The 57,255-nt window shown below is 57.7% G+C and carries 51 protein-coding genes and 1 pseudogene (2 of these 52 running past the window's edge); 28 read left to right on the top strand and 24 right to left on the bottom strand.

The window, feature by feature from the left end; all coding sequences use genetic code 11:
- The 3 genes and pseudogenes from ACW5W8_RS02765 to ACW5W8_RS02755 all read left to right on the top strand — a co-directional run.
- Positions 1-580, top strand: the 3' portion of a protein-coding gene (locus ACW5W8_RS02765) for a CheR family methyltransferase (RefSeq protein WP_498626296.1). It extends 284 nt beyond the left edge of the window; only the last 580 of its 864 coding nucleotides appear in the window; its start codon lies off the left edge, out of view; its stop codon occupies positions 578-580.
- Positions 577-1,646, top strand: a pseudogene (locus tag ACW5W8_RS02760) (protein-glutamate methylesterase/protein-glutamine glutaminase). Before ACW5W8_RS02765 ends, ACW5W8_RS02760 begins: the two are co-directional and overlap by 4 nt.
- An 11-nt stretch (positions 1,647-1,657) precedes the next feature.
- Positions 1,658-2,884, top strand: coding sequence for an EAL domain-containing response regulator (locus tag ACW5W8_RS02755; RefSeq protein ID WP_498626295.1), 1,227 nt, complete (start codon positions 1,658-1,660; stop codon positions 2,882-2,884).
- A 422-nt stretch (positions 2,885-3,306) separates the two neighbouring features.
- Here ACW5W8_RS02755 and ACW5W8_RS02750 read toward each other — a convergent pair whose 3' ends face one another.
- From ACW5W8_RS02750 to ACW5W8_RS02710, 9 genes are all read right to left on the bottom strand, one after another.
- Positions 3,307-3,843 (bottom strand): cell division protein ZapC, encoded by a 537-nt coding sequence (locus ACW5W8_RS02750; RefSeq protein WP_498626314.1) that lies wholly within the window; start codon positions 3,841-3,843, stop codon positions 3,307-3,309.
- Positions 3,844-3,931: 88 nt separating this feature from the next.
- Positions 3,932-4,942: a quinone-dependent dihydroorotate dehydrogenase gene (pyrD, locus tag ACW5W8_RS02745; RefSeq protein WP_498626294.1), complete on the bottom strand. Its 1,011-nt coding sequence runs from the start codon at positions 4,940-4,942 to the stop codon at positions 3,932-3,934.
- A 77-nt stretch (positions 4,943-5,019) separates the two neighbouring features.
- Positions 5,020-9,858, bottom strand: coding sequence for an NAD-glutamate dehydrogenase (locus ACW5W8_RS02740; RefSeq protein WP_498626292.1), 4,839 nt, complete (start codon positions 9,856-9,858; stop codon positions 5,020-5,022).
- Between the two features lie 278 nt (positions 9,859-10,136).
- Positions 10,137-10,358 (bottom strand): DUF2835 domain-containing protein, encoded by a 222-nt coding sequence (locus tag ACW5W8_RS02735; RefSeq protein WP_498626291.1) that lies wholly within the window; start codon positions 10,356-10,358, stop codon positions 10,137-10,139.
- A gap of 93 nt (positions 10,359-10,451) precedes the next feature.
- Complete coding sequence (gene pepN / locus ACW5W8_RS02730; protein WP_498626289.1) at positions 10,452-13,076, bottom strand: aminopeptidase N; 2,625 nt, start codon at positions 13,074-13,076, stop codon at positions 10,452-10,454.
- 144 nt (positions 13,077-13,220) lie between these two features.
- Complete coding sequence (gene prc, locus ACW5W8_RS02725; protein WP_498626288.1) at positions 13,221-15,236, bottom strand: carboxy terminal-processing peptidase; 2,016 nt, start codon at positions 15,234-15,236, stop codon at positions 13,221-13,223.
- 8 nt (positions 15,237-15,244) lie between these two features.
- Positions 15,245-15,883, bottom strand: coding sequence for an RNA chaperone ProQ (gene proQ, locus ACW5W8_RS02720; protein WP_005351923.1), 639 nt, complete (start codon positions 15,881-15,883; stop codon positions 15,245-15,247).
- 102 nt (positions 15,884-15,985) lie between these two features.
- On the bottom strand, positions 15,986-16,444 hold the full coding sequence (locus ACW5W8_RS02715; protein ID WP_498626287.1) for a GAF domain-containing protein: 459 nt from the start codon (positions 16,442-16,444) through the stop codon (positions 15,986-15,988).
- Between the two features lie 93 nt (positions 16,445-16,537).
- A complete protein-coding gene (locus tag ACW5W8_RS02710) occupies positions 16,538-16,999 on the bottom strand; it encodes a hypothetical protein (protein ID WP_431362262.1) in 462 nt (153 codons plus the stop codon).
- A gap of 281 nt (positions 17,000-17,280) precedes the next feature.
- Between ACW5W8_RS02710 and ccoN the strand changes: the two genes are divergently transcribed.
- From ccoN to ttcA, 11 genes are all read left to right on the top strand, one after another.
- Complete coding sequence (ccoN, locus tag ACW5W8_RS02705; RefSeq protein ID WP_498626286.1) at positions 17,281-18,705, top strand: cytochrome-c oxidase, cbb3-type subunit I; 1,425 nt, start codon at positions 17,281-17,283, stop codon at positions 18,703-18,705.
- Between the two features lie 16 nt (positions 18,706-18,721).
- The gene (gene ccoO / locus ACW5W8_RS02700) at positions 18,722-19,336 is read left to right on the top strand and encodes a cytochrome-c oxidase, cbb3-type subunit II (RefSeq protein WP_042062345.1); all 615 of its coding nucleotides are present in this window, start codon (positions 18,722-18,724) and stop codon (positions 19,334-19,336) included.
- Between the two features lie 11 nt (positions 19,337-19,347).
- A complete protein-coding gene (locus tag ACW5W8_RS02695; RefSeq protein ID WP_005336620.1) occupies positions 19,348-19,527 on the top strand; it encodes a CcoQ/FixQ family Cbb3-type cytochrome c oxidase assembly chaperone in 180 nt (59 codons plus the stop codon).
- A complete protein-coding gene (ccoP, locus tag ACW5W8_RS02690) occupies positions 19,527-20,510 on the top strand; it encodes a cytochrome-c oxidase, cbb3-type subunit III (RefSeq protein WP_498626285.1) in 984 nt (327 codons plus the stop codon). Before ACW5W8_RS02695 ends, ccoP begins: the two co-directional genes overlap by 1 nt.
- 140 nt (positions 20,511-20,650) lie before the next feature.
- Entirely contained in the window at positions 20,651-21,151 is a 501-nt protein-coding gene (locus ACW5W8_RS02685) for a FixH family protein (RefSeq protein ID WP_498626283.1), read from the top strand.
- A gap of 86 nt (positions 21,152-21,237) precedes the next feature.
- The gene (locus tag ACW5W8_RS02680) at positions 21,238-23,622 is read left to right on the top strand and encodes a heavy metal translocating P-type ATPase (RefSeq protein WP_498626282.1); all 2,385 of its coding nucleotides are present in this window, start codon (positions 21,238-21,240) and stop codon (positions 23,620-23,622) included.
- Positions 23,623-23,760: 138 nt separating this feature from the next.
- Positions 23,761-23,949: a cbb3-type cytochrome oxidase assembly protein CcoS gene (gene ccoS, locus ACW5W8_RS02675; RefSeq protein WP_151286011.1), complete on the top strand. Its 189-nt coding sequence runs from the start codon at positions 23,761-23,763 to the stop codon at positions 23,947-23,949.
- A complete protein-coding gene (locus ACW5W8_RS02670; RefSeq protein WP_139741216.1) occupies positions 23,933-24,619 on the top strand; it encodes a sulfite exporter TauE/SafE family protein in 687 nt (228 codons plus the stop codon). Before ccoS ends, ACW5W8_RS02670 begins: the two co-directional genes overlap by 17 nt.
- Before the next feature lie 68 nt (positions 24,620-24,687).
- Complete coding sequence (gene fnr / locus ACW5W8_RS02665; RefSeq protein WP_498626280.1) at positions 24,688-25,443, top strand: fumarate/nitrate reduction transcriptional regulator Fnr; 756 nt, start codon at positions 24,688-24,690, stop codon at positions 25,441-25,443.
- Positions 25,444-25,582: 139 nt separating this feature from the next.
- A complete protein-coding gene (uspE, locus tag ACW5W8_RS02660) occupies positions 25,583-26,530 on the top strand; it encodes a universal stress protein UspE (RefSeq protein WP_498626278.1) in 948 nt (315 codons plus the stop codon).
- A gap of 74 nt (positions 26,531-26,604) precedes the next feature.
- Positions 26,605-27,513 (top strand): tRNA 2-thiocytidine(32) synthetase TtcA, encoded by a 909-nt coding sequence (ttcA, locus tag ACW5W8_RS02655; protein ID WP_005336634.1) that lies wholly within the window; start codon positions 26,605-26,607, stop codon positions 27,511-27,513.
- 102 nt (positions 27,514-27,615) lie between these two features.
- Here the strand turns inward: ttcA and ACW5W8_RS02650 are convergent, their stop codons facing one another.
- Both ACW5W8_RS02650 and ACW5W8_RS02645 read right to left on the bottom strand, forming a co-directional pair.
- On the bottom strand, positions 27,616-28,302 hold the full coding sequence (locus ACW5W8_RS02650) for a DUF2987 domain-containing protein (RefSeq protein WP_498626277.1): 687 nt from the start codon (positions 28,300-28,302) through the stop codon (positions 27,616-27,618).
- A gap of 16 nt (positions 28,303-28,318) precedes the next feature.
- The gene (locus ACW5W8_RS02645) at positions 28,319-29,056 is read right to left on the bottom strand and encodes a hypothetical protein (RefSeq protein ID WP_498626312.1); all 738 of its coding nucleotides are present in this window, start codon (positions 29,054-29,056) and stop codon (positions 28,319-28,321) included.
- A 201-nt stretch (positions 29,057-29,257) separates the two neighbouring features.
- On the opposite strand from ACW5W8_RS02645, the gene potA reads away from it, so the two are divergent.
- The 13 genes from potA to ACW5W8_RS02580 all read left to right on the top strand — a co-directional run bounded on the left by potA (position 29,258) and on the right by ACW5W8_RS02580 (position 40,661).
- The gene (gene potA / locus ACW5W8_RS02640) at positions 29,258-30,361 is read left to right on the top strand and encodes a spermidine/putrescine ABC transporter ATP-binding protein PotA (protein ID WP_498626275.1); all 1,104 of its coding nucleotides are present in this window, start codon (positions 29,258-29,260) and stop codon (positions 30,359-30,361) included.
- Complete coding sequence (gene potB / locus ACW5W8_RS02635) at positions 30,348-31,235, top strand: spermidine/putrescine ABC transporter permease PotB (RefSeq protein WP_498626274.1); 888 nt, start codon at positions 30,348-30,350, stop codon at positions 31,233-31,235. Before potA ends, potB begins: the two co-directional genes overlap by 14 nt.
- Positions 31,232-32,002 (top strand): spermidine/putrescine ABC transporter permease PotC, encoded by a 771-nt coding sequence (gene potC / locus ACW5W8_RS02630; RefSeq protein WP_005336644.1) that lies wholly within the window; start codon positions 31,232-31,234, stop codon positions 32,000-32,002. The genes potB and potC overlap by 4 nt, the downstream gene beginning before the upstream one ends.
- 81 nt (positions 32,003-32,083) lie before the next feature.
- Positions 32,084-32,470, top strand: a complete 387-nt coding sequence (locus ACW5W8_RS02625) for a hypothetical protein (protein WP_498626272.1) — start codon at positions 32,084-32,086, stop codon at positions 32,468-32,470.
- A gap of 61 nt (positions 32,471-32,531) precedes the next feature.
- Positions 32,532-32,936, top strand: a complete 405-nt coding sequence (locus tag ACW5W8_RS02620; RefSeq protein ID WP_498626270.1) for an MbcA/ParS/Xre antitoxin family protein — start codon at positions 32,532-32,534, stop codon at positions 32,934-32,936.
- Positions 32,936-33,625, top strand: coding sequence for an RES family NAD+ phosphorylase (locus ACW5W8_RS02615; protein WP_498626268.1), 690 nt, complete (start codon positions 32,936-32,938; stop codon positions 33,623-33,625). Before ACW5W8_RS02620 ends, ACW5W8_RS02615 begins: the two co-directional genes overlap by 1 nt.
- Before the next feature lie 275 nt (positions 33,626-33,900).
- The gene (locus tag ACW5W8_RS02610; RefSeq protein WP_498626267.1) at positions 33,901-34,518 is read left to right on the top strand and encodes a glutathione S-transferase family protein; all 618 of its coding nucleotides are present in this window, start codon (positions 33,901-33,903) and stop codon (positions 34,516-34,518) included.
- Between the two features lie 233 nt (positions 34,519-34,751).
- On the top strand, positions 34,752-35,171 hold the full coding sequence (rbsD, locus tag ACW5W8_RS02605; protein WP_058052594.1) for a D-ribose pyranase: 420 nt from the start codon (positions 34,752-34,754) through the stop codon (positions 35,169-35,171).
- Positions 35,172-35,206: 35 nt separating this feature from the next.
- Positions 35,207-36,736 carry a ribose ABC transporter ATP-binding protein RbsA gene (gene rbsA / locus ACW5W8_RS02600; RefSeq protein ID WP_498626266.1) on the top strand — a complete coding sequence of 510 codons (1,530 nt, stop codon included), beginning with the start codon at positions 35,207-35,209 and terminating at the stop codon, positions 36,734-36,736.
- Entirely contained in the window at positions 36,733-37,701 is a 969-nt protein-coding gene (gene rbsC / locus ACW5W8_RS02595; protein ID WP_005336670.1) for a ribose ABC transporter permease, read from the top strand. Before rbsA ends, rbsC begins: the two co-directional genes overlap by 4 nt.
- Before the next feature lie 30 nt (positions 37,702-37,731).
- Positions 37,732-38,607 (top strand): ribose ABC transporter substrate-binding protein RbsB, encoded by an 876-nt coding sequence (gene rbsB, locus ACW5W8_RS02590; RefSeq protein WP_498626310.1) that lies wholly within the window; start codon positions 37,732-37,734, stop codon positions 38,605-38,607.
- Positions 38,608-38,715: 108 nt separating this feature from the next.
- On the top strand, positions 38,716-39,648 hold the full coding sequence (rbsK, locus tag ACW5W8_RS02585; protein WP_021230083.1) for a ribokinase: 933 nt from the start codon (positions 38,716-38,718) through the stop codon (positions 39,646-39,648).
- On the top strand, positions 39,648-40,661 hold the full coding sequence (locus tag ACW5W8_RS02580) for a substrate-binding domain-containing protein (protein WP_498626265.1): 1,014 nt from the start codon (positions 39,648-39,650) through the stop codon (positions 40,659-40,661). Before rbsK ends, ACW5W8_RS02580 begins: the two co-directional genes overlap by 1 nt.
- Before the next feature lie 89 nt (positions 40,662-40,750).
- Here the strand turns inward: ACW5W8_RS02580 and cobB are convergent, their stop codons facing one another.
- The 13 genes from cobB to ACW5W8_RS02515 all read right to left on the bottom strand — a co-directional run bounded on the left by cobB (position 40,751) and on the right by ACW5W8_RS02515 (position 56,913).
- Positions 40,751-41,524 (bottom strand): Sir2 family NAD+-dependent deacetylase, encoded by a 774-nt coding sequence (gene cobB, locus ACW5W8_RS02575; RefSeq protein ID WP_498626264.1) that lies wholly within the window; start codon positions 41,522-41,524, stop codon positions 40,751-40,753.
- Positions 41,525-41,584: 60 nt separating this feature from the next.
- Positions 41,585-42,226 carry a GNAT family N-acetyltransferase gene (locus ACW5W8_RS02570; RefSeq protein WP_498626263.1) on the bottom strand — a complete coding sequence of 214 codons (642 nt, stop codon included), beginning with the start codon at positions 42,224-42,226 and terminating at the stop codon, positions 41,585-41,587.
- Between the two features lie 3 nt (positions 42,227-42,229).
- Complete coding sequence (locus tag ACW5W8_RS02565) at positions 42,230-43,474, bottom strand: response regulator (RefSeq protein ID WP_498626261.1); 1,245 nt, start codon at positions 43,472-43,474, stop codon at positions 42,230-42,232.
- The gene (locus ACW5W8_RS02560; RefSeq protein WP_498626260.1) at positions 43,461-47,450 is read right to left on the bottom strand and encodes a response regulator; all 3,990 of its coding nucleotides are present in this window, start codon (positions 47,448-47,450) and stop codon (positions 43,461-43,463) included. The genes ACW5W8_RS02565 and ACW5W8_RS02560 overlap by 14 nt, the downstream gene beginning before the upstream one ends.
- 15 nt (positions 47,451-47,465) lie before the next feature.
- Positions 47,466-47,762: an integration host factor subunit alpha gene (gene ihfA, locus ACW5W8_RS02555; protein ID WP_005300715.1), complete on the bottom strand. Its 297-nt coding sequence runs from the start codon at positions 47,760-47,762 to the stop codon at positions 47,466-47,468.
- 3 nt (positions 47,763-47,765) lie between these two features.
- Positions 47,766-50,153 (bottom strand): phenylalanine--tRNA ligase subunit beta, encoded by a 2,388-nt coding sequence (gene pheT, locus ACW5W8_RS02550; RefSeq protein WP_498626259.1) that lies wholly within the window; start codon positions 50,151-50,153, stop codon positions 47,766-47,768.
- A 12-nt stretch (positions 50,154-50,165) separates the two neighbouring features.
- Positions 50,166-51,149 carry a phenylalanine--tRNA ligase subunit alpha gene (gene pheS / locus ACW5W8_RS02545; RefSeq protein WP_498626258.1) on the bottom strand — a complete coding sequence of 328 codons (984 nt, stop codon included), beginning with the start codon at positions 51,147-51,149 and terminating at the stop codon, positions 50,166-50,168.
- Between the two features lie 671 nt (positions 51,150-51,820).
- Complete coding sequence (locus ACW5W8_RS02540; protein WP_498626256.1) at positions 51,821-52,429, bottom strand: thiol:disulfide interchange protein DsbA/DsbL; 609 nt, start codon at positions 52,427-52,429, stop codon at positions 51,821-51,823.
- A 528-nt stretch (positions 52,430-52,957) separates the two neighbouring features.
- Positions 52,958-53,314, bottom strand: a complete 357-nt coding sequence (rplT, locus tag ACW5W8_RS02535) for a 50S ribosomal protein L20 (protein ID WP_005336687.1) — start codon at positions 53,312-53,314, stop codon at positions 52,958-52,960.
- Positions 53,315-53,328: 14 nt separating this feature from the next.
- On the bottom strand, positions 53,329-53,526 hold the full coding sequence (gene rpmI / locus ACW5W8_RS02530) for a 50S ribosomal protein L35 (protein ID WP_005315535.1): 198 nt from the start codon (positions 53,524-53,526) through the stop codon (positions 53,329-53,331).
- An 86-nt stretch (positions 53,527-53,612) separates the two neighbouring features.
- Positions 53,613-54,143, bottom strand: a complete 531-nt coding sequence (gene infC / locus ACW5W8_RS02525) for a translation initiation factor IF-3 (protein ID WP_205422431.1) — start codon at positions 54,141-54,143, stop codon at positions 53,613-53,615.
- 21 nt (positions 54,144-54,164) lie between these two features.
- Entirely contained in the window at positions 54,165-56,093 is a 1,929-nt protein-coding gene (thrS, locus tag ACW5W8_RS02520; RefSeq protein WP_498626255.1) for a threonine--tRNA ligase, read from the bottom strand.
- A 232-nt stretch (positions 56,094-56,325) separates the two neighbouring features.
- Complete coding sequence (locus tag ACW5W8_RS02515; protein WP_498626254.1) at positions 56,326-56,913, bottom strand: tetratricopeptide repeat protein; 588 nt, start codon at positions 56,911-56,913, stop codon at positions 56,326-56,328.
- 173 nt (positions 56,914-57,086) lie between these two features.
- Here ACW5W8_RS02515 and ACW5W8_RS02510 point away from each other — a divergent pair, with 173 nt between their 5' ends.
- On the top strand, positions 57,087-57,255 hold the start of the coding sequence (locus ACW5W8_RS02510; protein ID WP_498626253.1) for a PA0069 family radical SAM protein. The gene runs 887 nt beyond the window's last position; only the first 169 of its 1,056 coding nucleotides appear in the window; the start codon lies at positions 57,087-57,089; its stop codon lies beyond the right edge, outside the window.

Genomic DNA, 57,255 nt, shown 5'->3' with positions numbered 1-57,255 from the left:
CAGCTGGCTAAAACACCATGCCGAACAACTGCACGCTAGCCGCCATCAACCACTGCGAGTCTGGTCTGCCGCCTGCTCGACCGGTGAGGAGGCCTACTCCGCCGCCATGGTGCTGGCCGAACAGCTCGGCATCAACGAGCGCTGGCGGATCTACGGCACCGACATCAACACCCGGGTGATCCCCTTTGCCCAGCGAGCCATCTATGCCGTGGAGCGGGCCCAGCATGTCCCGCCCCACCTCTGGATGCGCTATTTCCAGCGCGGTCACGACGAATATGCTGGCAAGGTGCGAGTGAGGCCCGAGCTGGCGAGAAAAGTGTCGTTCTCCAACCTCAACCTGCTCAACTGCGGCAACTTTATCGAGCGGGAGTTCGACGTCATCTTCCTGCGCAATGTGCTGATCTACTTCAACGAAGAGACCAAAGGTCAGGTGCTCTCCCAATTGTGTGAGCTACTCAAACCCGGTGGTTATCTGCTGGTCGGCCATTCGGAGATCATTCGCCAACAGGATCTGCCACTGGTGCAGGAGGCCCCTTCACGCTATCGCTACCAACCTCTGCTTTTCAAGGATGAAACATGACCATACGGGTATTGATCGTGGACGACTCGGCGCTGGTGCGGGAAGTGCTGACCCAGATTCTGGGCAAGGCTGCCGATATCGAAATAATTGGCACGGCATTCGATCCCATCTTCGCCATACAGCAGATGAAAAAGAGCTGGCCGGATGTGATCATTCTCGATATCGAGATGCCCCGCATGGATGGCCTCACCTTCCTGCGCAAGATCATGAGCGAGCGCCCGACGCCGGTCATCATCTGCTCTTCACTGACCGAAGAGGGCGCCACCATTACCCTGGATGCCATGGCTGCCGGAGCCATCTCCATCATCACCAAGCCCGCAGTCGGCATCAAAAACTTCCTGCAGCAATCGGCCAACGAGTTGATCCAGGAGATCCGTACCGCCGTCAACGCCAAGCTGCGCAACCTGCTGCCAGACCACCAGCAGCCCGGCTTTACTCCCCCTCCCAAGCGCACCGCCGATGCCATGCTCTCGCCCCCGCCGGTGCGGGTCGAATTTCGCACGACAGACCGGATCATCGCCCTTGGGACCTCCACAGGCGGCACCCAGGCCCTTGAGTATCTGCTGACCAGACTGCCGGTCACCTGCCCGGGGCTCGCCATCGTGCAGCATATGCCAGGGCGCTTTACTGCCTCGTTTGCGGAGCGCTTGAACGGCCTTTCAAAGATCGAAGTCAAAGAGGCTGCCACCGGCGATCGCCTGCTGCCCGGGGTGGCGCTGATCGCCCCCGGTGGCAAACATCTGCTGATCCAGCGCAGCGGTACCCAATATCTGGCTGAGGTGAAAGAGGGCCCCCCGTCTCTCGTCACTGTCCCTCGGTCGATGTGCTGTTTCGCTCGGTGGCGGTCAGTGCCGGTCATAACGCCCTTGGCGTCATCATGACCGGTATGGGGGATGATGGCGCCCGCGGTATGCGCGAATTGCATGACACCGGCGCTCGCACCATCGCACAGGATGAGGCAAGTTGCGTGGTCTTTGGCATGCCCAAAGAGGCAATCGCCCACGGCGGGATCGATGAAGTGATGTCCCTTGCCCAGATAACCCAGACGCTTGGCCGTCCCAATTGAGAGGAACCACCATGTCCCTAGAACAATGGCAGGGCCGCAGCGCCCTGGTGGTCGATGACTCCCGAACCCAGCAGTATGAGGTGACCTGCCTGCTGCAAGATCTGGGCTTTGGCCAGATCCATCTCGCCAGCGATGGCCAGGATGCGCTCAACCAGTTGCAGCATCTTGACCATGTTGACCTGCTGCTCACAGACCTCAACATGCCTGGCATGGATGGGGTCGAACTCATCAGCCAATTGGAGAAACACACCGGCTATCAGATGTTTGTCGCCGTGATGAGCGCCGTGGATCGGGATGTGCTGGATGTAATCCACTCTATCGCCGATGCTGGCACGCTGGAGGTGATCGGCGTACTGGCCAAACCGATCAGGCAGCAGGATCTGCACAATATGCTGCAACATTGCGACCCCATGAAGCACCGCAAATACAACAACTGGATGCAACTCAGCTTTACCGCCGAGGATGTACAGCAGGCGCTGGAAGAGCGACTGTTGGTTCCCTTTCTGCAACCCAAGGTCGCCATGATGGATGCCAAGCTCTATGGCTTCGAGGCACTGGTTCGCTGGCATCACCCGGAACACGGGGTGCTGCCACCCATCTGCTTTGTCCATCATCTGGAACAGGGGCAACTGGCATTGGACTTTTTCTATGCGTTTTTACATGCCACCTGCCGTGGCCTGAATAGCCTGACTAACCTGCCCTCGCCGCTAAGTTGCTCCATTAATATGCCGGTCACCCTGCTGACGACCGATAAATTGGTCGAAAAAATGGTCGAGATTGTCCAAGAGCACCAGTTGCCCTGCAGCACAATTATTATCGAAGTGACCGAAACAACGTTTATGTCGAATCTGGCTATATCGCTGGGCACGCTGGCACGGCTGCGATTACGGGGATTTGGCGTCGCCATGGATGATTATGGAACCGGCTATTCCTCCATGAAGCAGTTATCTCGCTGTCCCTTTACCGAGATCAAGATTGATAAAGAGTTTGTTCACGACGCCCATACCAGCCCCAAGAAGTTGGCTATATTGACCTCAGCACTGGTCATGAGCCAAAAGCTGGGGCTCAAGACAGTTGCCGAAGGAGTTGAGAGCGAAGAGGATTGGCAACAACTCGCGCTGCTGGGGTGTGATCTGGCACAAGGATATTACATCAGCCGCCCCCTGCCGCTGGATCAAATTGATAACTGGTTTGCCGAATGGCAGACCAGATCTTCCCTACCGGACAGACCATATTGAATTTTTCCCCTTCTCAAGGGGAAATAGAACAAAAGCAGTCACTTTATCCCAGCAGGGAACGCTAATCATTAACATGAGGCTATCCAAATAAAAGGGGTTTGTAGTCGATTCAACCAGCCTCATCGGTTCAAGTTCCATTAGTTCAAGTTCTGTTTGTTCAAAAAAATCGGTTTCAGCACTATCCAGTCTGAAAATTGTGAGTGACAGAGGTTGTGGCGGGAATCATATCCCGCCACTTTTTTGCGCGTTTATGAAGAGGAAGGCATGCTTATGTTTTGGTATAGCGGTGGAAAATCACAAACAAAGGGGGAATCACAAGAACGTGCGGGGCCAATGTCAAACCAGATGGCACATAACACAGCCTCAAAAAAAACTGTGAGCACCACTCATGATCACTACAAGCTGGTTAAAAAAACGCAGGCTCAACTGACCTGACGATATTGCTCGGTCACGGTAATACGCGGCTTCATCCGATTATTCATCACCTTGATCACCCCGAAACGCGGCAGGGTTTTGCTGGTGGTCAATACCAGATCGGCAGTGAGGTTCAAACAGACGCTGGCCTGATCCCCTGCCTCAATGACCATAAACTCCCCGTTGCCGTGCGGTGTATTCATCCAGACCAGATCACCGTTTTGCGGGATCACCAGCGGATGCTGTTCACCAAAAAACCAGCTTTGCGGCATCAGAGGTTTATAAAAACGACTGACCGCGATGGCATTGAGCACCAATTGCACCTGATGGGGAGTACTCCACTCAAGTTCGGCGGCTTTATCCATCAACTGATAATAGAGAGCTGCATCATCGACACAAAAAGGCTGGGTAGCAAAGGAACAGGGCACAAGGTGTCGCCCTTGATACTCGCTGGCAAATAACATGTTATCAGACAGGTCCAACATCAGACGGTCACTCTGGGCATCATAGTGCCATTGCCAGCTATCGGTCGGTTGGATAACCATGTTGGAGCCCTTACTTGAATTTCGTCTGTTGACTTTATTCCATGTCGATAAAATCAGCAACGTCAAATAAAGGGCTCCCCCCTATTTCTTATATATTGGTCACGATCTCTTTGACCAGACCCGGTCCTTTATAAATAAAACCGCTATAAATTTGCACCAGACTGGCACCGGCGGCCAATTTTTCCCGAGCCGCCATGGCACTATCAATACCACCCACCCCGATAATGGGCAGGGCACCATTTAGCGCCTTGGCCAGATGACGGATCACCTCGGTGCTCTTGTGTTGCAGCGGACGACCACTCAGACCACCCGCCTCACCGGCGTGGGGCATGTCATAAATCATCTCGCGCTCGAGGGTGGTATTGGTGGCGATAACCCCATCGATGCCATTACTCACCAGCGAAGCGGCCACCTGATCTATTTCTTCAAGGCTTAAATCCGGGGCAATTTTAACCGCCAGCGGCACATACTTTTTATATTGGGCGGCCAGCTCTTGCTGACGCACCTTGAGGGCGGCCAGCAATTCATCCAGCGCCTCGCCATATTGCAGTGAACGCAAACCCGGGGTGTTGGGGGAAGAGATATTGACGGCAATATAACCGGCGTGATCATAAACCTTGTCCATGCAGATCAGGTAATCATCCTTGCCCTGCTCGATGGGGGTATCTTTGTTTTTGCCGATATTAATGCCGATGACCCCCTGATATTTGGCCTCTTTTACCTTGGCCACCAGATGATCAACCCCCTTGTTGTTGAATCCCATCCGGTTGATGATCCCCTCTGCCGGAATAACCCGGAACAGGCGGGGCTTGTCATTGCCGCACTGGGGTTTGGGGGTGACGGTACCGACTTCGATAAAGCCAAATCCCATGGCGCCCAGCGCGTCAATACACTCACCATCTTTATCTAGGCCAGCCGCCAATCCCACCGGATTAGCAAAAGAAAGCCCCATAACAGTGACGGGGCGTTTCGGCAAATTCTGGCGGAAGAAACAATCGAGTGGCGTACCGAGAAGGCGGGGCAAATATTTCATGGAGAGATCGTGAGCCTGTTCCGGATTGAGCTTGAACAGGAAATGCCTGGCGATGGGGTACAACATCTTTGCTCCTTAAAGAAAGCCCCGGCAACTGGCCGGGGCTTTGGGTGTAATGTCGGTATCATGCCTTAATCTGGCAATTAGAGTGCCCGACAATTCAACTGGAGCAGGTTCAACTCTCGCAAGGCCACCGAGAACTTGGCGAACTCGTGGGTACTGGTGGTCTTGAAGTCGGCCAACATATGGGTCCAACGGGACAAGAGTTGCTCATGCTCCGAAATCCAGTCGGCCAGTATGGTAGCGCATTCTCCCTCTCCTTTGCACCCTTCCAGTACCACAGAAGTGAGACTGCGTTGCTGCCAGTCAAGATCTTCGCGGAACGAGGCTCGCGCCATCGCCTGCCAGTGGTTGCCGACCGGCTGATGGTTGATCTGGTCGAGGAACCAGTGCAGATCCAGCTTGGCACCGAGGCGATAGTAGACATTGGCGGCGCGCAGGATATCGGTCTTGTGCTCCGCGGCAATCTGCGCCAGATCCAGGCTGGAGAAGAGGCTGCTCATATGGGCGACCTGACGGGCAATTGCCTCCGGCACCTGTTTTTCCATCCACTTGGCAACAGCCTGACGGTGTTCTGCCACTTCGCTCTCATCCATCACCTCGTAGAGGTGCTTCCCTAAAGTCTCGAACGCCGGACGGAAGAAGGCGATATTCTCGCTGATGCTCCAACTGCGGTTGCGGGCGCGCAGGAACCAGCGGGTGGCGCGGCGCACAATGCGGCGGCTGTAGAACATCAGCTCGAGCTGGGTCTCTGCCCCCACCTGGTTGTCGCCCCCTTCGATGTCGCGCCACAGCCGGTTCATGCCAAACACCTCGCGGGCCATGGCGAAGCAGCAAGCCACTTCGGCGACCGAGGCACCGGTCTCGTCCTTCATCCGGCTGGCGAAGTTGAGCCCCATGTCGTTGACCAGCATGTTGGCCACCCGGGTCGCGATGATCTCTCCGCGCAGCGGATGCTGGGCCAGTGCCGCACCGAACTGCTGCTGCAGCTTGGCCGGGAAGCTGGTGACCAGCATGTTGGCCAAGAACGGCTCGTCGGTCACTTCCGGGCAGTTGAGCTGCTCTTTCAGCACCATCTTGCCGTAGGCCACCAGCACCGCCAACTCGGGGCGGGTCAGTCCTTGCCCCGCCGCCATCCGCTCGGAGAGCTCCTCGTCAGAGGGGAGGAACTCCAGCGCACGGTCGAGCTTGCCTTCCCGCTCCAGTCCCTGAATGAAACGCTGCTGCTCTTTCAGTTGTTCAGAGCCGCGGAAGCTGGTGACCGAGATGGACTGGGACTGGCGATAGGCGTTGGTGATCACGATCTGCGCCACATCGTCGGTCATCTCATAGAGCATCTGGTTACGTTGCTTGAGAGTCAGATCCCCTGCCGCAACCAATTGGTTCAGCAGGATCTTGATGTTCACCTCGTTGTCGGAGCAATCCACCCCACCCACGTTGTCGGTAAAATCGGTGTTGATGCGACCGCCCTGACTGGCGTACTCCACCCGACCAAGCTGGGTAAAGCCGAGGTTACCCCCCTCACCCACGATGCGAGCCCGCAGATCGCGGCCATTGACCCGCAGAGCGTCGTTGCTGCGATCGCCCACTTCCCCATCGCTCTCGCGAGCGCTCTTCACATAGGTGCCGATGCCGCCGTTCCACAGCAGGTCGACATTGAGGCAAAGCAGCGCCTTGATCAGCTCGTTTGGCGCCATGCTGGCCTTGTCGGTACCGAGCAGGGTCTGCATCTCGGGGCTGAGCTTGATGGACTTGGCCGAGCGCAGGAAGATGCCGCCCCCTGCCGAGATCAGGCTCTTGTCGTAGTCATCCCAAGTCGAGGTCGGCAGCTCGAACAGACGCTTGCGCTCGACAAAGCTCCTGGCCGAATCCGGATTGGGGTCAACGAAGATGTGCATATGGTTGAACGCGCCCACCAGCCGGGTGTGCTCGGAGAGCAGCATGCCATTGCCGAACACGTCGCCGGCCATGTCCCCAATCCCCACGCAAGTGAAGTCGGTGGTCTGGCAGTTGACGCCGATCTCGCGGAAGTGGCGCTTGACCGACTCCCAGGCACCACGGGCGGTAATGCCCATCTTCTTGTGGTCGTAACCGACCGAGCCGCCGGAGGCGAACGCATCACCGAGCCAGTGACCGTATTCGAGACTGATCTCGTTGGCAATATCCGAGAAGGTGGCTGTCCCCTTGTCTGCGGCGACCACCAGGTAGTAGTCATCCTCGTCGTGACGCACCACGGATTTGGGCGGGATCACCTCGCCGCCGATGATGTTGTCAGTCACATCGAGCAGACCGCGGATAAACAGGCGATAACAGGCCTTGCCCTCTTCCTGAATGACGGAGCGGGTTGCCCCCACCGGCATCTGTTTGCAGTAGAAACCGCCCTTGGCCCCCACCGGCACGATGACGGTGTTCTTCACCTGCTGGGCTTTCACCAGCCCCAGCACTTCGGTGCGGAAGTCCTCCTTTCGATCGGACCAGCGCAGGCCGCCACGGGCTACCTTGCCCCAGCGCAGATGCACCCCTTCCACTCGCGGCGAATAGACGAAGATCTCGAATTTCGGCAACGGCAGCGGCATGTCGGTGATGCTGGACGGCGCCAGTTTGAAGGAGATGTAGGGCTTGATGTTGCCCGCCTTGTCCAGCTGGTAGTAGTTGGTGCGCAAGGTAGCGTCGATCATCTCCACATAGCGGCGGATGATGCGATCGTCATCCAGGTTGGCCACCTGATCCAGCTTGGCGGCAAGCTCCTCGTGCTGTCTGGCCCCGGTTTCCGCATTGCGGGGCATGGCCGGATTGAGACGCAGCTCGAACAGCCCAAACAGCAGGCCGGCGATATCGGGATAGCGGGTCAGAGTCTCTTCGATATAGGACTGGCTGAAGGAGACGCCAGTCTGGCGCATGTATTTGGCATAGGCGCGCAGCACCGAGACCTGACGACCGGTGAGACCCGCCCCCAATACCAGCCGGTTGAAGCCGTCATCTTCCAGCTGCTTGTTCCAGATGGCCGCGAAGGCTTCCTGGAAGCGCTGCTGGCTCTGCTCCAGATCGAACGGCTGATCGCTGTGCAACAACATGGAAAAGTCGAGGATCCAGAACAGCTCGCCCGCCGGAGTACGCACCTGATAGGGGGTCTCGCCAATGACACGCAGCCCCATGTTCTCCAGCATCGGCAAGACGTCGGAGAGGTGGATAGGTTCGGTGCGGTGGAACAGCTTGAGGCGAACCCGGCGATCGTTCTCCTCTTCCTGAGCGCGGTAGAACAACATGCCGAGTGGCTCGGCTTCGCTCAGGTTGTCCAGCGCCATGATGTCGGCCACGGCAGAGCCAGGCAGCACATCTTCCTTGTAGGCGCGGGGGAATGCGGTGCAGAAACGGCGCCGCAGCTCGTTGCCACGGGCCTCGCCATAGTGGGAAAGCAGCACGGAGTCGAGTCTGTCGTCCCAGCTGCGGGCCGCTTCAATCAGGTTGTTCTGTACTTCGTTCACATCCACATCCACGTTGTTGTTGTTGACCCGCACTATGTAGTGGGTCCGCGCCAGCACGCCTTCGGTGAAGTAGACGTTGAACTCCACCTCTTCGTTGCTGCCAAAATACTTCTGCAATATTTGCTGGGTCTTGATCCGCAGCGCCGTGTTGTAGCGCTCCTTGGTGACATAGACCATGCAGGAGAAGAAACGGCCGTACACGTCGCGGCGCACGAACAGCCGCAGCATGTCCCGCTCCTGCATCTCCAGCACCCCAAGGCCGGTAGCCAGCAGTTCCTCTTCACGGGCCTGGATCAGCTCGTCACGGGGATAGGTTTCCAATACGTTGAGCAGCGCCTTGTAGGCGTGGGAGCCCTTCTCGTGACCGGAGGCGGCCATGATGCGCTCGAGACGATGGCTGATGAGCGGGATCTGGGTCGCGCTGGTGTTGTAGATGGAAGAGGCGTAGAGGCCGATGAAGCGATCTTCCCCGATCACCTTGCCATGCTCGTCGAAGCGCTTGATGCCGATGTAATCCACATAAGCCGGACGGTGCACCCGGGACTTGCTGTTGGATTTGGTGAGGATCAGCAAGTCAGAACTCAGGGCGGCGTGACGGGCGCTGGCCGGCATATTGCCAAGACGCGGCCCCTCATCCTTGATGGAGTTCTTCATCAGACCAAGGCTGGAACTCGCCTGCGGCAGGATCTCGTGATCCCCCTCCACCGCCTTGACATCGTAGCGACGATAGCCCATCAGGGTGAAGTTATGGGCCGCCACCCATTTGAGAAACGCAACGCAGGAGGCCACCTCCTCCTGACTCACCGGATGGTTGCGCTTGGGCAGTTCATCGATGATTTCATTGAGCTTGGCCAGCATCGGCTGCCAGTCGCCGACCGCCAGCGCAACTTCGCCAGCCACGGATTTGAGTTCGGCTGCCAGCGCTTCCATCTGCGCTTCGCTGGTAAGGTGATCGATTTCGATGAGGAAGGCGGTTTCGACCGATGTCTGTCCGTCGGTATTGTCGAGATCCAGAATGGCGCTGATCTTGCCCTCTGCGCCGCGGATCAGGTGCAGCGGCTGGTGCAGCATCATGTGGGCGGTGATATTGAGACGCTTGAGCGCCATCCGGATGGAGTCCACCAGGAAGGGGGAATCCTGCAGGATCACCTCGACGATAGTGTGAGGGGACTGCCAGCCATGGCGGGTCAGCTCGGGATTGTAGACCCGGATATAGGGTTCTGTGCCGCTACGCTGATTGAGGGCATTCCAGAGGCTAAGCGCCGCGCCGTAGAGATCGCTGTCGTTGCGATCATGCATGTCGGAGCTCGCCATGTTGCCGTAAAACTTGGCCACGAAGCGCTCGACCAGAGAGGCACTGTTTTTGGGCAACTTTTGATGGATCAGACTGAGAACGTTTTCGAGCAGAACTGAGGTAGGGGCGTCTTTCAATGCCATTTTTATATTCCTTATCGGACGACATTAACCACCGACGCAGAGGCAACCACCCTGGTTACCCGCTGGTGCAGAGTTGTTGCGAAGTGTAATGGCTTGGATAAGGGAAGGCGAGGAAAGGTGATAATGAGATGTTAAAAACAAGGTGCAGATCACGGCTTAAACTGTGATAAATTTTGTAAATAACCAAAAATACAGAAATTCCCACTACCTTTGCGCCAGTTTACCGGATAGATAGTGACATAAAGCAGATAAACAGTCGGTAATCTGTTCGATTTTTGTTAATTTATGCGTTCGAGACTGATAAAGCGGTAATCGTCCTGGGTTTTCAGCCGAAAATAGCCATGCACACCATTGATGGCGACAAAGGGGCGTATTTTTTCTATGCCAAGCTCGATGGTCAGCCCCTGTTCACTGCGCACCACCAGCCGTCTGGCGTGCCCCTGATACATCAACATCACCTCGTCACTGCTCAGCGACAGCCGAAAGGTAAATTGCTTCACGTTTACTCCCGATAGATGCCCTGTTTACCCCGCTGGCAAGCAGAGAGGGTCAAAAAACGGGGCAAAGGATGACACTCCCCTGCCCCGTCAATGTTACTGCTGCAGCGCCTTGCTCACTTTTTCGAACAGATCCCGCGCCAGCCCCTCGAGGTTGGCCAGACGGGTCAGCTCGGCACGGATCAGCGCCTTGCGCGCCTCATCGAGTCGCTTGAACTGGATAAGCGGGGTGATAAGGCGGGAAGCGACCTGCGGGTTGACCTCGTTGAGCTCGATCAGCAGATCGGTCAGGAAGCGATAGCCGCGACCATCGATGGCGTGGAACTGCACCTGATTGCTCATGGCGAAGCTGCCGATCAACGCCCGCAGCCGGTTCGGGTTGCGAATGCTGAAGGTGGGGTGAGCCATCGCCTGCTGCACCTCGCTCAGCACATCCTCCGCCGGCTTGCTACCCACCAGGCGCAGCCAGTTATCCAGCACCAGTCCATCCTTGGCCCACTTGCCCTCGAAATCGGCCAGCAGCGCGGCGCGACATGGCAGCAGATAACCGTTGGCCACCTGCAACGCCGCCAGAGTGTCAGTCATGTTATCGGCAGTTGCATACTGCTCGCGCACCAGCGCATCAGCATGCTCCGCATCCAGTGCCGCCAGATAGCCGAGCACTACCCCTTTGAGGGCCCGTTTGGCCATGTCGGCATGCACCACCTGATAACCATTCAGACGCAGGCTCTGATAGGTAGTCGCCAAGCGCGCGCCAAAGGCCTCGGCAAGACGGGTGTGGATCGCGTCGCGCACCTGATGAATGGCATCGATATCGGCCACCTCGAACAGTTCGGCCAGGGTCGCGTCACCGGGCAGCGCCAAGATCTCCGCCTTGAGGGCCAAATCGAGATCGCTGTCGTCCAGAATAGCGACGAATGCGGCCAGCAGGGTTTGGGAGAGCTCAACCCCCTGCCCGTGCTGGACCCGGGTTACCCCGTCGATGACCGCCTTATTGATCAGCATCTGGGCCGCATCCCAGCGGGCAAACTCGTTGCGGGCAAAGCGCATCAGAAAGGCGAGTGCTTCATCGCTGTAGTCATAGTGCAGCTTGACCGGCGCGGAGAAGTCCCGCAGCAGAGAAGGAACCGGCTTGACCGGCACCTGATCAAACACGAAGGTCTGCTCTGCTTCCAGCACATCGAGCACGTTGCCGATGGCCTTGCCCTGATACTGCAGCGGGATGACGGCACCCAGCTCGTCATAGAGCTCGATATCGAGGGGGATATGCAGCGGCAGCTTCTGCGGTTGATCCTGAGTCGGCGGGGTGTGCTGGCTGACATGGAGGCGATAGATACCGCTGGCGGCATCGTACTCGTCGGTAACGGTCAGCTCGGGGGTGCCGGACTGGCTGTACCAGCGACGGAAACGACCGAGATCCACACCGGAAGCATCCTCCATCGCTTGCACGAAATCATCACAAGTAGCGGCCGAGCCGTCGTGACGATCGAAGTAGAGACGCATACCAGCCTGGAAGGCTTCTTCCCCCAGCAGGGTGTGCATCATGCGGATCACTTCCGACCCCTTCTCATAGACGGTGAGGGTGTAGAAGTTGTTCATCTCGATCACCACATCCGGGCGGATCGGGTGTGCCATGGGGCCGGCATCTTCCGCAAACTGCGGGCCGCGGACGGTACGCACGTTGTTGATGCGGTTGACGCCACGGGAGCCCAGATCGGAGGAGAACTCCTGATCCCGGAATACCGTCAGCCCCTCTTTCAGGCTGAGCTGGAACCAGTCACGGCAGGTGACACGGTTGCCGGTCCAGTTGTGGAAATATTCGTGACCGATCACCCGTTCGATGCCGTGGTAGTCGTTATCGGTGGCGGTGGCCGGATTGGCCAGCACGAACTTGGAGTTGAAGATGTTGAGCCCCTTGTTCTCCATGGCGCCCATGTTGAAGAAGTCCACCGCAACGATCATGTAGATGTCGAGGTCGTACTCGAGGCCGAAACGCTGCTCGTCCCAACGCATGGAGTTGATGAGGCTCTCCATGGCAAAACCGGCGCGATCGAGGTTGCCCTTGTCGACGAAGATCTCGAGGGCCACCTTGCGACCGCTCTTGGTGGTGTAGTGGCTGCGCTCCACATCGAAATCACCGGCCACCAGCGCAAACAGGTAGCTCGGTTTGGGGAAAGGATCCTGCCACTGCACGAAATGACGGCCGCCATCCAGATCACCGCTGTCGACCTTGTTGCCATTGGAGAGCAGGAAGGGGAACTGGGCTTTGTCGGCGGTAATGCGGGTGCTGTAGCGCGCCAGAATGTCGGGGCGGTCCAGATAATAGGTGATGCGGCGAAAGCCCTCCGCTTCACACTGGGTGCAGTAGGCATCGCCAGACTTGTAAAGCCCTTCCAGCGCGGTGTTGGCGGCCGGATCCAGCAGGGTGACAATGGTCAGCACACATTCGGCAGGCAGGTTGAACAGGGTCAGACTGCTCTCGCCTTGCTCGTAGTGGTCACAGGGTATGCTATCAATGGCAACGCTCTTGAGGGTCAGCTGCTCACCATCGAGGACGAGCGGCGCATTGTGCTCGCCGTTGCGGCGAATGCGGGTGATGGCGGTGACCTGGGTCAGCGGCTCCTGCAGTTGGAAATCGAGGTCGATGGTGTCGATCCAGTAGGGCGGCGCCTGATAATCCTGGCGATATTTGGCCGTCATGGCCTGGGAGTGATCGGTCATTATTGTCTGCTTCCACGCTTGTTAAAGGCGAGAAAGAGGCTGTCACAACCAACTGGCGGGGTCAAACAATTTGCATTACGTCAGATACGCCAGACAAAAAGAAAGGGCGACCGCAGTCGCCCTTGTACATTGGAGGTCGCCTTGTCAGCTGCGTTTGCTGACCTTGGCCAGATCCGCCGTGATATTGGCCGCTTCGATGAGATACTCATCGGGCGCTTCAAAGTCAGCGGGCAGTTCATCCAGACTCTTTACTGCCGGCTTGCCAAGACGTGTCAGACGCTCGTTGGTACGTTTGAGCGCTTTCTCATCCTGTTTCGCCTGCTCTGCAACACGCTCCGCCTCGTTGAGGGAGACCGACTTCTTGTCTTTCTCCTCCTTGTAGTCGGCGATGTCCTGCATCACATAGGCAAACTCGGGATCCTTGGCAATCCGGGCATCGTGCGCCGACTGCAACTTCGGCAGCAGGCTGGCGAAGTTGCCGAGTTTCTCGTAGTTAGCGGAGGCAATCTTGTCCCACGGCAACGCATTGAACTCACGGCTCTCGCCCGTCTCTTCCGGGGCAACCGGTGTCGGGAAGCTGATATCCGGCGCAACGCCCTTGTTCTGAGTGCTGCCACCGTCAATCCGGTAGAACTTGGCGATGGTGTACTGCACGTGACCGAGCGGCTGCTCGTAGAAGTCATAGACCTTGGCGAGGCTGCGATGCTGCTGCACCGTCCCCTTGCCGAACGAGTTTTCACCCAGGATCAGGGCGCGGCCATAATCCTGCATGGCGGCTGCGAAGATCTCGGAGGCCGAAGCACTGTAGCGATCGATCATCACCGACATGGGGCCACCGTAGTAGACGTTGCCATCGTCGTCGCCATTGACCGTGATACGGCCCATGTGATCACGAATTTGCACCACGGGACCGCTAGCAAAGAAGAGACCGCTCAGGGCGGAAGCTTCCGTCAGGGCACCACCGCCGTTACCGCGCAGATCGATGATCAGACCATCGATCTTCTTCTTGTTCAGGCTGGAGAGCTCCTTGATCACGTCGTCGTGCAGATTGACGTAGAAACTCGGGATCTCGATGACGCCAATCTTCTTGCCTTCGGCGTTAATCACCTTGGACTTGGCAGCCCGGTCTTCAAGGCGCACCTTGTCGCGGGTCAGCTCGATCTGCTCGGTCTTGGCGGTTGCACCCTTGCCGCGCTGGATCTCCAGCTTGACCTTGCTCCCTTTGGGCCCCTTGATGAGCTCGACCACGTCATCAAGACGCCAGCCAATCACATCGACAATCTTGCCATCTTCCTGCCCTACCCCAGTGATCTTGTCATCGGGTTTGAGGTGGTTGGATTTGGCAGCCGGGCCACCGGGAACCAGCGAGCGAATGACGGTAAAGTCATCTTCCGCCTGCAACACGGCACCGATCCCTTCAAGCGAAAGGTTCATCTCGGTATTGAAACGATCGGCACTGCGCGGTGAGAGGTAACTGGTGTGCGGTTCGATGGCGCGAGCGAAGGAGTTCATGAAGAGCTGGAAGACATCCTCGCTCTCGGTCTGGGACATCCGCTTGATGGCGTTGTTGTAACGCTTGCCAAGCAGCTCCTTGATCTCGGGCCACTCCTTGCCACTGAGCTTGAGGCTCAGAGCATCGAACTTGACCCGCTGACGCCACAGCTCGTTGAGCTCTGCTTCATCTTTGGGCCAAGCCGCCCCTTCCCGATCAAACACATAGTTGTCGGTCTGGGTAAAATCGAAAGGAGTGTCAAGCAGTTTGAGGGCGTATTCGAACCGCTCATAACGCCGCTGCTGACTCAGGTTGAACATCTCGTAGGCGGGTGCCAGACGGCCTCTTTCGAGGTCGGTGTCAAACCCGTTACGGTACTTTTCAAAGCGGCTGATATCAGAGGCCAAAAACAGGTTGCGGCTGTAGTCCAGATTCTCCAGATATTTATCGAAAATCACGGAGGAAAAGGCATCGTCCAGCTTGAACTGTTTGTAGTGCGAGCGGGTAAACAGATTGGTAATTCGCTTGCTGGCCGTAGCATGTTGGCTCTCTTGAGCCAACACAGGCAAATCACTCTCCTTGAGCACCGGCTCGATGGCCTGTGCAAGCCCGGCAAGCGCCAGGCTACAGGCAACGAGGGAAAAACGAATTACGCCATGCTTCAACATTTGTCTCCTTAGAGAACCAAGTGCTCTGATTTGACCCGCACCATCATGCCGGTCTGCAGTTGGACCTGTACATCGTCCTTGGTTACTTCCTTGATGGTTGCCGGAACCGGGAATTTACCCATAACGACGCGCACATCCTGGCCCACTTTCAGCGTAGCGGCATCCACTTTAACCAGCGGAGCGTCAGCGACCGGTGCCTTGGCGGCAGCTTTCGGCTTGGCAGCTACATCAGCTTTCTCGGTTTTGCGCACAGCAGGACGACGGGGCTTCTTGGCCTTCTCATCCTTCTCTTTGGTATTGGTACGACGGCTGGCGAATACGCGCTCTTTGCTCTCTTTCAGAGCTTGCTTGGCGTGCTCGATGTGCTCTTCGGTCAGCAGCTCGCCCGGGTTGCCATCCAGATCAACGCGAGCCTGGCCAGCTTTGAGACCGTGCAGGTAGCGCCAGCTGGAGGTGTATTGACGCAGTGCGGAACGCAGCATGGTCTTGGAGACTCTGGCATCGTCAGCAAGACGCTCGGCCAAATCCTGGAAGATGCCAATCTTGAGCGGCTTGGCCTCTCCTTCAGCAACGAAGCAGGCCGGGAATTTCTCGACCAGGTAGGCAACGATCTCTTTACTGTTCTTCAGCTTCTCAGTGTTTTCCATGTATAACCTTGGCTTTCATATAAACGCACGGGCACATCCCGAGCACAACAAAGGCCCCATTATAAAGAGCTTGGGGCCTTTTGCGAACCATCTAGCAATGACTTAGAGCATGCTTTCCAAAATTTGCACCGTTTCTTCGAGGCCAAACCGGTCTTGCTGGTCGAAACGGTTAAAAATCGGACTGTCGATATCGAGCACCCCGATGATCTCGCCACCACGGCGCACCGGGATCACGATTTCCGAGTTGCTGGCGCCATCGCAGGCGATGTGACCGTCGAACTGGTGAACATCGTCAATGAGCTGGGTCTTGCCCTCTGCCACTGCCGTACCACACACCCCGCGGCCGACCGGGATCCGCACGCAGGCCGGTTTGCCCTGAAACGGCCCCAATACCAGGGTCTCGCCCTGCAACAGATAAAAACCGACCCAGTTGATCTCCGTCAGCTCCTGATTCAGCAACGCAGACAGGTTGGCCAGATTGGCAATCAGATCGGTTTCTCCCTCCAGCAGCGCCTTGACCTGCTGGTTGAGGGTGCAATAAAACGGTTGTTTTTCAATCATGATTAAATGAGCTTCACTCCCTGATGGTTTGGGGAAGGTAACGCCTGTCCGGGAAATTTCAAATATTTTTTCCACTCCCCACCCCTTGCGCCGTTATTCCCGGGCAACGGAAAGCGCCAATTGCTGGCGTTGACCATTACTCCACTCGATATTTAACAGCCAGACCATGACGGGTGACGTACAGCTCCCCACCTGGGTCACCCCCTGCCACTGTCCGTCTATTTGTTCAAAGCTCACCGGAATGGTGCCCATAAACATATCTTTGCCTTCGAGTATCGCTTTCACCGGTTTGATGGACGGATCGCCGCCGGTAATAGCGATGGCAAAATCATGTTCGGCGCGCAGCGGTAATTCCTTGATGGCCACGGTGAGCGGCTTGTCACCAATCAGCGCACTGCAAGGGGTGTGGGAAAGATCACAAATCTGATCTTTTGTCTGGCCTGCGGGCACGCTGCTATCGGCCGAAAACCAGGTGCGATAGGCAATCAACGCCAGCAACAACGCCAGCACCAGAGCGAGGTGCAAAACTTTACGTGCGGTAAGTCTCTCTTTCATCAAAAACAGCCCGATTAAGATGCAATTAAAATAGTTTTTTGTGATCTCGAACAAGGTAAAAAACCGCCATAACGAGACCGGACGGAGCCAAATATATCACTGTTTATACTGTTATTTTACCTGTCAGTTCAGTATCATTCCCATGAAGTTTTCATTTAGCCATCTTTTGCTTTTCCTTTCGTTAACAGATGTTAACAACTGGTCGGCGGTGGCTGATGAAGCCAGTCCGGTTCTCCGGATACAAAACCAAACAACAGCAGCATCGGAAGCGGAATATAACGATGAGCCATACAACTAACCATCCTGAGTACAACTACACCGTTGTTCGCCAGTTTACCGTCATGACGATTGTCTGGGGAATTGTCGGCATGTCGGTTGGCGTACTGATCGCAGCCCAGTTGATCTGGCCTGCCCTCAACTTCGAGACTCCGTGGCTGACTTACAGTCGTCTGCGGCCCCTCCATACCAACGCAGTGATCTTCGCCTTCGGCGTCAGCGCACTGATGGCCACCTCGTTCTACGTGGTGCAGCGCACCTGTCAAACCAGACTGTTTGGTGGCCCGCTGGCAACCTTCGTCTTCTGGGGCTGGCAAGCAATCATTCTCTCTGCCGCCATCTCTCTGCCGCTGGGTTACACCTCTGCCAAAGAGTATGCCGAGCTGGAGTGGCCGATTGATATCGCCATCACTGTAGTATGGGTCGCCTATGCCATCGTCTTCTTCGGCACCCTGGTGAAGCGCACCACCTCCCACATCTATGTGGCGAACTGGTTCTTCGGCGCCTTCATCATCACCGTTGCGGTGCTGCACATCGTCAACAACATGGAAGTGCCGCTCTCCGGCATGAAGTCCTACTCCATGTACTCCGGCGCCATGGACGCCATGGTGCAGTGGTGGTATGGCCACAACGCGGTAGGCTTCCTGCTGACCGCCGGCTTCCTGGGGATGATGTACTACTTCGTGCCCAAGCAGGCAGGTCGTCCGGTTTACTCCTATCGCCTCTCCATCGTGCACTTCTGGGCGCTGATCTCCCTCTATATCTGGGCCGGTCCGCACCACCTGCACTACACCGCACTGCCTGACTGGGCTCAGTCCCTCGGCATGGTGATGTCCCTGATCCTGTTCGTACCTTCCTGGGGCGGCATGATCAACGGCATCATGACCCTCTCCGGTGCCTGGCACAAACTGCGTTATGACCCGATCCTGCGCTTTCTGATCGTTTCTTTGTCTTTCTACGGCATGTCGACTTTCGAAGGCCCGATGATGGCGATCAAAACCGTCAACGCCCTCTCCCACTACACCGACTGGACCGTTGGTCACGTTCACTCCGGTGCGCTGGGCTGGGTTGCCATGGTCTCCATCGGTGCTGTCTATCACCTGATCCCGAACTTGTTCGACCAGGGCCGGATGTACAGCGTCAAGCTGATCAACGTTCACTTCTGGCTGGCGACCGTGGGCACCGTGCTCTACATCGTTGCCATGTGGATTTCCGGCGTGATGCAGGGCCTGATGTGGCGTGCAGTCAACGAAGACGGCACCCTGACCTACAGCTTCGTTGAAGCGCTGCAGGCATCCTATCCCTTCTATTTCGTGCGCTTCCTGGGAGGCTGCTTCTTCGTCACCGGCATGTTGCTGATGGCTTACAACGCCTATCGCACCATCACTGCGCCCAAAGGTTCTCTGGAACCTGTCGCCCAGCCAGCCTGATTGAAGAGGTCAACCCATGAGCAACAATAACCGTCACGAAATATTTGAAAAAAGCGTTCCCATGCTGGTGGTCGGCATCATCTTCGCCATCAGTCTGGGGGGCCTGGTTGAAATCACCCCGCTGTTCTTCCAAAAGCAAACCACCGAGCCGGTGGAGGGCCTCAAGCCCTACACCGCTCTGCAGATGGAAGGGCGCGACATCTTCATCCGCGAAGGCTGCACCAACTGCCACAGCCAGATGATCCGTCCGTTCCGTGCCGAAACCGAACGTTACGGTCACTATTCGGTCGCAGGCGAGAGCGTATGGGAGCACCCCTTCCTGTGGGGCTCCAAGCGTACTGGTCCGGATCTGGCCCGTGTTGGCGGTCGTTACTCCGATGCCTGGCACCACGCTCACCTGATCAATCCGCGCGATGTGGTACCGGAATCCAACATGCCCGGTTACCCCTGGCTTGACACCAACGTGCTGACCGGCGAGATGACAGCCAAGAAGCTGGCGCTGTTCCGCGATCACTTCGGTGTGCCCTATACCGACGCCGATATTCAGGGTGCCGGGGAAGCGGTCAAAGGCAAGACCGAGCTTGAAGCACTCATCGCTTACCTCCAGTCACTGGGCCATGCGCTGAAATAAGGAGTCTCAAGATGGATTACGGCACATTTCGCGGTCTGTATACCCTGCTGTTGATGGCCATCATGATTGGCATCATCGTCTGGGCCTACAGCAAACGCCGCAAGACCTCTTTCGACGAGGCTGCCAATCTGGTTTTTGCCGATGATGAGCAACCCGGTGCTGATAAAAAGAACGCAGGAGCGAAACAATAATGAGCACTCTGTTTAGCATTTTTGTGACTGTCATCAGTCTGGGAACCATCCTCGGCTGCTTCTTGCTGCTGATGTGGTGCCGCAAGGACAAGATGGGTGTGGAAGAAGGCAAATCGATGGGTCACTCCTTCGATGGCATCGAGGAGATCAACAACCCGCTGCCGAAGTGGTGGACTTACATGTTCCTCTTCTTCATCGTCACCGGTCTGGTCTACCTGGTCGCCTTCCCGGGTCTGGGTAATTGGAAAGGTGTGCTGGGCTGGCAAAGTTCCAACCAGGACGTGCGCTCACTGGCCGAGTCCAAGGCAGCGACCGCATCGGCCAAGGCCGAAGGTCGCGCGGTGGAGTATGACCGCGAGGTCGCCAAGGCTGACGAGATCTACGGCGCCAAGTTCCGTGAACTCACCTATGAAGCGGATGGCAAAACCTATCGTGCCATCACCGAGATCGCCAAGGATCCGGAAGCCCTGAAAGTGGGTCAGCGTCTGTTCCTGCAGAATTGCTCCCAGTGCCACGGCTCCGATGCCCGTGGTGGCCGCGGCTTCCCGAACCTGACCGACAGCGAATGGCAATGGGGCGGCCAGCCTGATCAAATCAAGACCACCATCATGGGCGGTCGTCAGGGGATCATGGCTGCCTGGGGTGAAATCCTCGGCAAAGATGGCGTTCAGGAAGTGGCCTCCTATGTGCTGAGCCTCTCCGGTCGCAAGGTCGACCTGGTGGAAGCGAAGAAAGGTGAAGCACGCTTCGCCATCTGCGCAGCTTGCCACGGGGCCGATGCCAAGGGCGGTATCGCCGTCGGTGCGCCAGATCTCACCAACAACACCTGGCTCTACGGTGGCTCCCGCGAAGTGGTGGTGCAAACCATCACCCACGGTCGTCACGGCGTGATGCCAGCCTGGAAAGATATTCTGGGTGAGGACAAGGTTCACCTGCTGGCCTCCTACGTTTACAGCCTGTCTCATCAACAGTCTGCCAAATAAGGTTCGCCCGTAACGTTGTAACATGTGATAAACACGTGATTACACAGCAAAAAGCCTCGACTCCTCGAGGCTTTTTGTTATCTTGTGTTGCGTAAAAACCATCTTCCACGTTAATCATTCGTTTCATGGCAGTAGCAATCATGACCCAACCTCTATCCAAACCGTGGTATCGCCAATTCTGGCCCTGGTTTATCATCGCCCTCCCCACTGCCGCCGTTGTCGGCAGCATCGCCACCGCCATCATCGCCAGCAAGGATGGGGTCAATCTGGTGGCCGAGGACTATTACAAACAAGGGAAAGAGATCAATCAGGACTTGAGCAAGTTTGACCGCTCCGAAGCCCTCAATATCCGCTTTGGGCTGGAGGTTGACGGCAACGAGCTGACCCTCAAACCCATCAGCGGCGATATTCCCGCTGGGCAAGCTCTCTATCTCTCATTGTTTCACCCGACCTTGGCCGGTCAGGACAGCGAACACATGATCACCGCCGATGCGAGCGGCACTTATCGCCTCCATTTCGACAAGCCGCTGGTCGGCAAGTGGCACATTCGGGTCGATGCTTTCGATCACCAGTGGCGATTGCAAGAGACCGTCCAGCTGCCCACCCTGTCCCCTGTCGAACTCGACCCGAAAGGACGCTAAGCCATGACCGGCTGTTCTCACTGTGGCGAGCCGGTGCTCGCCAGCGCCCTTGCTGCTTGCATTCTGCATTCAGGGGGACATAAAGCATGACCCCCTGCTTTCACTGTGGCGAGCCGGTACCCGCCAATAGTGGCTATTCCCTCGAGATAAAGGGGATTGTTCGCCCCATGTGCTGCCCCGGTTGTCAGGCGGTGGCAGAAACCATCATGGAGTGCGGCCTCGCCAGTTACTACGATCACCGCACCGCTCCCGGCACCAAGGGCGATCTGGTGCCCGAGGAGCTGGCCGCCCTCACCCACTACGATCTGGCAGAAGTACAACAGGATTTTGTCACCGACAACGGTACCCTTCGCGAAATCCAGCTGACAGTAGAAGGGCTAACCTGCGCCGCCTGTGCCTGGCTTATCGAGCGCCACCTTATGACCCTTGGCGGCCTGCGCTACATCAATGTCAACACCACCACCCACCGGGCCCGCATCAAGTGGGATCCGGACCAGCTCTCCCTGAGTGACATCCTCAAGGGATTCGCCCAGATCGGCTATCGCGCCTACCCGTTCCAGACCCATCAACAGGAGGCGCTCTACGCCAAAGAGGTGCGCAGCTATATGTTCCGGCTGGCACTGGCGGGGCTGGGCTCAATGCAGGTGATGATGTGCGCCGTGGCCCTCTATATGGATCTCTTCATCAGCGTTGAAGATGAGTTCATGGTCTACTTCAAGTGGATAAGCCTGCTGCTCTCCACCCCCATCATGATCTACTCGGCCCAGCCCTTTTACGTGGGTGCCTGGCGCAGCCTGAAACAGGGTCACCTGTCGATGGATGTGTCGGTGTCGCTGGCGCTGATTGGCGCCTTTATCGCCTCCATGTGGGCCACCGTGTTCAATACCGGTGAGGTCTATTACGACTCCATCACCATGTTCGTCTTCTTCCTGCTGCTGGGGCGCTTTCTCGAATTGCGGGCCCGACGCAAGGCGTCGGAGTCGAGCTCCAACCTGGCGCGGCTGGTGCCCATCATGGCGACCCGCCTCGATGATGAAGGGGAACGTGAAGTGGCAGCCAAGACCTTGCAGGTCGGCGATCGGGTTCGGGTACTGGCCGGTGCCACCTTGCCAGCGGACGGCATCATTGTCGAAGGACAAACCAGCATCAACGAATCCATGCTGACCGGTGAACAGCTGCCCCTGCTCAAACAGCGCGGAGATCAGGTCTATGCCGGCACCATCAACACGGATGCGCCGCTGCAGATCCGGGTCAGCCACCGTATTGAAGAGTCTCGGATCGCCCAGATCATGCGGCTGCAGGATCATGCCCTCGATGACAAACCGGCCATCGCCCAGATGGCGGATCAACTGTCGCGCCACTTTATTCTGGTGCTGCTGATCATTGCCGCTGCGGTCTGGACCTTCTGGCACTTCCATCAACCGGATCAGGCATTCTGGGTCACCCTCGCCGTGCTGGTTGCCACCTGCCCCTGTGCCCTTTCTCTGGCCACCCCGACGGCGCTGACCTCGGCCACCGCCAATCTGACCCGTAACGGCATTCTGCTGCGCCGTGGTCACGTGCTGGACGTACTGACCAAGGCAAACAGGATCGTGATGGACAAGACCGGTACCCTGACCACAGGTGAGATCAGTCTGACAGGCACCACCACCTTGGCAGAGATGGACGAAACGCAATGCCTCGCCATCGCCCGGGCTATGGAGGCGCAATCCGAGCACCCCATAGCCCGCGCCTTCCGGCTGCCCGCCGACAGTATCAGTGTGCTGCCATCCGCCCGCGAGATCACCCCGGTCATCGGTCACGGCATCACAGCGCTGGTGGATGGCGTACGCTACCGCATCGGCAGTGCCCGCTGGCTTGGGCTGGATCCGGCGCAAGAACGCGGCCGCGGTCTGGCTATCTATCTGGCCGACGAGCAGCTGGTCTTGGCCCGCTTCAATCTGGAAGATACCCTGCGCCCCGATGCCAGGGCGCTGATCGCGGCATTCAAGGCGGCCGGTCTGCAAACTACCGTGCTGACTGGCGACAGCTCTTTGCAGGCAGACGAGATTGCCCGCGAGCTGGGCGTGGATGAGCTGGTCAAGGGGGTCTCGCCCGATGGCAAGCTGGCCTACCTCAAGGCCCGGGAAGCCCAGGGGGATATCAGCATCATGGTGGGCGATGGCATCAACGACGCGCCGGTACTGGCCGGGGCGCACGTCTCGTTCGCCATGGCCGGTGGCACCGATCTGGCGAAAAACAGCGCCGATGCCATCCTGCTGGCCGATGACCTGAGCCGACTGCTTGAGGCCAGAGTGCTGGCAATGCGTACCCGCAAGATCATCATCGAGAACTTCGCCTGGTCCATCGGTTACAACCTGCTGGTGCTGCCGCTGGCAGCCTGCGGCTGGCTGCCCCCCTATCTGGCGGCGGCGGGCATGTCGCTCAGCTCCCTCATCGTGGTAACCAACTCCATGCGCCTCAACCGATAAGACCGGTGGCGGAAAATAGCTGAAAATGTGGCCTGCCTCCGATGCAGACCACATTTCTCACTGATAGCGGCTGGCCCCCTGCCCGAACAGGGTTACCATAGGGGACGCTTGCCAAGGATGAACGCCAAGGTACCTCTCATGAATATAATTTTTGTCCTGATCCCCATCGCCATCCTGTTTGTGATCATCGCCGGGGTCGTCTTCTTCTGGGCCATTCGCTCCGAGCAGTTTGAAGATCTCGACCGGCAGGGTTCCAACATCCTGTTTGACGAAGAGCAACCTGCCCACAAACCCGCAAAGCCTGCTGACCATGACTCACAACCTTGATCTGGCCGGCGCCCTGCTGGTCGGACTGGCAGGCTCTGCCCACTGCATCGGCATGTGCGGTGGCGTCTCCGCCGCGCTCTCCATGGCGATCCCAGCCAACAAGCAACACTTCTGGGGGCGGCTTGCCTATCTGCTCAACTACAACCTCGGCCGGATCCTGAGCTATGTGATTGCAGGTGCACTAGTGGGCGGCCTGCTCGCCACCACCAGCGAGCTGGGCGCAGGCAAACACGCCATCGCCGGCTTGCGTCTGGTGGCAGCGCTATTGATGATTGCGCTTGGTCTCTATCTAGCGGGCTGGTGGCAAGGGATCTTGCTGCTGGAGCGGCTCGGCGCCAGACTTTGGCCCCGTATCAAACCGCTGGCGGGCAAGTTTCTCCCCTTCACCTCGCCTGTGCAGGCACTGCCCTTTGGCATGGTGTGGGGTTGGCTCCCCTGCGGGCTGGTCTACTCCATGTTGACCTGGAGCGCGGCGGCCGGTTCGGCCAGTGGTGGTGCGCTGATCATGCTCTTTTTTGGTCTCGGCACCCTGCCCACCTTGTTCGCGCTCGGGGGGCTTGCTGATCGCCTGAGATACTGGCTCACCCTGCGCAGTTTGCGCCTTGGTGGTGCCCTGCTGCTCATTTTGTTCGGGGTACATACCCTGTGGATTGGCATTGCTTCCTTTTGAAACCCTATCCAAAACGGATGAGTTGATGGTAAACTTGTTTGATATAAATCAATTATTCGTATGAGCCTATGATCCCGGAAAAGAAACCTGGCAGACGTATCCAGAGCGGTGGCTGTGCAATTCATTGCCAGGATTGCAGCATCAGTCAGCTCTGTATTCCCTTCACTCTGAACGACAACGAGCTCGATCAGCTTGACAGCATCATCGAGCGCAAGAAGCCGATCCAGAAAGGTGAAGAGCTGTTCAAGGCTGGCGATGAGTTCAAATCGCTCTATGCCATCCGTTCCGGGACCATCAAGTCTTACACCATCACCGAGCAAGGGGATGAGCAGATCACCGCGTTCCACCTCGCGGGAGATCTTGTCGGTTTCGATGCCATCCACAAACAGGCACACCCCTCCTTCGCCCAGGCGCTGGAAACCGCCATGGTGTGCGAGATCCCGTTTGAAGTGCTCGACGATCTCTCCGGCAAGATGCCCAAGCTGCGTCAGCAGATCATGCGTCTGATGAGCAACGAAATCATGGGCGATCAGGAGATGATCCTGCTGCTCTCCAAGAAAAATGCCGAAGAGCGCCTCGCCGCCTTCCTGCACAACCTGTCGGTACGCTTCTCCGAGCGCGGCTTCTCCGCCAAGGAGTTCCGTCTCTCCATGACCCGTGGCGATATCGGCAACTACCTGGGATTGACCGTCGAGACCATCAGTCGTCTGCTCGGCCGTTTCCAGAAGTCAGGGCTTATCAGTGTCAAAGGCAAATACATTACCGTGCTGGATCAGGGTGCCTTGGGCATAATGGCCGGTGCAACCCGACCAGCCTGTGGCTGAGCACACGTCTTAAACCCCGCTTTCCCTGCCGGATCCTTTCCTCTGGAATGTGATCCGGTACGTTCCCCATACCCTCGTCCTGCGCTAAGCTGTAATGGCTAAGATTCTGCTGTCATTGGACTTTTCCAAGGAGGAGAAGATGGTCAAATATCAGAATATTCTGGTGGTTATCAATCCAGAAGAGGAGCGTCAAATCGCCCTCGAACGGGCAGTCAAAGTCGCCGAGCTGGACGAAAACGCCCATCTGACCCTGCTGCTCACCATCTATGACTTCTCGTATGAAATGACCGCCATGCTCTCGGTGGACGAGCGGCAAGAGATGCGCGACGGCGTCATTTCACAGCGACGTGAGTGGCTGGACGAGATCCTGACCCCCTATCGGGCAAAGGGGATCGAGTGCGAAGTGAAAGTGGTCTGGCACAATCGCCCCTTCGAGTGTGTCATTCAGGAAGTGCTGGAGCAGCGCCACGATCTGGTGGTCAAAGCCACTCACCATCACAGCTTCCTGCAAACCTTCATCTTTACCCCCACCGACTGGCACCTGCTGCGCAAATGCCCCTGTCCGGTGCTGCTGGTCAAGGAGGGTCACTGGCAACGGGGCGGCAACATCATCGCTGCCATCAACTGCTCAAGCGACGATCCGGACCAGAAAGTGCTGAACGAACGGATCACCCAGGAGGGGAGCGACATCGCCGAGCTGCTGGGCTCCAACCTCTATCTGGTCAACACCTACCCGGGCACCCCGGTCAACGTGGCCATCGAGCTGCCGGAGTTTGATCCCAACGCCTACAACGAGGCGATCCGCAAACACCACGAAAGCCTGCTGCTCAGCCATGCCGACAAGTTCGGGATCGGTCATCTCTGGACCCGGGTAGCTGAAGGACTACCGGAAGAGGTGTTGCCGGATATGGCCGAAGAGCTCAAGGCGACCTTGATGATCATGGGCTGCGTCGGCCGTACCGGTCTTTCTGCCGCTTTGCTCGGCAATACTGCCGAACATGTGATTGACCGCCTCTCCTGCGACATCCTGATCCTCAAACCGGCGGACTACAGCTGCCCGGTCGACAGTCGTCGCAATCAATCATAAGGTGCCTGGCACCTTGCCCTCCCCCGGGACATAGCTATAATAACGCGCTTATTTGTGTCCCGGGTTTTACGAGCATGCTAGAAGAGCTGAACGCCAAAGAAAAATACAGTTTTAACAAACTGCAGAAGCGCCTGCGGCGCAACGTGGGTCAGGCCATTGCCGACTTCAACATGATTGAAGAGGGCGACAAGGTCATGGTCTGCCTCTCCGGCGGCAAGGACAGCTTCGGTATGCTCGACATACTGATGAGCCTCAAAGCCAGCGCCCCCATCCATTTCGATCTGGTTGCCGTCAACCTGGATCAGAAGCAGCCCGGTTTCCCCGAGCATGTGCTGCCCGAGTATCTGGATTCCCTCGGCATCGAGTACAAGATCGTCGAGGAAGATACCTACTCCATCGTCAAAGAGAAGGTACCGGAAGGCAAAACTACCTGCTCACTCTGCTCACGGCTGCGCCGCGGTATTCTCTACCGCACCGCCCAGGAGCTGGGTTGCACCAAGATTGCCCTTGGCCACCACCGCGACGACATCCTCGAGACCCTGTTCCTCAACATGTTCTACGGTGGCAAGCTCAAGTCCATGCCGCCCAAGCTGGTGAGCGACGATGGCAAGAACGTGGTGATCCGCCCGCTGGCCTACTGCAAAGAGAAGGATCTGATCCGCTACGCAGACGTCAAAGCCTTCCCCATCATTCCGTGCAACCTGTGCGGCTCGCAGGAGAACCTGCAGCGTCAGGCCATCAAGCAGATGATGCAGGATTGGGATCGCCGCTTCCCCGGTCGTATCGAAACCATGTTCACCGCCATTCAGGACGTGATCCCGAGCCATCTGCTCGACCACAAGCTGTTTGACTTCAAGAGCATCAACCGCGACTCCGGCATCATAGATGGCGGCGACAAGGCGTTTGATCCGCCCGAGATGCCAAAGGCGCCGCTGCTGGATATCGACGAGATGGACATGCTGGATGTGATTGAAGTGCGCTAAGCCGCGCTCACAGGGCAAACGCCACGCAATAAAAAAGGAGCGATCATCGCTCCTTTTTGCTTTCTGGACTGGCCTGTTACTGCGGTGACAGCACCACCGGCCTCAGCCTTTGTGCAGCCAGGGGGTCAACCGCAGCACCTCACCCTGCAAGCGCAGTTGCCCGGTCGCGAACGCGGCCAGTTGCTCATTGCTCAGCAGCAGGTGGCCTTCCTGCCAGGGCAGCGCCTCCTGACGGGCGCCATCAATCAGATAAGCAGTGCCGCTCTGCTGCACCAGGGTAATGCGTACCCCTTCCATCTTCGGCAGGAAGTGCTTGCCGACCATGCCCGCCATCTTGTCGAGCAGCGACTGCATCTGCTGCTGACGGGCCGCCAGCTCGGCCAGTTGAAGCTCGGGCCCGTTCGGTGCGTCGGCCATCACCTGCACCGTCATATCGCAAGTGGCGTGCTCTTCTTTCAGGCCGACGGTCACGATCCCCTTGTCGAGGTTGAGATCCTCATCAAAAGGCAGGCGCAGTTCGCTATCGACCGTTACCTCGCCCGCGACCTCCTTGCTGTCGGTTGCAACCCGGGCAAAGGTGAGGCCGCAGCGCTGACCATTTTGCGGATCGGTCAGATAAAACCCCAGTCTGGCGTGACCAAACTCCCCTTTGGCAAAGGTCTTCATCTGGCTGTAGAAGGTGCTGTATTGCAGATCCAGCACCGGCTCAGCCAGCGCCAGCCCTGGCAGCAAGAGCGTGGCCAGCAGACTCTGGCACACAGCCTTGGTCACTCCATATCGACGGGTCATTCAACGTCCTTTTGCATCATGCATTGAAATGGTTGGGGCCTTCTGTCACCTCGTTAACCTCTACTGCCACGCCGCAGAGATCCCGATAGAGGATCCCCTTGCAGTTGAAATAGAGCGGTGCCACCCAGATAAGCCCCAACCCCATGGGGATCAGAGCCAGGAAGAAGAGCGCTGTCATCACGCCGTGGAACAGCACAATGCTGGGCCAGCCGCGTGCGAAGAGCTTGAGAGAGACCACAATGGCCTGAGGCGGCGTCAGGCCGCGCTCCAGCACCAGAGGTACGGTAAAGAGCAGCCCCATGCCGATTAGGGCCGAGGGGATGAAAGAGAGTACGGCGGGCAATCCCAGCAGATCGAATAGTGGGCCAAACAGGCTGGTGAGCAGACTGCCAAGCAGGCTCAACATGCCGAGGCGTACAAAGTGGCGGAAGAAGTCGAACACCTGGTTGGCGCGGGCACGCACCCCGACCGACTGCTGCAACCCCAGCATATCGAGCGAGCTGGTCATGGGGGCCATCACCACCGCCATCAGCAGACTCAGCACCATGGCCACATTCATCTGGCTGTCATCCCCCAGATAGGGCAACAGCAGCACATTGCTAAACAGGATCCAGATCGCCGTCACCCCGACAATAGCCAGCAGCAGGCCAAATCCGGTACGGCGAGTCTGTTGCCATCCCTCCTGGATGACCCCTTTCAGATCAAGGCGGTAGCCCTGGTTCAGAGACTGCTCAAGGGAGCCGCCAATACGCATTTTATTACTCAATTGACTATCCAATATCGAAAACGACCAAATCAGGTGGCACATTATAGCGATTTGGTCTGCTATTCGTAGCCGTTTTTCCTGCGCACTTGCGGCTAATTCGGGCCAAAAAACCTTTAATTTCATGTGTCGGCTGCATAGAATGCGGCCCTCTTTCAACACGATGGCCACTGGCTGGGGTGAGACTGGCGGATGATGAACAATCCACAGGTAATTGTCGCGCTGAACAAGATCAGCAAAAAATACGATGGCAAGGTGATCCTGAGTGACCTTGACCTTGAAATCTACGATGGTGAATTTCTTACCCTGCTGGGCCCTTCCGGCTGTGGCAAGACCACCCTGCTGCGCCTGCTGGCCGGGCTTGAGTCGGCCGATGGTGGCACCATCCACCTGGGCGCAGACGAGATCACTCATATCCCCGCCGAACACAGGCACATCAACACCGTATTTCAGAGCTATGCGCTCTTTCCCCATATGACGGTGTTTGAGAATGTCGCTTTTGGCCTTGAGATGCAGAAGGTACCCGCCAGCGAGATCCGCCAGCGGGTAGAGGAGACGCTGGCCATGGTGCAGCTCACCGAGCTCGCCAATCGCCGCCCGGATCAGCTCTCCGGCGGCCAGCAGCAACGGGTCGCCATCGCCCGCGCCGTGGTCAACAAGCCCCGCCTGCTGCTGCTCGACGAATCCCTCTCTGCGCTCGACTACAAGCTGCGCAAACAGATGCAGAGCGAGCTCAAGGCGCTGCAACGTCGCCTTGGCATCACCTTTGTCTTCGTCACCCATGATCAGGAAGAGGCACTCACCATGTCTGATCGCATCCTGGTGATGGAGGGGGGCCAAATCATCCAGCGTGGCACGCCGCGCGATATCTACGAATCGCCAGCCAATCTGTTCGTGGCCCGCTTTATCGGCGAGATCAACGTGATGGATGGCAAACTGATCAGCCAGCGCGAACCCGGCATCTGGCAGGCCGAGGTAGAGGGGCGCGAGTGCCTGCTCCATACCGCCTTGCCGTTCCAGCCAGACGACAAGGTGCTGGTGCTGCTACGCCCGGAAGATCTGCGCATTCTCGATCAGGATGACGATCAGAGCGGCGCGCTGCGGGGCAATATCCGCGAGCGCAACTACAAGGGGGCGACGCTGGATTCGGTGATCGAGCTCGACAGTGGCAAACAGCTGCTTATCTCCGAGTTCTTCGACGAGGATGACCCCGACTTTGACTACCGTCTCGGTCAGGAGGTGGCGATCCACTGGGTCGACAGCTGGGAGGTGGTGCTGCCCTATGAGCCTCACTAATCTGCGGGTAGCGCACAGCTTTGCCCACAACGGCTTTCGCAACACGGCCATCGCGCTGATCCTCGGCTGGCTGACGCTGTTTGTCTTCCTGCCCAACCTGATGATCATCGGCGTCAGCTTCCTGACCCGTGATGAGTCCGAACTTATCGCGCCGCTCTTTACCCTGAGCAACTATGGCCGCCTGCTGGACCCGCTCTACTTTCAGGTGCTGCTCCACTCCCTCTGGCTAGCGCTGCTCGCCACCGCTATCTGCCTGCTGGTGGGCTACCCCTTTGCCTGGCTGCTGGCTCATCTGCCAACACGCATCCGCCCGTTGCTGCTGTTTCTGGTGGTGGTGCCGTTCTGGACCAACTCCCTGATCCGCACCTATGCGTTGAAAGTGCTGCTCGGTACCCGGGGATTGATCAACGGCTGGCTGCTGGATCTGGGGCTTATCGAGCGGCCACTGCAGATGATGTATACCGAAGTGGCCGTCATCATCGGGCTGGTCTATGTGCTGCTCCCCTTTATGGTGCTGCCGCTCTACTCCAGCATCGAGAAGCTGGATGGCCGTTTACTGGAGGCGGCGCGAGATCTGGGCGCCAACGGCTGGCAGCGGCTGGTGCGGATCATCTTGCCCCTCACCCTGCCCGGCATCATCGCCGGTTGTCTGCTGGTGTTCCTGCCCGCCATGGGGATGTTCTATGTCTCCGATCTGCTGGGGGGCGCCAAGCACCTGCTGATCGGCAACCTGATCAAGACCCAGTTCCTCAACAGCCGTGACTGGCCCTTTGGCGCGGCCATCAGCGTGATGCTGACGGTGCTGATGGCGCTGTTGGTCTACTGCTACTGGCGGGCGGGCAAGCTATTGAGCAAGAAGGGGGAGCTGGCATGATGCGCGCACTGAAAGCTCTGTTCCTGCTGCTGGTGTTTGGTTATCTCTATGTGCCCATCGGGGTGCTGATCGCCAACTCCTTCAACCTGTCGAAATATGGCATCGACTGGCGCGGCTTTACCCTGGGCTGGTATGAGAAGCTGTTTGCCAGCGCCAGCCTGATGCAGGCGGCCCAGCACTCCCTGACCATCGCCGCCCTCACCGCCACCGCAGCCACCCTGATCGGCACCCTCACCGCCGTGGCGCTGTTTCGCTACCGTTTTCGCGGCAAGCAGTATGTGAGCGGCATGTTGTTCGTGGTGATGATGTCCCCCGATATTGTGATGGCTATTTCACTCTTGACCCTGTTTGTGGTGACCGGCATTGCGCTGGGCTTCTGGTCGCTACTGATCGCCCACATCACCTTCTGCCTGCCGTTCGTGGTGATCACCGTCTACTCGCGGCTGTGCGGTTTTGATGTGCGGATGCTGGAAGCAGCGCGGGATCTGGGGGCTGGCGAGTGGATCATCCTGCGCCGCATCATACTGCCGCTGGCCTTGCCGGCGGTGATGGCGGGCTGGCTGCTCTCCTTTACCCTGTCGCTGGACGACGTGGTGGTGAGCTCCTTTGTGACCGGCCCTGCCTACGAGATCCTGCCACTCAAGATCTACTCCATGGTCAAGGTGGGGGTCTCTCCCGAGGTCAATGCCCTGGCCACCCTGATGCTGGTCGCCTCCCTCGGGATGGTGCTGCTGGCGCAACTGTTACTGCGTAAACGGCAGGGTTGACCCTGCCCGTTTCGTCCCCGCCACCTTTGGCGAACTCTGTCACGGTGGGCCGCAAGGCCCCATAACCCCAAGGAGTTGTTGATGACAATCCAACACAAGGCCGGCGCCCTGCTGGCAGCCGCCCTCACCCTCACCACCCCGCTGCTGAGCCAGAGCGCTCACGCGGCCGGCGACAAGGTGGTCTACTTCTACAACTGGTCGGAATATGTGCCGGATGGCCTGCTGGAGCAGTTCCAGCAAGAGACCGGCATCAAGGTGATCTACTCCACCTACGAATCCAACGAGACCCTCTACGCCAAGCTGAAAACCCATGGCGACGGCTATGACGTGGTGGTGCCCAGCACCTACTTCATCTCGAAAATGGCCAAAGAGGGGATGCTGCAGCCGCTGGATCGCGCCCAACTGCCCAACTTCAAATGTATATGTATGTATATATGTGTACATATATGCACATTTCTTCTACACTAAACTCAAGTTAACATTTCACGCGCTAGACAGCTGTCTGGCGAAGGCTACATCAGGAGGACATATGGCCAACACTGCACAAAAAGCCCTGAAAAATGGTGCCATTGACCCCAGCAAGGCACTGCCTGTGGTATTCCGTATTCTGGATAAATGGCACTGCAATACGGATGAACAGCTGAAACTTCTTGGCATTTCATCCCGTTCAACATTGAACAAATACAAAGAGTCAAGCGGCGGGATCCGTCTGACCATGGATATGCAAGAACGGATGAGCTACATCCTCAATATCCATAAGTGTCTGAGGATGCTGTTCAGTGCCGACGACAGCATCTACGGCTGGGTGCGTAAACCCAACAGCCACCCCTTCTTTGCCGGGCGCAGCGCGATGGACATTATGAATGCGGGTCGCGTGGCTGATTTGTATGAAGTGGCCACCCGCCTGCATGCCTGGCGCGGGGGAATGGCCTGATGCAAGAGCCGCCACTGATTGAACTCAAGGGGGAGCGAGCCTATCGGATCATTCCAAGCCGCTACCCCACCATCGACCTCTATGAAGACGTGGCCAATGCGGACGAGCTGGAGGCCGTCTGGGCCATCGAGTCACTGACCAATGATCGGTTGAATGCAGAGGCAGGTGATCTGTCGTTGGTACCAAAAGAGGATTGGTTGGTGGGGCTAAATGGCAGCAGCTATGTAATGGCCGCCTTTACCCATATAAACCCGGAAGGAGCCCGATTCACCACTGGCGATTTCGGCGGTTACTACTGCGCTCCCCTGCTCGATACTGCCATCAAAGAGACGGTCTATCACCAGGAACGAATATTCGGCTACACCAACGAACCTGCTCAGAAAGTGCAAATGCGAGTGCTTTATACCGAGTTCAACGCCAAGCTGGTCGATATTACCCGCTCGGAATTTCTCTCCACCCCGCTTTATCACGCGACCAACTATGGTCAATCCCAAGCTTTTGCCCATGAGCAGAAAACCCAGGGGATGGACGGTATCCACTACCGTTCTGTGCGCCACAGCGGTCATAACTGCCATGTGCTCTATCGCCCACGCTTGGTCACCAAGATCCACCAAGCCCAGCATCTGGAATACCACTGGAATGGCAGTGCCATCGCCAATGTATTGGAAATTAAGCTATATGGGGAATAAAACTCTGTCTTATTGATAATAATTGCGGCGGCCCCATTCGCTCCCATCCAACTCAGCGCCCGTTGGCTCGTGCTTTTGGCCGAGGGGCTTAGGATGTGGGCGAATAACAAGGTGGCCAAAGCCGATTAATTCTGAGCTTTTTCATCACCCCTTAGGGGTGTAGATTGGCTGTGGGGGCAAGCGTTGCCCCCTTTCTTTTTCATGACTGCCCGTGGTGCTCCGCGAAGCAATCTTTCGTCGATATCGCGGGTGGCCTGAGCCAATCAGGAGTATTCATGTCCGATCTGACCCTCTATTTCGCTCCCGGCACCTGTGCCATGGCCGTGCAGATTGCCCTGCTGGAAGCGAATGCCCCGTTCCAACCCCGTCTCGTCAACCTCGCCGCCGGTGAGCAGCGTGATCCTGCGTATCTTGCCATCAACCCCAAAGGGCGGGTGCCTGCCCTGACCACCGAGCAGGGCACCCTGACCGAGACCCCGGCCCTGCTGCTCTATGTGGCACAGCGCTTCCCCGATGCCAAACTGGTGCCGCTGGACAACCCGTTCCTGCTGGCCTGCATGCAGGAGGTTAACAGCTTCCTCGCCTCCACCGTGCATGTCTCCCACGCCCACGGTCGCCGTGGCAGCCGCTGGGCCGATGACGAGCAGGCCATTGCCGCCATGCAGCAGAAAGTCGCCAGCAATATGCGCGATGGCTTTGCCCAGATTGAGCAGCACTATCTGGTAGGCCCCTGGGTGCTGGGCGAGCAGTTCAGCGTGGCGGACATCTATCTGTTCGTGGTCGCGGGCTGGCTGAAAAGCGATGGGATCGAGATCAGTGAATTCCCCAAGGTTGCCGATCATTATCAGCGTATGCTGAGCCGTCCGGCGGTCGCCAAGGCACTGGCCAACTAACCATAAAATCAATAGTTAGATGAATTACAAGGGTGTCAGGGCTCTGCTGACACCCTTCCTGCCTCCTCCCCTGCACTTCTTCTCCCGCCTTTGAGATCGTTTTCACATTTCCGTGGTTTTGCCGTGGCCCTTCCTTAGTAAAAAGCCTATCTTTGCGCCATGACGCAACCGGTTGCGTAACCGGTTGCCTAACGGTTCACAGATTGACGGGCCAAGGCCTGATGAGGTGCTGTATGAAACGAGGCGTACTGCTCAATGCTCCCCTGAGTGCTCTGGTGGCACAGATGGGCCACACCGACGAGATCACCGTCTGCGATGCTGGCTTGCCCATTCCGGCAGGTCCGGAGAGGATCGATCTGGCGCTGATGGCGGGGACGCCCAGCCTTGAAACCGTACTGACCGCCCTGCTCACCGATCTGGTGGTGGAGAAGGTGATCATGGCAAGCGAGATCAAGCAGATCAGCCCCGCCGCCCATCAGGCGCTGGTCGATCAGCTTGAAGCCCACGCAGCCGCCCAGGGCAAGCCCATCGCCATCGAATACTGCCTGCATGAGGAGTTCAAAACCCGCTCCCGCCAGAGCAAGGCGATCGTGCGCAGCGGCGAGGTGACTCCCTACGCCAACCTGATCCTCTGCGCCGGTGTAGCGTTCTGAATTCTTCAAAGAAGGCCTCTTCAAGGAAGCTGCAAATGAGCACAACCTCCCCCCTCTCACCCATTCTGGAGCTGACCGGGATCGTCAAGACCTTCCCCGGTGTACGCGCCCTCGACGAAGCGGGTCTGCGGGTCTATCCGGGCCAGGTGATGGCCCTGCTCGGTGAAAATGGCGCCGGCAAATCCACCCTGATGAAGGTGCTGACCGGTATCTATCAGGCCGATGCGGGCAGCGTCAGCTACCGCGGTCAACCGGTCCACTTCAAGGGCCCCCGCGATTCTCAGGATCAGGGGATCAGCATCATCCACCAGGAGCTGAACCTGCTGCCGGAGTTGTCGATTGCCGCCAACATCTTCCTCGGTCGCGAACCCCGTACCCGTTTTGGCAACATCGACCACCAACAGCTGCGCGAGCGGGCAAGCGGCCTGCTGGCGCGACTTGGCGTCAAGCATGGCCCGGATACCCGACTAGGGGATCTCTCCATCGGCGAACAGCAGATGGTAGAGATCGCCAAGGCGCTGTCGTTCGATGCCAGCGTCATCATCATGGACGAGCCGACCGATGCATTGACCGATACCGAGACCGAGCAGCTGTTCAAGGTGATCCGCGAGCTGCGTGAGCAGGGTTGCGGCATCGTCTATATCTCCCACCGCCTCAAGGAGATCTTCGAGATCTGCGATCGGGTCACTGTGCTGCGCGATGGCAAGTGGATTGGCGAGAAGGCGGTGAGCGATCTGGATGAAGACAGGATCATCGAGATGATGGTTGGTCGCCGGCTGGAAGAGCAGTACCCGCGTCTTGAACGCGAGCTTGGCCCCGTCAGCCTGCAGGTGAAAGATCTGGCTGGTCCCGGCGTGCGCGGGGTGAGTTTCTCCCTGCGTCAGGGGGAAATTCTGGGCTTTAGCGGCCTGATGGGCTCCGGCCGCACCGAACTGATGAAGCTTATCTACGGCGCCAGCCCCATCAGCGCCGGTGAAGTGGCAGTGGACGGTCATGCTCTGGTGCCCAAAAGCCCGGCCGATGGTCTGGCCGCCGGCATCGCCTATATCTCCGAGGATCGCAAGGGGGATGGGCTGGTGCTGGAGCTGTCGGTGCGCGAAAACATGAGTCTCTGCGCCCTCGACGAGTTCATCAGCAACGGCAAGATCGACGGCAAGGCCGAGCGGCAGGCGGTGAGCGACTATGTGCGTCTGTTCAACATCAAGACCCCGAGTCAGGATCAGCTGATAAAGCTGCTCTCTGGCGGCAACCAGCAGAAGGTGGCCATCGCCAAGGGGCTGTTGACCCGGCCCAAGGTGCTGATCCTCGACGAACCGACCCGCGGCGTCGACGTGGGGGCGAAGAAGGAAATTTATCAGCTAATCAACCAGTTCAAGAAAGAGGGAATGAGCATCATTCTGGTCTCCTCCGAGATGCCGGAAGTGCTCGGCATGAGCGATCGCATCATGGTGATGCACGAAGGGCGCATCAGCGCAGAGTTCAACACCCGCGATGCCAATCAGGAGAAGCTGATGGCGGCGGCAGTCGGTAAACAGTGGCAAGCAGAGCAAGAGGCATCCCAATGACAACCCAAACCCTTTCCCGCCGTGGCGTCATGAGCAAGGCGTGGTGGATCGAGAACAAATCCCTAGTCGCGCTGCTGGTCCTGATTGGTGTGGTCTCCTTTCTGAGCCCCAACTTCTTCACCGCCGACAACCTGCTCAACATCCTGCGCCAGACCTCGGTCAACGCCATCATGGCGGTCGGCATGACGCTGGTTATCCTCACCGCCGGTATCGATCTGTCGGTCGGCTCGGTACTGGCCCTGTGCGGTGCGCTGGCGGCCACCATGGTCGCCATGGAGCTGCCGATCTGGCTGGTGGTGCCCCTCACCTTGGGTGCCGGTGCCCTGCTGGGCGGCGTCAGCGGCCTCATCATTGCCAAGGGCAAGGTACAGGCATTTATCGCCACCCTGGTCACCATGACCGCCCTGCGCGGTATCACCATGGTCTATACCGAGGGTCGCCCCATCTCCACCGGTTTCAGTGATGGCGCCGATCACTTCGCCTGGCTCGGTACCGGTTACCTGTTCGGTCTGCCGGTGCCCATCTGGTTGATGGCCATCGTCTTCCTGCTCGCCTGGTTCATGCTCAACCATACCCGTCTCGGTCGCTACATCTACGCGCTGGGTGGCAACGAATCGGCTACCCGTCTCTCCGGCATCAATGTGGATCGGGTGAAGCTGGCGGTGTATGGTCTGTGCGGCGCGCTCTCGGCGCTGGCAGGGCTTATCGTTACCTCTCGCCTCTCCTCTGCCCAGCCGACGGCGGGCATGGGTTACGAGCTGGATGCTATCGCTGCCGTGGTGCTGGGTGGTACCAGCCTGATGGGCGGCAAGGGTCGCATCATGGGTACCCTGATAGGGGCGCTGATCATCGGCTTCCTGAACAACGCCCTCAACCTGCTCGACGTATCCTCCTATTACCAGATGATCGCCAAGGCCAGCGTGATCTTGCTTGCCGTGATGATCGATAACAAAAGCAATCGTTGATAAGACAAGCCACACACAAGGAATGAAATGATGAAAAAGCTCAATACCCTGCTCGCTGCCGCCATCATGTCCGTGCTGGGCACCGCCCATGCCGCCGATCAAACCCTGGCCATGGTGGTCTCCACCCTCAACAACCCCTTCTTCGTCACCATGAAAGAGGGTGCCGAAGCCAAAGCCAAGGAGCTTGGCTACGAGCTGGTGGTACTGGATTCCCAGAATGACCCGGCCAAAGAGCTCTCCAACATGGAAGATCTCACCGTGCGCAAGGTCGGCGCCATCCTGATCAACCCCACCGACTCCGAAGCGGTCGGCAATGCCATCCGTCTCGCCAACAAGGCCAGCATTCCGGTGCTGACCCTGGACCGTGGCGCCGCGCAAGGTGAGGTCAAGGCCCACATTGCCTCCGACAACGTGGCAGGCGGCAAGCTGGCCGGTGACTTTATCACCGAAAAACTGGGTACCGGCGCCAAGGTCATTCAGCTGGAAGGGATTGCCGGTACCTCTGCCGCCCGTGACCGTGGCGAAGGTTTTGCCCTGGCCGTGGCGGCCAACAAGCTGCAGGTGCTGGCTTCTCAGCCGGCCGACTTTGACCGCACCAAGGGTCTGAACGTCATGGAAAACCTGCTGGCAGCGCATCCGACCGTACAGGCGGTGTTCGCCCAGAACGACGAGATGGCGCTCGGTGCCATCCGCGCGGTGCAGGCTGCCGGCAAAGAGGTGATGATCGTCGGCTTCGACGGCACTGACGATGGCAAAGCCGCCGTTGCCAAGGGTAAACTGGCCGCCACCGTGGCCCAGCAGCCCGCGCTGATCGGAGCCATCGGCGTCGAGACTGCCGACAAGGTGCTGAAAGGTCAGCCGGTCGAGAAATCCATTCCGGTACCGCTGCAAGTGGTCAGCAAGTAAGTGCTCGAGGGGAGGTTCGCCTCCCCTTTTCCCTCTCGTTCAGGTGCCTCCCGGCTTGGGCTCACTCAATCACTGTGTTCAAGCCAAGATGCATCAGGAGTAGTCAACATGAATCGTCTCGTCGTTCTGGGCAGTGTCAATGCAGACCACGTGCTGCGCGTTCCCCACTTTCCTCGCCCAGGTGAAACCCTGACCGGCCATAGCTATCAGGTGGTGCCCGGTGGCAAGGGGGCCAATCAGGCGGTTGCTGCCGCCCGCCTCGGCGCCCCCGTATCCTTTATCGCCCGCATCGGTGATGACGCCATCGGCCACCAGATGAAGAGCGGTTTTGCCAAAGATGGTATCGACGTCAGCGCCGTCGAGCTCGATCCCAAGCTCCCGACCGGTATCGCCATCATCTATGTGAGCGATGAGGGGGAGAACAGCATCGGTATCTCCGCCGAAGCCAACGGGGCCATCACTCCGGCTGTGGTGAAAAACCACGAAGCCATGATCGCCGACGCCCACACCCTGCTGTTGCAGCTGGAAGTGCCGCTGGAGAGCGTCCATGAGGCTGCACGGCTGGCCCGCGCCCACGGCACCCGGGTGGTGCTCAACCCAGCGCCTGCCCGTCCGCTCTCAAGCGAGCTGCTGGCACTGGTCGACCTTATCACCCCCAACCAGACCGAGGCCGAGCTGTTGACAGGCGTGAAAGTCACCGATGAAGCGAGCGCCCGCGAGGCGGCCGCCCGTTTCCACCAGATGGGCATTGCGGACGTGATGATCACCTTGGGGTCGCAGGGGGTCTATTGCAGCAACACCCAGCAGCAACAGCTGATCCCGGGCTTTCGGGTCAAGGCGGTGGATACCACTGCCGCGGGCGATACCTTCAACGGCGCTCTGCTGGCGGCGGAACTGGCGGGGGCCGATTTCCACAGCGCGGTGCGTTTTGCCCACGGTGCCGCGGCGCTCTCTGTCACCCGCTTCGGCGCCCAGAGCTCCATCCCGAGCAAGCAGGAGGTCGACACCTTCCTGCTTGAGCAGACTGCACAGGGGCACTGATGGCCAATATCAAGGAGGTGGCGGCGCTGGCGGGGGTCTCGACCACCACCGTCTCCCATGTCATCAACGAGACCCGCTTTGTGGCCGAGGAGACCCGCGAGCGGGTCTTTGCGGCCATGCGCGAGCTCAACTATGCCCCGAGCCTGGTGGCCCGCAGCCTCAAGGTGAAGGAGACCAACAGTATCGGCATGCTGGTCACCACCTCCAGCAACCCCTTCTTTGCCGAGGTGGTGCGCGGGGTGGAGCGCTACTGCTTCGAGCAGGGCTACAACCTGATGCTGGGCAACACCGAGGGGCAGGCAGAAACCGCTCTCTCCTACCTCAAAATGATGCTGCGCAAGCGGGTCGATGGCCTGCTGATCATGTGTAGCGAAGGACAGCAAGAGGTGTTCAACCAGCTCGACTGGCTCAAGAGCCTGCCAGTGGTGGTGATGGATTGGGGGCTGGTCAGCGAAGATGTGGATCTTATCGCCGATAACTCCTTCCACGGCGGTTATCTCGCAACCCGCCATCTGATTGAATTGGGCCATACCGCCATCGGTTGCATCACAGGCCCCCACAGCCGCGCCCCCGCCAACCAGCGGCAGGCAGGATTTGAGCTGGCGTTGCAGGAGGCGGGTCTCACGCTCAATCAAGAGTGGATCCAGGAGGGGGACTTTGATTGCGCCAGCGGCCATCAGGCGATGACTCGTCTGCTGGCATTGCCCGAGCGCCCCACCGCCCTCTTTGTCTGCAACGACATGATGGCGATGGGGGCCATCAGTGCCGCCCATCAGGCGGGGATGGTGATCCCGCGGGATATCTCCATCGTCGGCTATGACAATGTGGCACTGGCCGAATTTATGTCGCCGCCGCTCACTACCGTCAACCAGCCCAAAGAGGAGCTGGGGCGCCTCGCCGTCACCCGCCTGCTGGCCCGCATCAACGGCGAGGTGGTGGAGAACCATCTGATCACCGTAGACCCGGATCTGGTGATCAGGCAATCTAGCGCCCCCCTACCCGCGCAATCGTAACAGGCACCCGCTACCGGACAATAAAAGCACCGTACAACAAAAAGGCGACTCCCCGAGTCGCCTTTTTGCTTTTCTGCTATCCCTAGCGCCTAGCGTTCACGCATCTCCATCCAGTTGTGCCCCTCGACTTGCCTCGGTTGATGAATGCCGCACGCCTCCAGCAACTCATCGACATAGGCGGGCACCAGCAGAGAGGCGGGACCATAGCGTTTTTCATCAAACTGGCTGCCCACTTCGCTCGGCTCGAGATTGAGCTCGATGGTGTGTGCGCCGTTGAGGCCCGCCTCATGGACAAACCCGGCGGCCGGATAGACAGCGCCAGAGGTGCCGATGGAGATAAAGAGATCGCACTGGGCCAGCGCGTTGTAGATGCGATCCAGCCCGAGCGGCATCTCGCCAAACCAGACCACATGGGGACGCATCGGTTGAGGGAACTGGCAACAGGAGCAGAGTTCGTCCTGATGGAGATCACCACGCCACTCGATCACCTGACCGGACTCGGGGCAACGGGCCTTGAGCAGCTCCCCGTGCATATGGATAAGGTTCTTGCTGCCAGCGCTCTCGTGCAGATTGTCGATGTTCTGGGTGACCAGCGTCACCGAACCGGGCAGCAGTCGCTCGAGGCGGGCCAGCGCATAGTGGGCCGGATTGGGGTGAACCTGGGGCTGTTGCAGCTGTTTGCGGCGGGAGTTGTAAAAGCGCAGCACCAGTTCGGGATCCCGGGCATACCCCTCGGGAGTCGCCACATCCTCGACCTTGTGCTCTTCCCACAAACCATCGCAGGCACGAAAGGTCTTGATGCCGGATTCGGCAGAGATCCCCGCGCCGGTCAGGATCACGATATGTTTATATGACTGCGCCATAAGCTGCTCCGTCTATCCCCGCACAATAAATGTGACCTTAGCACAGGGAAAAAAGTGTCACTATTCGCCCTTGGTCTTAAGCGGCGCCGCTGGCAGCACGGGTAACCAGGCATCCAGTACCGACAGATCCAGTCTGACAAAGACCATCTCCCGCCCGGTTACCAGGGTCAGCGGCAAGCCAAGGCGCTTGAGCAGGGTCAGCATGGGCCGGTTCTGGGCCAGCACTTCCGCCGTCCACTCCCGGATCCCGTCCGCCCTGGCCAGCAGTGCCAGCGCCAGCAGAATGCGCCGCCCCGCCCCCTTGTGCTGGAAGTGATCCGCTACGATGCAGGAGAACTCCGCCCGATCGGGATGAAGGCGGCGGCGGATTGATTGCGCCTGAGCCAGCGGCTCACCGGCCAGATCGGTCAGTAGCAGCGAGATCTGTTGTTCAGGATGGTAATTGAGAAATTGGGCCACCTGTTCCGGTGGCGGCGTCCGTTTCGGGCGCATAAAGCGCAGATAGATGCTCTCTTCACTCAGAGCATCGTAAGCGGCCAGCATGCGGGCAGGCGCAACACCGTGTAGCTCGCGTAGCAGGCATGGCACTTCTGCAACATTCATCGCCAGTGGCAGCGCGGCGCGGGAAACCGGATGGGGCCAGCCCTCCAGCCCTTTGCCAAGGCGCTCCCGGTGCATGGGCCAGCAGAGGTAGCGCGGCATGGCTTACCAGCGCCCCGTCATACCGCGCTCTCGCCACACTTCAACGTCGAGCAGGTTGTAAGGATCATCCAGATAGACGGCGATCCCCAGCTCCCGAACCCTGGCCATAAAGCGTCCCAGCAGGGAGTCACCGGTCAAGGACTCCATCTCCGGCAAGATCCCCTGCCCTAGCAGCAAGGCTTGCAGCGGCAAACGCTCCAGCAGATCGAATGGCAGATGCTGGCTGTTATCGAGCAGCAGCGCCAACTTGCTCCCTGCCAGACTGGCTTGCAGCACCAGCGCGAAGCGATCGGCATTGCCGAGCAGGTGGTCACGACGGTGGATCAGCAGGGTCAGCTCGGCTGGGGTACGCGACAGCTCCGTCAGCCAATCCTTGAGGGCATCCCAGCGGCTGGGCAAACCCGTCACCGCCAGCCAGACCGGATGAGGGGTCGCGGGACTGGAGAGCAGCCCTAGCTGACCCTGCACCTCCCCCTGCCACCGGCGGATGGTGCGGCGCTGGCCGCTCAAGCGCTGTTGACGCAGCGGGCCCAGATAGAGTCGACGCAGCAACCTGAGCAGCTCGTCGCAATCGAGCGGCTTTGCCAGTGCCGCCAGAATGTTGAAACCGGCATCGTGCAGCAGGCGGCGGGCACCATCGATCAGCGTCTGCTCATGGGCCGAAAGCAGCACAATGGGCAGCCCGGCCTCCTGCAACTGGGGCTGGTTCATCAGCAGACTGATGGCATCTTGCTCCACCAGACTGAGATCGCACACCAGCAGGCTGATGTCGCCCGCCGACAATGCCGCAAGACAGGCCGACTCATCCTGTACCCACTGACAGGAGAGCCCCAACCCGGCGATGGTCTGTTGCAGTTGCATCCCCTGAAACGGGTGATCCTCGAGCAGCAGCACCTTGTTAGCGGCCAGCCAGTTGCACCATTTACGGTAACTGGCGGCAAGCCCCCCCAGCCAATCCTCGCCAATCGCGTAAATTCCCTCATGCTGCTGCAACTGGGGGAAGTAATCCGCCTGCTGATGAGCGGCGGGGTCGTAAAGGGCGATGGCGCCGGCCGCAAACAGCCCTTCCCACTGCCAGTAGGCATCCGGTCGGGTACGGTGCAGCGTGACATAGGAGGGCAATGTCATGGTGCTGGCCAACTCATGGGCGGTGCTGTCGAGGGCATAGAGCACAATGGGGCAAAATCCTGCCGCCTCATGCTCTTCCGAATCGAGCAACGCCAGTAATTCTTCATCAGTGATGATCATCTTGAGCCCTCTTTGAAAACTGCTGGCTAAACTCATCCAGTGCCCGGTTCAATCTGGCTTGCAGCATCGGATGGGGCGCCTGTTGCCACTCTTCAATGACCGCAACTAACGCAGTCGCCCCTACCATTCTGGCGGCCCCCTTCAACTTGTGTAAAGCAGCATTCACGCCAACTTCATCTTCTTCTGTGCTGCAGCGCTCAAGTTCGGCCAAATCATCACGGGTAGCCTTCAGATAAAGGGCGGCCAGTTCATCGGTCAGCAGCGAGGCAACCGGTGTCGGGGCGACAACATTGCTCCCCTCTTTGGCAATATGGCGCAGCAAGGTCGCCAGCTCCTTGAGGGCGACCGGCTTGTCCAGATGGCCATCGCAACCGCAGGATTGCAGCTCCCTTGCCGCCTGATCACTGAGATCTGCGGTGATCACATAGACCGGCAGACGGGCCCAACGGGCGGATTGGCGCAATTGCCTGCACAGCTCGGCCCCGTTCATCACCGGCATCTGCAGATCGGTCAGCACAAAATCCACCTCTTGCTGCGCCAGCATCTCCAGCGCCAGCTGCCCGTTGGCGGCAGTGATAACGCTGGCACCAAGTTGCCCCAGTTGCAGGCTGATCAGCTCGCGATTGACATCGTGATCTTCAACCAGCAGTACCCGCATGCCGAGCCCGGGCTGGGTGCCGGCCACCGGTTGATCCGGGGTCAACCGTGGCTGCAGCAGAGTGATGATGGTCCCGGGCACCCAGGACTCCCCTTGCCAGGCCCAATAGTAGAGCCCCTTCTCGTCCACCTCCGCTTGCAGCGTATCAATGGCGTTGCTGACGGTGGCGATCCCCAATCGACTAAGCCAGGGCGACAGCGCTTGCGCCTCATCGTGGGGTAAAGAGAGCGCCAGCTGCCGCACATTGGGTTGCCAGTCCGGCTCCTGCTGCACCCGCTTCAGCGGCAACTCGCAATAGAAGCGGCTACCGCCACCGACGCGCCCCTCGACATCGATAAGCCCCCCCATCTGCTCGATCAACTGCTTGCAGATCGCCAGACCAAGACCGGTGCCGGGCGCCCGCAGCTGCCCTTCAACGGCAAACTGCTCGAACGGCATAAAGAGCGTGCTGCGCATCTTGGCGGTGATCCCCGGCCCCTGATCATCGACCCCGAAGCGCAAAGTCGATGCGACCACCTCGGCCCACAGCACCACTTCCCCACGCAGGCTGAACTTGATGGCATTGGAGAGCAGGTTGTGGAGTACTTGCCGTACCCGGTGAGGGTCGAGGGTCTGCAGGGCAGGCAGAGCCGGATCCAACTTAAGGCGCAGTTGCAATCCCTTGGCCCGCGCCTTGGTCCAGTGCACTGCCGCCACGTGCTCACACAGCTCGGCAAAATCAGTGGGTTGCGGCGAGAGGGAGAGTTTGCTGTTTTCGTTGCGGCTAAAGTCGAGCACATCGTTGAGCAGGCCGAGCAGCTCATCCCCCGCCTGACGCACCCGCGCCAGCGCCGAATCCTGCTCTCTGGACAAAGGGGTGCTGGCCAGCCACTCCAGCAAGCCGAGCATGGCGTTCATCGGCGTGCGGATCTCGTGGCTGATGGCGGCCAAAAAGCGCCCCTTGGCCAGAACTGCCTGTTGCGCCTGCTCATGGGAGTGCTGCAATGCCTGATCCTGCTCGACCCGGGCAGTGGCATCCTGCATCACCGCATAAATTCGCCAACCCTGCGGTTGACTGCGGCCACGGCCATAGAGCTGCAACCAGCGCAGACCCTTGGTCGGATGGTGATAGCGCAGGGTGAATGCGAAGGGTTTGCCCGCCTGCAACATGGCGAACATCTCACAGCTTACCCGGCGGCGATCCTCGCGCTCCAGCATAATGAGCACCCGTTTGGGCTCACGGCGGATCTGCTGGCTCGCCAGCCCCAGCAGCTCGTAACAGCCCCGGCTGATAAACTCGATACCCCCCACCCGTCCCCGCTCGAACATAAACTGCAGCACCACGCCGGGCACGGTATTGGTCAGGGCGCGCAGGCGGCGCTCTGCCTGACGCAGAAAACGGGCCTGCTCACGCAGCACACTGATATCCGACAGGGCGATGAGATCGGTGGCGGGTGCTTGCTTGTCCAGCCGCAGCGGATGCTGGGCATAGGCGAAGACCTGATCCCCCAGCACCAACTCCCCTTCACTCTTCTGAGGTTGCACCGGCGGCAGCATCAACTGCTGCGAATAGCGCAGGGCCAGACGTCGCCCCTGTTTATTGGATTTGATAACCTTGCCCTGGCTGTTGCGCAGATAGACGGGCACCGGCAACGCCTGAAACATGGTTTCCCGCAGCTCGCTCTCGATGGCCAGCGCCTTCTCGGCGGCGTGACGCTGGGCCACCTCCCGAGCCAGTTGCTGGCGGGAGCGCCAGATCCCGCCGATGACGATACCGCTGATCAGCAGTGCCATGGCGATGGAGCCAAACCAGGCGGCGTAGCTCACGCCGGGCTGCTGCACGACGAGCAAGCGGCGCCAGCGCTGGTTAAGCTCGTCAATCTGGGTGTTGGTCAGCGTCATCAGGTTGCGATCCATCACCCCGGCCAGTTCGGTCTGACTCTTGTTGATGGCAAAGCCAAGACTGAAGCGATCTTCCAGCTCCTCGATATCGAGCCCTTCCAGCAAGTTGGTACGCTGGGGATATTGCAGCTGATATAGCTCGCTCAGCATGGCGTCAGCCTTGCCCTGTTTGATCGCGGCAAGCCCCTGCTCAAGGCCGTCGGTGCGAACCCACTCCTGATCACCGAGCAGGGCGAGCAAGGAGGGATCGTAGAGGGATTCCGGCACCAGAATGCGCTGGCGCTTGAGCTGGGTGATGTGATCGGCGACCACCTTGCGCTTGCTGATCAAGGCAAACCGGTTGGTGGAGATCGTCCGACTGAAAATGAACTGATCCGTCAATGCAGGGGATTCCGGCAAGCCGGCCATCATGTCCGCCTCACCACGGCGCAGCTTTTCTACGGCCTCCGCCTTGCTGGCGGCAGGCACCAGCTTGTATTTTAGGCTAGTCTCCTGGGTGACCCAGCGCAGCACATCCGCGCTCCACCCTTTCGGCTCCCCCAGATCATTGACGCCGCTATAGGGCATCAACTCGGGATTGACCACCAGGCGAATGGTGCGCCCGCGGCCGGATAACCAGGCCTGCTCGGTATCGCTGAAGTGGGGTTGGTTGACGTAGAGCGATCCCTGATCGAGATAGCGAGCCAGATCGGTATAGATAGTACCGGCGGGCATATGACGGATCAGGGTGTCCACCAGATTGGCCAACTCAGGCTGATCACGCATCATCAGGCGATAGCTGATGATCCGATCCTCACCAAACAGGCGGCGCAGGCGCAACCCATCGGCAGGAAACTCGCGCATCAGATAGCGCAGTTGCAGATAGTCCCCCAGATAGGCGTCACCCTTGCCGCTCTGCAGCGCGTCGTAGACCTTCACTCCACTTTTTAGGGAAATAATGCGCGCCTGAGGATAGAGCTCGTGCAGCAGGCGGGCAGAGTCTGCCACCGAGTAGACCAGAAAGCGGGCCTGTTTGAGATTTTCACCCTTGTAGAGGATGGCGGCATCGGTCTCCATCATCGGACGACTTAACCGCATGCCCTCCACGGCCTTCTTGCGGGTTCCGACATAGGGAATGATGTCGCATTCCCCCTCTGCGAGCCCGTTGCGCAATGTCTGCCAATCGGGCAACTCTTTGAGCACGAGGGGAACCGGGAACAGCTCCTGCAACCGGGCGAGGCGATCCTTGAGCAGTCCCCCCTCGGCCATCAGGTATGGTGGAGGAAGCGTCGCAGGATAGCAGAGCGAAAGCTGACTCAGTGAATTTACATAAGCTTGGGTCGCCGGCGCCAACGGCAGCACTGTGGTCTGCAAAGGCTTGGCGTGCAATGGCAGTGCCAGTACGGCACCCAGAAGAAAAACGGGGAATTTGGTCATCTGAAAACAAAAGCCAGGCATCTGCCTGGCTTTTTATCACTCGTTGGGTTCAACATTTTCTACCCTAGCCTTGAGCTTCTGGCCAGGCCGGAAGGTCACCACGCGGCGGGCGCTGATAGGAATATCCTCGCCCGTCTTGGGGTTGCGTCCGGGACGCTGATTCTTCTCACGAAGGTCAAAGTTACCGAAGCCTGAAATCTTGACTTGTTCACCACGCTCAAGCGCCTGTCGGATTTCCTCAAAGAAGGCTTCCACCATATCTTTGGCTTCACGCTTGCTCATCCCGAGCTGGGTGAACAGGTGCTCTGCAATGTCGGCTTTGGTAAGCGCCATAGATCAATCCCTCAAGGATGCATTCAACTCTTCACCAAGGGCCCGCACGACATTGTCTACGGTCTCGGCAATCTCTTTCTCCTCCAGGGTGCGCTGGGTGTCTTGCAATACAAGACTGATGGCCAGGCTCTTCTTGTCCTCTGCCATACCAGCACCCTGGTATACGTCAAACAAGTTTATTCCAACTACCTGATTTCCGCCAACTTTTTTAATTACCGCAAGCACATCACCTGCCAGAACCGCAACATCGACCACCACGGCGATGTCGCGACGGTTGGCAGGGAACTTGGACACTTCGGCAGCCACCGGTACCTTGGCCGGGGTCAGCTTGTCCAGCTCCAGTTCAAACATCACCGCGCGGCTCTTGAGACCGAGCTTCTTCTCGAGGCTCGGGTGGATCACGCCGATGTGGCCGATGACCTCGCCATTACGCAGGATGGCTGCGCTCTGGCCCGGGTGCAGGGCGCTGTGCTCGGTACGCTCGAAGGTGAAAGTGGCCCCTTCGGCGGTCAAGTCCAGCACCGCTTCCAGATCCCCTTTCAAATCAAAGAAGTCGGCTGCGCGGGTCTTGATGTCCCAGTGCTCGTCGCTCTGGTTGCCAGTGATGATACCGGCCAGCATCGGCTCCTGACGGATGCCGTTCTCGGCGCTTTCGTCCTTGATGAAACGCAGACCCTGCTCGAAGAGGCGCACGCGCGGCTGCTGGCGGTTCTGGTTGTAGACCACCGCCTGAACCAGACCCGGGAACAGAGAGACGCGCATGGCGGACATCTCGACCGAAATCGGGTTGGGCAGCACAATGGCATCGCTCTGCGGGAACAGGGTTTGCTGGGTCTTGGGATCGACGAAGCTGTAGGTGATCGCTTCCTGGAAACCGCGGTCAACCAGCAGGTCGCGCACGCGCTTCAGGGTCACCTGCCCTTCTGCCTGCTCCACCATCGCCAGAGATGCGGCCGGTTTGAGGTTCGGGATGTTGTTGTAGCCGTAGATGCGGGCCACTTCCTCGATGAGGTCTTCCTCGATGGCGATATCGAAACGCCAGGAGGGAGCCAGCGCAGTCCAACCATCAGCATCCACAGTGACCTGCATGCCGAGGCGAGTCAGGATCTCGACCACCTGAGCATCAGCCACGCTGATACCTATCACTTTGTCGAGTTTGCTACGACGCAAGCGGATGGGTGCCGCTTTCGGCAGATGGGCATCGGATTTGACCTCGATGACCGGACCGGCTTCGCCGCCACAGATATCCAGCAGCAGACGGGTGGCACGATCCATCACCTTGGCTTGCAGCTCGGGATCGACCCCGCGCTCGAAGCGATGGGAAGAGTCGGTGTGCAGACCGTAGGCACGGGCACGACCGGTGATGGAGAGTGGCGCGAAGAAGGCACACTCCAGTAGGATGTCGGTAGTGGTCTCGAAAACACCGGTGCGATTGCCACCGAAGATACCGGCCATGCAGGCAGGACCTTTGGCATCGGCAATCACCAAGGTGGTCTCTTTGAGCTTCACTTCGTTGCCGTCGAGCAGGGTCATCGGCTCATCAGCGTGGGCGCGACGTACCACCAGTCCCCCTTCCAGGGTAGCCAGATCGAAGGCGTGCATCGGCTGACCGTATTCCAGCAGCAGGTAGTTGGTGATGTCGACAATGGCGTCGATGGAGCGGATACCGCCACGGCGCAACTTCTCCTGCATCCAGAGCGGGCTCTGGGCCTGCAGGTTCAGCCCCTTGATGACACGACCCAGATAGCGGGGGCAATCGGCAGGCGCTTCAACCCGGATCGGGAAGGTGGCATCGATAGTGGCAACAGCTGGCGTCCAGGTCGGCTCGACCACGTCAACGCTGTTGAGCACGCCGATTTCACGGGCCAGACCCGCGATACCGAGGCAATCGGCACGGTTCGGAGTCAGATCCACATCGATGCTGACGTCGTTGAGCGCGAGGTATTCGCGGATATCGGTCCCGATGGGGGCGTCAAGCGGCAGCTCGATGATGCCATCGGCTTCAATGTCGATACCCAGTTCACTGAAAGAGCAGAGCATGCCGTGAGACGGCTGACCGCGCAGCTTGGCTTTCTTGATGGTGAAATCACCCGGCAGGGTCGCCCCTACTTTGGCCACACACACTTTCAGGCCTTGGCGGCAGTTCGGCGCACCGCAGACGATGTCCAGCAGCTCGGCCTCGCCCACGTTGACCTTGGTCACCCGCAGTTTGTCGGCATCCGGATGCTGGGCGCACTCGACCACTTCACCAACAACCACATTGTTGAACTGGCCAGCCACCGCTTCCACGGCGTCCACTTCCAGACCGGCCATGGTGATCTGCTCGGCCAGCGCATTGTCACTCAACTCGGTGCGGACCCACTCCATCACCCAGGATTTACTGAATTTCATGTTCTCTCGCCCTTACTTGAACTGCTTGAGGAAGCGCAGGTCGTTTTCGAAGAAGGCACGCAGGTCGTTGACCCCGTAACGCAGCATGGTCAGGCGCTCAACGCCCATGCCGAAGGCAAAGCCGGAGTATTTTTCCGGATCAATACCGACCGAACGCAGCACGTTCGGGTGCACCATGCCGCAGCCCAGCACTTCCAGCCACTTGCCATTCTTGCCCATCACATCTACTTCAGCGCTCGGCTCGGTGAACGGGAAATAGGAAGGACGGAAGCGAATGGTCAGGTCTTCCTCGAAGTAGTTGCGCAGGAAGTCGTGCAGAATGCCCTTCAACTCGGTAAAGCTGGCATGCTCGTCAACCAGCAGACCTTCAACCTGATGGAACATCGGGGTGTGGGTCATGTCGTAGTCGTTACGATAGACGCGGCCCGGTGCAATGATGCGGATCGGCGGCTGCTGATGCTCCATGGTGCGGATCTGCACACCAGAGGTGTGGGTACGCAGCATCAGATCAGGATTGAAGTAGAAGGTATCATGATCGGTACGCGCCGGGTGGTGAGCCGGAATGTTCAGCGCATCGAAGTTGTGGAAGCCATCTTCAATCTCGGGACCACGGGCAACCTTGAAGCCCATCTCGCCAAACAGGCGCTCGATGCGCTCGATGGTGCGGGTTACCGGGTGCAGACCGCCATTCTCGATGCGACGGCCCGGCAGGCTTACGTCGATGGTCTCGGCTGCCAGCTTCTGGTTCAGCACGGCAACTTCGAGCGCTTCACGACGCTCGTTCAGGGCATCCTGAACCTGCTGTTTGGCCTGGTTGATCACGGCGCCCGCGGCGGGACGCTCTTCGGCAGACAAGGCACCCAGGCCCTTCATCTGCTCGGTAAAAAAGCCCTTTTTACCCAGATATTTGACCCGGATTTCGTCGAGGGTCGCGATATCGCTCACGCCCTCAATTTCGGCTCTGGCTTGGCCGACTACTTTTTCAAGCTGTTGCATGTCTTCCTCGTCACCACTCCCGGTACAGGAGCCTTTAGGCTAAATAAGGTCAAGAGGGGAATAATACAAAAAAAGCCCCTTCGCTGACCATAGTTATGGCTCGCTTTTCTCCCTAGAAATCATTTTGTTATATCAAGTGAGTCTCAAGCTCCCCCGGTCCTTGTTTAAAATTGTGTTATTAACGCTAAGTTTGTTGGCATATTAAGGTATTTGGAAGACCCTATGAAGTCGTATGGGCCAATCCAACCTTATTGAGCGTGAGCGTAGAAGCCAATGGATCGCCGTCAAACACAATGAAATACAGAGGCCCCACATACCAAGTAGAGTTCCCACTACCCTCCACGACATCTGATCTGCGGTCTTGTGCCACGGCTCTGACGCTCTGTTGGTGTTTCCATAGGACAAACCAGGGTGATCGACACCATGCAAAATGACACCTAACTCAATAATGACTTATAAAGTGCCTCAATCACCCTCCCCTGTTTGGCTACGCCAATACAATCATGGGAAAGACCTGCTATGACCCACAAATATCAACGTTGATTATCTGTCGGAGACGCCATGAGATCTGCATCCAATAAAAAGATGATGCCGATTACTCAACATCATCTCTTGTATTCTTTTTTAAACAAACCGCTTATATAAGGCTCGTTAAATACGTGTAAAGTTAATCATGCATCCTTTGTCAAAAGATATTTGATCAACCGGGTGAACTGCTCTTGTGAATTGATAGACTCAATCTTTATCATATACTTGCCATTGACAATAAATGTCGGGGTACTACGAATATTATATTTCTCTGTGTTACGATCGAACTGGCTTACCATGGATGAAACTGCAAAGCTATCAACCGTGTTATCAAATGCCTCTACCTTTACGCCATTCTCTACAAAGAGCTTTTTAATATCATCACGATTTTGTGGAGCTTGGCGCTGTACCTGGATTTTATGAAAGAGTGATGGAGTTAACTTGCTTTCAACATTAAGTAGTGTTGCGGTTGCATAAGCCCGCTGCATCTCCTGGGCCATATCGCGCCCAAAAAAAGCGACCGGATTCTTCTTGATAGCTACCTCTTTGGGGAGGTCATGTTGTAACTGCTCAACGATGGGTTCAAATTTCGCACATGGCGGGCAGTAATAAGAGAAAAACTCCAATACCTCTGGTTGAGCAGTATCTGTTTGCTTGAGGACATCATAGTTGACCCCCTCTTTGAACTCTGGGGCCGCATTAGCGCAGGGAAGCATAAAGATAGCAGCAAGGATCAAAAGAATTTTTTTCATAAAACTTCCAGTTGATGGTCAAACAAAAATTTCATTATAGCAATTTCGACCTTGCTAGAAACTGAACAAACATCAGCTCTTGTTACAAGAATGCTATTACATATTATAATAATAGATCATTAACTTAAACATAAATTCATCAACATGAAATATAAAATCTGTTCTTACCTCAATATTATCCTATTGAAAACCTCAGCATTAATATAACACCAAGCTCCCGAATATTCTGAATCTTGTAACCCCTAGTAGTTATTAAACAATACAAAGAATAGTTTTAGGTATAATTTATATATAGCCAGGATAGGTACCAAGATGAATATTGATGAAAAATCGCAAAAGCAGCGTAACTATAGGTTTAGAAAAATTATTACGCTAGATAGATAAGATGAAACTTGATTTATCATTTTTAATTAAATATTTCAATTTTGATTTAGTTTACCAGTGAATATAAATAAATACGGAAATTAAATATTACACCAACAAAAAAGGAGGCCTGAGCCTCCTTTTAGCGTTTATAACAGGACTGGATTAAACCAGAGCTGCTTTAGCTTTTTCAACCAGGGCGGTGAAAGCCATTTTGTCGTGAACGGCGATATCGGACAGGATCTTGCGATCGATCTCGATAGAAGCCTTCTTCAGACCGTTGATCAGACGGCTGTAGGACAGACCGTTCTGACGGGCTGCAGCGTTGATACGCGCAATCCACAGCTGACGGAACTGACGCTTTTTCTGGCGACGGTCACGGTAGGCATACTGACCAGCTTTAGTTACCGCTTGTACCGCAACGCGGTAAACACGGGAACGGGCGCCGTAGTAACCTTTGGCGGCTTTCATTACTTTCTTGTGACGAGCGCGAGCAGTCACACCACGTTTAACTCTTGGCATTTTTCACATCCCCCTTATGCGTACGGCAGACAAGCGACAACACGTTTGTGGTCGGCAGCAGAAACCATGAACTTCGGCCCCAGCTTGCGCTTACGCTTGCTGCTTTTCTTAGTCAGGATGTGACGCAGGTGGTTGTGCTTGCACTTGAAGCGACCCGAGCCAGTCTTTTTGAAGCGCTTTGCAGCACCCCGGTTGGTTTTCATCTTCGGCATTTCATACTCCGCATTGTGAGTGACAACAAAATCGCAAGGCGAACCGACTCATGGGGCGAGCCCCATGAGTCAATTTCTTGTGGGCCTTAAGATTTCTTCTTAGGTGCGAGAACCATCACAGCTTGACGGCCTTCGACTTTCGGGAACGATTCGACTACGGCCAACTCTTCCAGATCGTTCTTGACGCGCTCCAGAACCTTGATACCAAGATCCTGGTGGGCCATTTCGCGACCACGGAAGCGCAGGGTGACCTTAGCCTTGTCCCCGTCTTCCAGAAAGCGAACCAGGTTGCGTAGTTTTACCTGATAGTCGCCTTCGTCAGTGCCAGGACGGAATTTGATTTCCTTGACCTGGACGACTTTCTGCTTTTTCTTCTGTTCTTTGGTTGTTTTGCTCTTTTCGTAGAGGAATTTGCCGTAATCCATGATCCGGCAAACGGGCGGCTCAGCATTTGGACTGATCTCGACCAGATCAACTCCGGCCTCTGCGGCCAAGTTCAGAGCATCCTGAATGGTGGTGATGCCGATGGCTTCACCATCCAGACCAGTCAGACGAACTTCTTTCAGACGGATCTCTTCATTGATCCGGTGAGCGCGGGCTTGCGGTTGCTTGCCCAGTTTTTTTCCGCCTTTTATAGCTTATTCCTCCACTTTCTTTTGTCCGCGGGTCTGAACTTCCTGGGTCAACAGAGCGATGAACTCTTCAACAGGATAAGTGCCCAGGTCAGCCCCTTTACGAGTCCGTACTGCAATCTTACCGGCTTCAACTTCTTTATCGCCGCAGACCAGCATGAAAGGTACTCGCTTCAAAGTATGCTCGCGGATTTTAAAGCCAATCTTCTCATTTCTCAAGTCCGCTTTTGCGCGAAGGCCCGCATCATTCAATGCTTTGGCTACTTTCACCGCATAATCGGCCTGATTGTCCGTGATATTCATGACCACAGCCTGAGTCGGTGCCAACCAGGTCGGGAACAGACCGGCGTACTCTTCAGTCAGAATGCCGATGAAGCGCTCGATAGAACCCAGGATGGCCCGGTGGATCATCACAGGTACATGGCGATCGTTGTTTTCGCCCACATAAGTGGCACCCAGACGACCAGGCAGGGCAAAGTCGAGCTGCACGGTACCACATTGCCACGCACGATCAAGGCAATCGTGCAGGGTAAATTCAATTTTGGGACCGTAGAACGCCCCTTCACCCGGCTGCAGATCGTACTTCAGACCGTTGAGCTCCAGCGCTTCGGCCAGTGCTTTCTCGGCGCGATCCCACATCTCGTCAGAGCCGATACGCTGCTCGGGACGAGTGGAGAGCTTGACCACGATGTTCTCGAAGCCAAAGGTACCGTAGACGTCATAGACCATGCGAATACAGCCGGAGACCTCTTCCATGATCTGCTCTTCGGTACAGAAGATGTGAGCGTCATCCTGAGTGAAGCCGCGCACCCGCATCAGACCGTGCAGGGAACCGGACGGCTCGTTGCGGTGGCAAGAGCCAAACTCGGCCATCCGCAGCGGCAGATCGCGGTAGGATTTCAGCCCCTGATTGAAGATCTGGACGTGACCCGGGCAGTTCATCGGCTTGATGGCGTACTCGCGGTTTTCGGACTGGGTGGTGAACATGGCCTGGGCATATTTCTCCCAGTGACCTGAACGCTCCCACAGGACGCGGTCCATCATGAACGGACCTTTCACTTCCTGATAGTCGTACTCTTTGAGCTTGCCGCGGATAAAGGTTTCCAGCTCACGGAAGATGGTCCAGCCATCGTTGTGCCAGAACACCATACCGGGCGCTTCTTCCTGCATATGATACAGGTCGAGCTGCTTGCCGATCTTGCGGTGGTCGCGCTTGGCGGCCTCTTCCAGACGCTGCAGATAGGCCTTGAGCTGCTTCTTGTCAGCCCAGGCTGTACCGTAAATACGCTGCAGCATCTTGTTGTTGGAGTCGCCACGCCAGTAGGCGCCGGACATCTTCAGCAACTTGAAGTGGTGGCAGTGACGCATGTTGGGCACGTGCGGGCCGCGACACATGTCGATGTACTCTTCGTGATGATAGAGACCTGGCTGGTCATCACGGGCAATGTTCTGATCCAGGATTTCGACTTTGTAAGACTCGCCGCGCGCGTCGAATACATCGCGCGCTTCTTGCCAGGAGACTTTCTTCTTGATGACGTCGTAATCCTTGGCTACCAGCGCCAGCATGCGCTCTTCCAGGGCAGCCAGATCTTCATCGGTCAGGGTGCGCTCAAGATCAACGTCGTAGTAGAAGCCGTTGTCGATGACAGGACCGATGGCCATCTTGGTCTGGGGCCAGAGTTGCTTGATAGCATGACCCAGCAAGTGGGCGCAGGAGTGGCGCAGGATGTCCAGACCTTCTTCGTCTTTGGCGGTGATGATGGCCAGTGCAGCATCGGCTTCGATCAGCTCGCACGCATCCACCAGTTCACCGTTTACCCGACCGGCAATGCACGCCTTGGCGAGACCGGGACCGATGTCCGCAGCCACATCCATGACGGAAACAGAGTGGGCAAATTGACGTTGGCTGCCGTCAGGCAGAGTAATGATTGGCATTATGTGTTTCCTTATACAGTGGTGACCCGTACCAAAGGTCACATGCGGGATGAAAAAGAGATTCAAAAAGGTGATGTTCTGGTTCTCCACAGCACTTTGCGAAGACGGCCTGACACGTAAACAGCATGTCTAACGTGACAAACCAAACCAAAACGGCCCAATACTACCAGAAGTCAGACGTGCTGTATCGGATTTGCAGATATTTTCTACAGCCAAATGAGTCGCTTGCCGACTATTCACCAAGCAGGGATTGCCAGTTGAAGTCAAAGTCACTGCTCCCCTCCTCGGCCAGCGCCAGCTCCTGCAGCACCTTAAGCGCCAGCTTGTTACCCTTTTGCGCCGCCTGATAGAGCCACTGTTTCGCCTGAGGCAAATCGACCCTGCCGCTGACCCCCATCAGATGAAGCACACCGACTTTCAGCATGGCCGGGACGTCACCGTTACGGGCTGCCTGATCCATCCAGTGAAAGGCTTGGCGCAGATCTCGCTTGACCCCGACACCGCGCAGATAGAGCTCTGCCAGCCGGTATTGGCCGAAAGGATCCCCTGCCTGCGCCGACTGGCGATAGAGGCTGATGGCCTGAAGGATATCCTGCTCGCTCCCCTGCCCCACCTCATGACTCCACCCCATCAATGCTTGCGCCCGGGGTTGCCCCTGCGCCGCCAGTGGCAACCAAATCCGGGTCGCCTCATCGAAGTGACCGGTACGCCAGGCACGGTTGGCAGCAGCCATCTCCTGCTCGGTGGAGAGCGGAAGCAGACGCCAGATAACAAGGGCAAGCAGACCGATAAACAGCCAGCGGGAAGTGGTGGGTCTCATGATGATTTCCGTGATCCAGTTCTCATTTCGTCTATGTAAACAAAATGTAGCGCCGCGATCAAGCAAGAGAGCCCTACGACAACCCTTTTTGCACCCGGTCGATCAGCAGTTGTTGTCATTTATCCGGGGTACCTGCAAAATAACTGTATGTATAAACAGTATCGGTGCGCACCATGGCAGGACGAGGCAGCCCCTACAATATCGATCACCGTTTTAGCGGTCCCCTTGTCGAAGCGGTCGATGATGGCTGGCAATCGTCCGATTGGGATGCCGCTTTCACTCCCTCTGTGCCTGGCACCGAGGTACGAGAGATCGATACACGCAGCATCATCAGCTACAACA

The sequence above is a fragment of the Aeromonas aquatilis genome, assembly GCF_054052405.1.
This window is presented reverse-complemented; position numbering and strand designations above follow the sequence as displayed.

What these genes read in the sequence shown, in the direction of transcription:
- ACW5W8_RS02755 (WP_498626295.1), top strand. Translation starts at nt 1,658, where the DNA reads ATGTCCCTAGAACAATGGCAGGGCCGCAGCGCCCTGGTGGTCGATGAC.
- ACW5W8_RS02750 (WP_498626314.1), bottom strand. Translation starts at nt 3,843, where the DNA reads ATGGTTATCCAACCGACCGATAGCTGGCAATGGCACTATGATGCCCAG.
- pyrD (WP_498626294.1), bottom strand. Translation starts at nt 4,942, where the DNA reads ATGTTGTACCCCATCGCCAGGCATTTCCTGTTCAAGCTCAATCCGGAA.
- ACW5W8_RS02740 (WP_498626292.1), bottom strand. Translation starts at nt 9,858, where the DNA reads ATGGCATTGAAAGACGCCCCTACCTCAGTTCTGCTCGAAAACGTTCTC.
- pepN (WP_498626289.1), bottom strand. Translation starts at nt 13,076, where the DNA reads ATGACCGATCACTCCCAGGCCATGACGGCCAAATATCGCCAGGATTAT.
- prc (WP_498626288.1), bottom strand. Translation starts at nt 15,236, where the DNA reads ATGTTGAAGCATGGCGTAATTCGTTTTTCCCTCGTTGCCTGTAGCCTG.
- proQ (WP_005351923.1), bottom strand. Translation starts at nt 15,883, where the DNA reads ATGGAAAACACTGAGAAGCTGAAGAACAGTAAAGAGATCGTTGCCTAC.
- ACW5W8_RS02715 (WP_498626287.1), bottom strand. Translation starts at nt 16,444, where the DNA reads ATGATTGAAAAACAACCGTTTTATTGCACCCTCAACCAGCAGGTCAAG.
- ACW5W8_RS02710 (WP_431362262.1), bottom strand. Translation starts at nt 16,999, where the DNA reads ATGAAAGAGAGACTTACCGCACGTAAAGTTTTGCACCTCGCTCTGGTG.
- ccoN (WP_498626286.1), top strand. Translation starts at nt 17,281, where the DNA reads ATGAGCCATACAACTAACCATCCTGAGTACAACTACACCGTTGTTCGC.
- ccoO (WP_042062345.1), top strand. Translation starts at nt 18,722, where the DNA reads ATGAGCAACAATAACCGTCACGAAATATTTGAAAAAAGCGTTCCCATG.
- ACW5W8_RS02695 (WP_005336620.1), top strand. Translation starts at nt 19,348, where the DNA reads ATGGATTACGGCACATTTCGCGGTCTGTATACCCTGCTGTTGATGGCC.
- ccoP (WP_498626285.1), top strand. Translation starts at nt 19,527, where the DNA reads ATGAGCACTCTGTTTAGCATTTTTGTGACTGTCATCAGTCTGGGAACC.
- ACW5W8_RS02685 (WP_498626283.1), top strand. Translation starts at nt 20,651, where the DNA reads ATGACCCAACCTCTATCCAAACCGTGGTATCGCCAATTCTGGCCCTGG.
- ACW5W8_RS02680 (WP_498626282.1), top strand. Translation starts at nt 21,238, where the DNA reads ATGACCCCCTGCTTTCACTGTGGCGAGCCGGTACCCGCCAATAGTGGC.
- ccoS (WP_151286011.1), top strand. Translation starts at nt 23,761, where the DNA reads ATGAATATAATTTTTGTCCTGATCCCCATCGCCATCCTGTTTGTGATC.
- ACW5W8_RS02670 (WP_139741216.1), top strand. Translation starts at nt 23,933, where the DNA reads ATGACTCACAACCTTGATCTGGCCGGCGCCCTGCTGGTCGGACTGGCA.
- fnr (WP_498626280.1), top strand. Translation starts at nt 24,688, where the DNA reads ATGATCCCGGAAAAGAAACCTGGCAGACGTATCCAGAGCGGTGGCTGT.
- uspE (WP_498626278.1), top strand. Translation starts at nt 25,583, where the DNA reads ATGGTCAAATATCAGAATATTCTGGTGGTTATCAATCCAGAAGAGGAG.
- ttcA (WP_005336634.1), top strand. Translation starts at nt 26,605, where the DNA reads ATGCTAGAAGAGCTGAACGCCAAAGAAAAATACAGTTTTAACAAACTG.
- ACW5W8_RS02650 (WP_498626277.1), bottom strand. Translation starts at nt 28,302, where the DNA reads ATGACCCGTCGATATGGAGTGACCAAGGCTGTGTGCCAGAGTCTGCTG.
- ACW5W8_RS02645 (WP_498626312.1), bottom strand. Translation starts at nt 29,056, where the DNA reads ATGCGTATTGGCGGCTCCCTTGAGCAGTCTCTGAACCAGGGCTACCGC.
- potA (WP_498626275.1), top strand. Translation starts at nt 29,258, where the DNA reads ATGATGAACAATCCACAGGTAATTGTCGCGCTGAACAAGATCAGCAAA.
- potB (WP_498626274.1), top strand. Translation starts at nt 30,348, where the DNA reads ATGAGCCTCACTAATCTGCGGGTAGCGCACAGCTTTGCCCACAACGGC.
- potC (WP_005336644.1), top strand. Translation starts at nt 31,232, where the DNA reads ATGATGCGCGCACTGAAAGCTCTGTTCCTGCTGCTGGTGTTTGGTTAT.
- ACW5W8_RS02625 (WP_498626272.1), top strand. Translation starts at nt 32,084, where the DNA reads ATGACAATCCAACACAAGGCCGGCGCCCTGCTGGCAGCCGCCCTCACC.
- ACW5W8_RS02620 (WP_498626270.1), top strand. Translation starts at nt 32,532, where the DNA reads ATGGCCAACACTGCACAAAAAGCCCTGAAAAATGGTGCCATTGACCCC.
- ACW5W8_RS02615 (WP_498626268.1), top strand. Translation starts at nt 32,936, where the DNA reads ATGCAAGAGCCGCCACTGATTGAACTCAAGGGGGAGCGAGCCTATCGG.
- ACW5W8_RS02610 (WP_498626267.1), top strand. Translation starts at nt 33,901, where the DNA reads ATGTCCGATCTGACCCTCTATTTCGCTCCCGGCACCTGTGCCATGGCC.
- rbsD (WP_058052594.1), top strand. Translation starts at nt 34,752, where the DNA reads ATGAAACGAGGCGTACTGCTCAATGCTCCCCTGAGTGCTCTGGTGGCA.
- rbsA (WP_498626266.1), top strand. Translation starts at nt 35,207, where the DNA reads ATGAGCACAACCTCCCCCCTCTCACCCATTCTGGAGCTGACCGGGATC.
- rbsC (WP_005336670.1), top strand. Translation starts at nt 36,733, where the DNA reads ATGACAACCCAAACCCTTTCCCGCCGTGGCGTCATGAGCAAGGCGTGG.
- rbsB (WP_498626310.1), top strand. Translation starts at nt 37,732, where the DNA reads ATGAAAAAGCTCAATACCCTGCTCGCTGCCGCCATCATGTCCGTGCTG.
- rbsK (WP_021230083.1), top strand. Translation starts at nt 38,716, where the DNA reads ATGAATCGTCTCGTCGTTCTGGGCAGTGTCAATGCAGACCACGTGCTG.
- ACW5W8_RS02580 (WP_498626265.1), top strand. Translation starts at nt 39,648, where the DNA reads ATGGCCAATATCAAGGAGGTGGCGGCGCTGGCGGGGGTCTCGACCACC.
- cobB (WP_498626264.1), bottom strand. Translation starts at nt 41,524, where the DNA reads ATGGCGCAGTCATATAAACATATCGTGATCCTGACCGGCGCGGGGATC.
- ACW5W8_RS02570 (WP_498626263.1), bottom strand. Translation starts at nt 42,226, where the DNA reads ATGCCGCGCTACCTCTGCTGGCCCATGCACCGGGAGCGCCTTGGCAAA.
- ACW5W8_RS02565 (WP_498626261.1), bottom strand. Translation starts at nt 43,474, where the DNA reads ATGATCATCACTGATGAAGAATTACTGGCGTTGCTCGATTCGGAAGAG.
- ACW5W8_RS02560 (WP_498626260.1), bottom strand. Translation starts at nt 47,450, where the DNA reads ATGCCTGGCTTTTGTTTTCAGATGACCAAATTCCCCGTTTTTCTTCTG.
- ihfA (WP_005300715.1), bottom strand. Translation starts at nt 47,762, where the DNA reads ATGGCGCTTACCAAAGCCGACATTGCAGAGCACCTGTTCACCCAGCTC.
- pheT (WP_498626259.1), bottom strand. Translation starts at nt 50,153, where the DNA reads ATGAAATTCAGTAAATCCTGGGTGATGGAGTGGGTCCGCACCGAGTTG.
- pheS (WP_498626258.1), bottom strand. Translation starts at nt 51,149, where the DNA reads ATGCAACAGCTTGAAAAAGTAGTCGGCCAAGCCAGAGCCGAAATTGAG.
- ACW5W8_RS02540 (WP_498626256.1), bottom strand. Translation starts at nt 52,429, where the DNA reads ATGAAAAAAATTCTTTTGATCCTTGCTGCTATCTTTATGCTTCCCTGC.
- rplT (WP_005336687.1), bottom strand. Translation starts at nt 53,314, where the DNA reads ATGCCAAGAGTTAAACGTGGTGTGACTGCTCGCGCTCGTCACAAGAAA.
- rpmI (WP_005315535.1), bottom strand. Translation starts at nt 53,526, where the DNA reads ATGCCGAAGATGAAAACCAACCGGGGTGCTGCAAAGCGCTTCAAAAAG.
- thrS (WP_498626255.1), bottom strand. Translation starts at nt 56,093, where the DNA reads ATGCCAATCATTACTCTGCCTGACGGCAGCCAACGTCAATTTGCCCAC.
- ACW5W8_RS02515 (WP_498626254.1), bottom strand. Translation starts at nt 56,913, where the DNA reads ATGAGACCCACCACTTCCCGCTGGCTGTTTATCGGTCTGCTTGCCCTT.